Genomic DNA, 57,671 nt, shown 5'->3' with positions numbered 1-57,671 from the left:
CACACGAACTGGGGTCACACGATCGTCGAGTGTCGCTGGCGTGCGCTGCCACTGACATGGCAAGGAGTCGAACAGCACATGGGGCGAACCACGCGCTTCGGCGCCGCCGCCGCGGGGGCCGCATTGCTCGCGGGCACCCTGCTCGCGACCGGTGCGCCCGCCGCCGCGGCGGCGGTCCAGGTCGGCATCGGCTACGAGACCGCGCCCGCCCAGCCCTACCAGGGCAACCCCGACCCGTCCGACTGGCTCGGCTCGTACCTCGTGGGCGGCAAGCAGGTCTGGTGCGTGCAGTACGCCTTCCGCGCGCCGGACTCCGACGAGCAGTACCAGCCGGGCGAGGCGCTCAAGACCAAGTGGGGCACCGAGCTGGCCCCCGACGTCGCCGCGGACATCTCCTACCTGCTGCTGCGCTATGCGAACACGGCCAGCGCCGACGAGTCCGCCGCGCTGGCGCACCTGCTGCACTCGTGGACGGCGGCGCCGCGGAACGCCGACCAGCTCCTGCCGAGCAACACCTTCCGCACCATCGCCTACAGCGCGCCGTTCCACCTGGAGAAGCTGCCCACGAGCGCCCAGGCCGCCGTCGACCGGCTGCGGGCCGACGCCACGGCCAACCACGGCCCGTGGACGACGGCGATCACCGAGCCGACCAAGCCGCAGATCATCGGCACGCCGGACGTGTGGAGCGTCGAGGTCCGCAACGCCGCGGGCACGGGTGTCGCGAAGGTGCCGGTGCGGCTGACGCTCACCGACGCCACGGTCGACGGGAAGACCACGATCACCCTGCCCACCCAGGACAACGGCGGCCCTATCGCGGTGACGGTCACCCCGACCGGTCCCAACCCGGCGCTCGCCATCACGCTGGCGAGCCCCGCCGACCGGCCGGTCGTGCAGCAGGCGGTGCAGGTCGACACCCAGCGCGTGGTGAGCACGGGCGGGGAGAAGGAGTTGGCCGCGCGCGCAGCCGTCACCGCGGTCACCGCGCCCGGCGCTGCCGCGGTCGCCAAGGTCGACGAGAAGACCGGCAGGGGCATCGCGGGCGTGTCGCTGCGGGTCACCGGGGCCGACAAGACCGCGCCAGCGGTCGGCCAGGACGGCAAGGCCCTGGTCGGCCCGGACGGCAAGCCGGTGGTCGTGGTGACCGGCGCGGACGGCACGGTGGCGGTGCCGAACCTCAAGACGCCGCAACAGGTCTGCGTGGTCGAGGTGGCCGCGCCGCCGGGCTACGAGCAGGCGTTCGACCCGGCGGCGCCGCCATCGGCGTGCGGCGAGGTGCGGCCGGGCGGCACGCTCACGCTGACTGTCGCCAACAAGCCGAACGTGCCCACGGTGCCCCAGACCATCCCGGCGGGCGACGGCACCTCGGCAGCCGCGGCCGTGCTGGGCGGCGGTCCGTCGACCGGGCTGCTGGTCGGCCTGGGCGCACTCGTGCTCCTGGCGAGCGCGGGCACGGCGGTGCTGGTCCGGGGCCGTCGACGCACCGTGGTCAGCCGCGGCATGCGCGGCGACTGGGAGCGCGGATGACTCGTCGCTGGCGGCTCGCCACGCCCGCGGCCGCGGGGGTGGTCGGGCTGCTCGTCGCGGTGGTGTTGGGCGGCGACGTCTCGGTGTCCGGCAGGCCGATCGCGGGCGCCGTGCCAGTGTCCACACCGGACACACCGCACACACCGGCTACCGCGGTCAGTGCCGGTGCGGTGGGCGCGTATCTGCCCGCGCGACCTGAACCTCCCGCCACCAAACCCCCGGCGCCGCCGGAACCGGTCGGGCAGCAGCCGGGCACGGTGCGCCTCACCAAGGGCGGCACAGCCACGCTCGTGCGCCGTGAACTCGGGCCGGACGCCACGCTGCCGGTGCCCGACGGCGTGCGGGAGGCGACCTGGTGGGGCGCCGGGCTCGACGCGACCGCGGGCGCCACGGTGCTCGCGGGCCACGTCAACTGGCGGGGCCAGACCGGCCCGTTCGCCGAGTTGTGGGGCGCCCGGGCGGGGGACGCGGTGTCCGTTGTGGACGCGGAGGGGCGTACCTGGCGCTATCGGGTCGCCCAGGTGGAGACCGTGACCAAGCACGACCTTCCGGTCCGGGCGGAAGAGTTCTTCGGCCAACGCGGGCCACACCGGCTGGTGCTGGTGACCTGCGGCGGCCAGTGGGTCGGCGGCCAGGGCGGCTACGAGTCCAACCGGATCGTGGTCGCCCGGCCGGAATGATCACTTAACGGAGCGAAGACCCGCCGATCAGGTGTCGCCGGTTCGTGTCGCTCCGCTGGAATCTCGGCCACGAGACTTACCGTGGGCAACGAGTTCACCGTATAGGCGTCTATTCATTCGGGGAGGAACAAGCCGCAACCCGTTGGGGAGGCACGATGAAGGTCCGCAGGCGCTGGGAGACGATCGGCATCGGTGTGGCACTGGTGCTGACGTTCGTGGTGCTGATCGTGCTCGGCACGATCCGCCCAGACGGCGGCCGCCGAACGGTGTCGGGAAGCCCGGCGCCGCAGGCATCGGCGGGTCCCGCGGCCTGGATGCACAAGCTCGCGCCGGGCGAGAAGCCCCCGCAGTTCGTGCTGTTCTCCTTCGACGGCGCCGGATCGCACGAGCACTGGCAGCGGATGCTGCCGCTGGCGAGCAAGGCCAACGCGCACTTCTCCGGGTTCCTGTCCGGCATCTACCTGCTCCGCGACGACCAGCGGACCGAGTACACCGGCCCCGGCCACCGTCCGGGCAAGGCCTCGATCGCGTTCGGCGGGTCCGAACAGGACGTGCGCAACCTGATCGGCGACCTGAACGCCGCGGTCGAGCAGGGCCACGAGGTCGGCACGCACTACAACGGCCACTTCTGCCTGGGGTCCGAGCCCAGCGGCGGCAAGTGGGACACCCAGCAGTGGAACGCCGAGTTGGACCAGTTCTTCAAGTACGTGGACCAGGCCGCGGTCAAGGGCCTCAAGGTCGACCCGACCACGATCAAGGGCGGCCGCACCCCGTGCCTGGAGGCCAAGTTCGACAAGTTGATGCCCGCGCTCACCGGGCGCGGCATGACCTATGACTCCAGCCAGGTCTCCGACGGCCTCGCCTGGCCGACGATGCAGGACGGCGTCTGGGAGTTCGCGATGCCGACCGTTCGGGTGCCGGGCGCGAAGTACAAGAAGACGATCCTGATGGACTACAACCTGTGGTTCATGCTGAACAAGGCCAAGAACGAGCCCGCGCGGGCCGCCGAGTTCACCAAGATCACCCTGGACGCCTACGAGGGCGCCTACCAGGCAGCGTTCGACGGCAACCGGGCGCCGATGATCGTCGGCAACCACTTCAACGCGTGGTCGGGCGGGGCGTTCATGACCGCGACCGAGCAGTTCATGTCCGACGTGTGCGTGCGGCCGGAGACGGTGTGCGCGACCTACACCGAGGTCATCGAATGGATGAAGCTGCAGGACCCGGCGGTGCTGGAGACCTACCGCAAGATGCCCAACGCGCAGATCGCCGAGCCGGGCTGAGGTCCCCCGATCCGGTGGCCCGACTTGCCAGAGATAATGAAAACCGATACCACTATCCAGGTCACGTTCCCCAGGCCTGGAGAGACCTCCCGTGAAGATCGCCTTCGTCGGCAAGGGCGGCAGCGGCAAGACGACGCTCGCCTCGCTGTTCCTGCGCCACCTCGCCGCCGAGCACCCGGCGCCCGCCCTGCTCGCGGTGGACGCCGACATCAACCAGCACCTCGCCGCGGCGCTCGGCGCGGCCGAGCCGGAGACACTCGCCATGCCGACACTCGGCGGGCACCTGACGCCGATCAAGGACTATCTGCGCGGCGACAACCCGCGGGTGCTGTCCGCGGCGGACATGGTCAAGACGACCCCGCCCGGGCGCGGCTCCCGGCTGGTGCGCATCGCTGAGGACAACCCGGTCTACCGCGACTGCGTGCGCGAGATCGACGGCATCCGCGTCGCGGTCACCGGGCCGTTCGGCGAGGCCGACCTCGGCGTCGCCTGCTACCACTCGAAGGTCGGCGCGGTCGAACTCCTGCTCAACCACATGGTCGACGGCGCGGGCGAGTACGCCGTGGTCGACATGACCGCGGGCGCCGACTCGTTCGCCTCCGGCCTGTTCACCCGCTTCGACGTGACGTTCCTGGTCTGCGAGCCGACCGTGCGCAGCGTCGGGGTCTACCGGCAGTACCTGGGCTACGCGCGCGACTTCGGCGTGCGGGTCGCGGTGGTGGGCAACAAGATCTCCGATGGCGACGACCTGGACTTCCTGCGCGAGCAGGTCGGCGACGACCTGCTCACCTGGGTCGGCCGCTCCGCGCACGTGCGGGCGGCCGAACGCGGTGTCGTCCGCCCGATCGACGCGCTGGAGCCGGAGAACCGCGCCGCGCTGCGGGCGATGCGCAGCCTGGTCGACGGCGTCGAGAAGGACTGGCCGACCTATCAGCGCCACGCCGTGGACTTTCACCTGCGCAACGCGCGAGCCTGGGCGAACGACCGCGCGGGACGCGATCTGGCTGATCAGGTCGACCCGGATTTCGTGCCCGGCCCAGTGGCGCTCGCCGCGCGCTGAACGCACCGAAACGAGCCTGTGGACAACGGGTCGTCAACTTTCGCCGATGGTGACATGCTCACCCCGGAAGAAGAGAGGACGGCGATCATGGCGACCTACCTGGTGACCGGTGCGACAGGGCTCATCGGCAGGCACTTCGTGCGCGAACTGCTCGACCGCGACGACGTGGACCGGCTGTGGCTGCTGGTGCGCGCCCAGTCGCAGGAGCGGCTGGCGCGCGCCGCGCGCGACTGGCCCGCGGCCGACCGGGTCCGCACGGTGGTCGGCGACGTGTCGCAGCCCGGGCTCGGGATCGCCGCGGACGCGCTCGGCGACCTCGCGGGCGTCGACCACGTAGTGCACCTCGCCGCGCTCTACGACGTCACCGCCGACGACGAGACCAGCATCACCGCGAACGTCGAGGGCACCCGCAACGTGATCGACCTGGCCGCCGAACTCGGCGCGGGGTGCCTGCACCACGTGTCGTCGGTCGCGGTCGCAGGCGACTACCGCGGCCGGTTCACCGAGGAGATGTTCGACGCGGGCCAGCGGCTGGTCACCCCGTACCACCGCACCAAGTTCGAGTCCGAGCGGCTGGTGCGCACCCAGACCCGGGTTCCGTGGCGGATCTACCGGCCCGCGATCGTCGTCGGCGACTCGGTGACCGGCGAGATGGACAAGATCGACGGCCCGTACTACTTCTTCGCCGCGCTGTCCCGGCTCAACTCGCTGCCGAACGTGCCGCTGCTGTTCCCCGACATCGGCGACACCAACATCGTCCCGGTCGACTACGTGGCCAGGGCGATGGCGCACCTGGTGAACGAGCCCGGCCTCGACGGGCGCGCCTTCCACCTGGTCTCGCCCGAACCACAGCCCGCCAAGGAGGTCTACAACGCGTTCGCCCGGGCGGCGGGAGCGCCGCTGGCCGCGGCGGAGCTGAGCAGGCGGCTGAGCGGCCCGCTGCTCGGCCTGGTGCGGTTCGCGGAGAACGTGCCCGGGGTGTCGATCGCCAGGGACGCCGTGCTCGACCGGCTGGGCATCCCGCCCGTGCTGCTGACCACGCTGACGTTCGAGCCGCGCTTCGAGTCGGCGGAGACCCGCAAGGCGCTCGCGGGCAGCGGCGTCGAGGTCCCGAACCTGGCCGACTACGCCGACGTGCTCTGGCGCTACTGGCGGGAACACCTCGACCCGTTCCGCGCGCGTCGGCACGGCCAGCGCGGCGAACTGGACGGCAGGCGCGTGGTGATCACGGGCGCGTCGTCGGGCATCGGGCGGGCCACCGCGCTCAAGGTCGCCGCGGCGGGCGGCGTGCCGCTGCTGGTGGCGCGGCGCGAGGTCGAACTGGAGGAGGTGCGCACGGAGATCGCGGCCGCGGGCGGGCAGGCGTATGTCTATCCGTGCGACCTGACCGACGACGAGTCGGTGGCCAAGACGGTGTCCGCGATGCTGGCCGAGCAGCCGTCGGTGGACATGCTGGTCAACAACGCGGGCCGGTCCATCCGGCGCGCGGTGCGGCTCTCGTACGACCGGATGCACGACTACGAGCGCGCCATGGCGATCAACTACTTCGGCGCGGTGCGGCTGATCCTGGCGCTGCTGCCGCACATGACGGAGCGGAAGTTCGGCCACGTGGTGAACGTGTCGTCGATCGGCGTGCAGGGCATCGCGCCGCGGTTCTCGGCGTACGTGGCGTCGAAGGCGGCCCTGGACTACTTCAGCAAGATCGTCGCCACCGAGACCCACGGCGCGGGGATCACCTTCACCACGGTCCACATGCCGCTGGTGCGCACCCCGATGATCCGGCCGACCAAGATCTACGACGCGTTCCCGACGAAGTCGCCGGAGCAGGCGGCCGACATGGTGATGGACGCGCTGGTCTCCCGGCCCAAGCACATCGGCACGCCGACCGGGTTCGCGATCCAGGCCGCGTACGCGGTGGCGCCGGGGCTAGTCGACGCGGTCGCCTACCAGGGCTACCGGATCTTCCCCGACTCCACGGGCGCGGGCGGCAACGACCGGATCAAGCTCGGCAAGGGCGAACGCAACCTCACCGCGGCGGCCACCGCCCTGGCCAAGCTGACCCGCGGTTTCCACTGGTAGGACGGGCTGTACCTGACCGGCGACGATATCGGGGCCACCGTCGCCGGCCTCACGGCCAAGGGCGTCACCGTCACCGGCCCGGTCAGCGCGGCGGGATTCGGGCTGTTGACCTCCATCGCGCTGCCCGGCGGCGGTGTGGTCGGCCGCTACGAGCCCCGGCACCGCACCGCGTTCGACCTCCACTCGGACGAGTGATGATTCATCCCATCGCGTGGCGTCCCTGTTGCCGGTTGTGGCCACACCGGTAACGTCGACGCATGGCCTCCCAGCAGGACCGCGACCCCGAGGGCTTCGCCGTGGTGCGGCACGGGTTCGACCGAACCCAGGTGAAGCAGTACCTCCAACGCCTGGAACACGACGCCCTGCGCTCCGCGGCCGAGCGCGACGAGGCTCGGTCCCAACTCGCCGACGTGTCCAACCAACTCGACCAGGCGCGGCGCGAGAACGCCGCGCTCACCGAGCGCCTCGACAAGATCGGCACGGCGGCGGCAGCCGCGAACGCGCCGAACGCGGCCGAGCGAGCCGCGCGCGCGCTCGACCTGGCCAAGACCCAGGCCGCCGAGATCACCAGCCGCGCCCGAGTCGCCGCCGACAACACGTGGTCGGCCGCCGAGCAAGCCTCCACCGCCCTGCGCGAGCGCTACCGCAAGCTGCTGACCGACCTGGACCGCCAGCACGCCGAGATCCACACCGCCCACAAGTCGATCATGGACGAGGCCCGCACCAAGGTGACCGACATGACCACCGTGGCCGACCAGCGCCGCAAGGACATCGACGACAAGGCCGAACGCGAACGCCAGCGGATCGAGCAGCAGTTCCAGCAGGAGATCACCACCAAGCGCGACGAACTCCACCGCGACCTCGACGCCGCCCGCAAGGCCACCACCGACGAATGCAGGCATCGGGTCCGCGAGGCCACCGACGAAGCCGACAAGCGCATAGCCACCGCCACCAGCCAGGTGGAGCGACTCACCGCGCTGCGCGAGCAGTTGGCGGGCAGGCTGCGCGGCACGAACGACCTGCTGGCCCAGAGCGCGAACCTGCTGGCGCCACTGGAAGCGGAATCGGAACTCGCCCCCGACTCGGTGGAATCACTGCGGGCCAAGCCCAGCGGCACCACCCAGCCAGTACACCGCCCCGCCCCCACGCCCGCCCCGCGAGACCGCACCCCCGCGTCATAGCCCCAGGCACCGCACGTCACCACACCGACACGGCGCGCCCGTAAGGTGAGGTCCGTACTGCGTAGTCGAGGGACGGCGGAGCGGGCGTGCGAACTCTGGTTTCCTGGTTACTCGGGCTGGTCGGCGTGGCGGCGGCGGCGATCGGGGTGATTCGGCCCTGGTACGAGGACCGGGTCGGCACGTCCATCCCGCTGGCCGACCTGTTCGAGGGCGTGCGCCGGTCGACCGCGCCGTTGATCAGCTCGATCGCGGTCCCCATCGCGATAGCGCTGTTGCTCGTGCTGGTCGGATTGCTGGTCTCCCAACCGCTGCTGCGCCTCGGTGGGCTCCTCCTGCTCGTCACCGTCGTCGTGTGGGTGGTGCGGGCGCGCGCGGCCGTGGAGATCACCGACCTGCAGTCGGGGGTGTGGAACGTGGGCTTCGGGAGCCTGCTGATCGTGGTCGCCGGTGTCCTCCGGCCGCGCAGAGGCTAGGCCGCAACGTCCATTGTGGACTCCTGGCAGGTCGACAGGATCAGTTCCGCCACCGCGTGCGGATCGTCGCCCATCGGGACGTGGCCACACCCGCGCAGCGAGACGTGTCGGGCGGCTGGCAGCAGGTCGGCGGCCCGGCGGGCTTGGCGGGGCCACAGGATGCGGTCGCGGGTTCCCCAGGCGACGGTGATGGGGACCGACGGGGCTGGGCAGGCGTACACGTAGTCCCGACCGCCCGCGGCGATGACGGCGTCGAAGCCCTCGGCGGCGACCATGGCCGCCATGTCGGCGAGCATGCTCTCCGCGGTGAGCATCGACGGGCGGCCGAACAGGATGCTGCCGCCGACCATTCGCACCATCTTGCGATTGAACAGCGCACTGCGCACGCCCAGCGGGGCGCGGGCGGACCTCCGCAGGGTGCTCAGCACGTGGATCGCCCAGGCGCGGTCGCGGGCCGACCAGAAGCCCGCGGGCGCCAGCGCGGTGACCGAGCGGACCAGGCCGCGGGAGGCCAGTTCCAGCGCGAGCATTCCGCCCAGGGAGTTGCCCGCGATGTGCGGACGGGGGGCGCCCAGGGCGATGAACACCTCCGCGAGGGCCTCCACCGCGCTCGGCACGTCGTAGGTCCGGTCCGGCGGCAGCATCGGGGACGCGCCGAACCCGGGCAGGTCGATGGCGATGACGTCGTGCCGCTCGGCGAGCCGGTCGAGCACGGGTTCCCAGGCCTGCCAACGGTGTCCGATGCCGTGCAGCAGCACCAGCGGGCTGCCCTGGCCGCGTCGCTCGAAAACGACCTCGATCGGCTGACGGGTCATATCGCCTTCCCTTCACACGTCCAGCAGGAGTCGGTCGCCGATCACCGGATCACGTCGACGCGGGCCGCGCGGCGCATGAGGGCTGGGGTGAAGCGGGAGCCGAGGCGGGCGAGTTTGGCCTCGATCGTGACCGGCACGACCGCCGTGTCGCGTTCCACCGCGCGCACGATGTCGGCGGCCACCCGTTCCGGGCCGAATCCCCGCCGGGCGTACGCGGTGGTCGCCTGCTGCCGCAGCCGCCGCTGTTCGGCGTCGGCGGTGCCCGCGAAGCGGGTGGTGTTGGTGATGTCGGTGGCCACGATGCCGGGGCAGATCGCGCTGACGCCGATGCCGTGGCCTGCCAACTCGGCACGCAGACAGTCCGACAGCATCAGCACGGCCGCCTTGCTCGACGCGTACGCCGACATCGCCCGGCTCGGCGTGTAGGCCGCGGCGGAGGCCAGGTTGACGATGTGGCCGCCCTCGGCCGCCTCGACCATCAGCGAACCGAACGCGCGGCAGCCGTGGACCACGCCGAGCAGGTTGACGTCCAGCACGCGCCGCCAGTCTTGGGCGGTGGTGTCCAGGAACGGCCCAGCCATGCCGATGCCCGCGTTGTTGACCACCACATCCGGCACCCCGTGCTCGGCCGCCACGTCGTCGGCGAAGCGGCGGACGGCGGGCTCGTCGGCGACGTCGATCTGGTACGGGTACGCGGCGGGGCCGATGGCGGCGGCGGTGCGGCGGGCCGCGTCGAGATCCAGGTCGGCGACGACGACCTCGGCGCCGCGGTCGGCGAACGCCTGCGCGGTGGCCCGGCCGATGCCCCGGCCCGCGCCGGTGACGACGACGAGCCGGTTGGTGAAGCGGTCGCCCGGTTCGCCCGCCTTGGCGCGCTGCAGGCTCCTGGTCATCGGCTCGCCGCGGACGTGGTCGACGAACTCCTCGACCATCCTGGCCAGCGCGTCCGGGCGCGCCGCGGGCGCCCAGTGCCCGCCGACGAGCCTGCGCCGCCACAGCCTGCCGACCCAGCGTTCCAGGTCGTCGGCGAGCGCGGCGGTGACGAACTTGTCGCGCGTGGGCTGCACGACCTGCACCGGCACGGCGGTGGGCCGCAGCCGGGGGCCGAGCAGCTTCGGCAGCATGTTGGCCCGGTAGAGGCGCACCCCGCGGGCGGCGTCGGCGCCGACGGTCGGCCCCAGGTGCGCGGACAGCGGACGCACACCTTCGAGCCGTTCGAGGATCTGGGGCCAGCGCGGGCCGAGCACGGTGCGCCAGGCGAGGCCGGGCAGCACGGGCAGGTGGAACAAGCCGATGTACCAGGACGCCGCGAGCTGCGTGACGACCGCGCGCAGGTTGGCCGGGGTGGGCCGGGCGAGCCTGCGCCGCAGCCAGTGCGCCACGTGGTCGAGACACGGACCGGAGATCGAGGTGAACGAGGCGATGCGCGCCTCGGCCCGCGGCGCGGTGACCGACTCCCACGCGTGGATCGAGCCCCAGTCGTGCGCGACGAGGTGGACGGGACGGTCCGGGCTCACGGCGTCGGCGACGGCGAAGAGGTCCTCGCCGAGCCGCTCGGTGGTGTAGGCGGACTTACCGCGGGGAGCGGTGGACTCCCCCGCGCCCCGGACGTCGTACCGCACGACGTGGTAGTTCTCGGCGAGGCGGTCGGCCATCGCGTCCCACAGCCGGTGGGTGTCGGGGAAGCCGTGTACCAGCAAGACCGTGGGGGACGCCGCGTCGCCCTGGGTGAACACCGCGAGGTCGACGTCGCCGGACCGGACCGTGCGCCTGCGTGCGACGAGGTGGGTCGGCGCCGGGAACGGGAGCGGTTCGCTGGCCATGGCGCCTCCAGGACGTGCGTCAACGGCCCACAGCCGGGCCGCGGGCGGAGAGATGAAGCCGCTGTTACGTGACAATGAAGAACGTTACAACCGTCATTGTCATGCTCGCAAGAGCAAGCGCCGACTACTCTCCGCGTTCGGCGCGGGCGCGTTCGGCCATCGCGATCAGCCGGTCGCCCATGACCTCGGGGATCACCCGGCGGGCCGAGCGGTCGACCGCGGCCGACAGCGCCTGCATGACCAGCGGGTGCAGCCGGGAGATGACGTCGGCGAACTGCGGCAGCTCCTCGCCGCTGGGCAGCCAGTCGGGGCCCTTGGGGTCGAGCACGTACTTGCGCACCAGCCCGATCAGCAGGCCGGTGACCCGATCGGTCTCGGTCTGCAGCTCCGCGGCGAGCGCCAGCGCCTCGGCCAGCGGCACGGCCAGCTTGACCAGCTCGTGGCCCGCCTCCAGCAGTTTCACGCTGGGCGCGACGAACTGCGCGCCACGCCGCTCCAGGATGCCGAGGTCGAGCGCCCGGCGGATGTTGGCGGGGGTGAGCTGCTTGCCGAACATTCGGACCAGCTCGCTCATCGCGACCACGGTGGGCTGCTCGTTGGACCACGCGGCACCGGTGGCCCGCTCCAGGCCGAGCACGTCGGCGAGGCTGTGCCCGGACTGCCACGCGTCGAGCATCTCCTTGATCTGCGCGAACGCGTAGCCGCGGTCGAGCATGTTGAGGATCAGCCGCAGCCGGGACAGGTGCGCGTCGCCGTAGATCGCCGTGCGGCCGCGGCGCGTTGGCGGGGGCAGCAGTTCGCGATCCTGGTACACCCGCACGTTGCGGACCGAGGTTCCCGCCGTTCTCGCCAACTCGTCGATCCGGTACTCCGCCACCCGGACGAGCCTAGTGCGTCCCGTTCAGACTCCACAGTGGACAGCCGCGGTCGGATGGTCGCGCACCGGTCGGTCGCGTTCGAAAAGGACCAACAGTCCGGTACCGCCGAATATCCGCGTCGAATAGTCCAAAAGGGTGCCGATCATCCACAAAAGACAGTCACCCGGCGCCTGACGTGATCGCCGGGTGACTGAACGTACAACGTGCCCCCGACCGGATTCGAACCGGCACTCGACCCCTTTTAAGGGGGCTGCCTCTGCCTGTTGGGCTACGGGGGCAGCCGCAGCCTAAGGCGCGATTACACGGCAGGGCACGGGTTTCCTACAGGTCCGCCCGGCTGGCCCAATGCACTTTGGGCCGTTTGCCGGTCAGCCCTGGGAAACCCTGGCGAACTCAGCCTTCGGATCGTTGATCTGCCCCATCGAAATGACCTCGCGCCGGAAGAGACCGCCCGTTAACCAGTCCAGCGTGATGCGGACCTTGCGATTGACCGTGGGCATGGCTTTCACGTGGTAGAGGCGGTGCATGGCCCAGGCGAGGAAGCCCTTGGCCTTGAAGTTGAACACGTCGCCGACGCCCTTGTGCAGCCCCAGGCTGGCGACCGAGCCGATGTTCTTGTGGAAGTAGTCCTTCGGCTCGCCGCCGCGCAGCGCGGTCGCGATGTTCTTGGCCAGCAGACGGGCTTGGCGGACCGCGTGTTGGGCGTTGGGCGGGCAGATCGCGGTCGGGTCTTCCGCCGTGCGGGAAAGATCCGGCACGGCGGCGTTGTCGCCCGCTGTCCACGCGTCGGGCAGGCCCTCGACGCGCATCGCGGCGGTGGCGCGCAGCCTGCCCTGCTTGGTCAGCGGCAGGTCGGAGGAGGCCAGCACGGGGTTGGACTTGACCCCCGCGGTCCAGACGATGGTGTCGCTGTCGAACTCGGTGCCGTCGGAGAGCTGCACGTGGCCGTTCTCGAACGACTTGGCCATGGTCGACAGGTACACCTCGATGCCGCGCTTCTCCAACTGCAGCACGGTGTAGACGCCCAGGCTCTCGCGAACCTCGGGCAGCACCCGGCCCGCGGCCTCGACCAGCACGAACCGCAGGTCCGCAGGCTCGATGTTCTTGTAGTACTGGGTGGCGAAGCGGGCCATGTCCTCCAGCTCGCCCAGCGCCTCGATGCCCGCGAAGCCGCCGCCGACGAAGGTGAACGTCAGCAGCTTCCTGCGCAGCTCAGGATCGTGGGTGCTGTCGGCCTGGTCGAGCTTGGTCAGCACGTGGTTGCGCAGGTAGATGGCCTCGCCGATGGTCTTGAAGGTGATGCCGTGCTCGATCAGGCCGGGGACGGGCAACAGCCGGGCGACCGAGCCGAGCGCCACGACCAGCACGTCGTAGCCGAGTTCCTCGATGTGGCCGTCGGCGGCCTCGATGGTGACGACCTTGCGCGCGTGCTCGATCCGGGTGGCGCGGGCGGTGATCACGTGGCAGCGCTTGAGCGCGCGGCGCAGCGGCACCACGACGTGCCGGGGCTCGATCGAGCCGCCTGCGGCCTCGGGCAGGAACGGCAGGTAGGTCATGTGCGGCTGCGGGTCGATGACCGTCACCGAAGCCTCACCGGACCGCAGTCGCCGCTGGAGTCCGAGCGCGGTGTACAGCCCGACATATCCGCCACCGAGGATGAGAATCCGGGTGGGCTCCGACTTTCCGTGCGCCATGGCTCAATAGTCGCACTGGTTTCGGTCGTCCGCGAGGTACCCCCCGGTCGGTGTGACCCGAGTCGCGCGGCTGTTTCCGCAGGTGTGACCCATGTCGCGGGGTTCAGCGGTATCTGTCGAGAATTATCACCACGAGTGCGATTCCGGCGATCGAGAGTAACGCGATCAATTCCACGATCACCGGTGTGCGGCCGGTGGGAACGAACACCGCGACGGCCGCGATGGCGAAAACGACCAACTCGGTCGCCGCGGCCCGGCGCACCGGCGGGCGCAGGGCAGCGGGCGCTATCCGGGCGCCTTTCGGCAACACCGCCGCGATCGCGCACGACAGGTGCAGCAGGTGCACCAGCGGCACCATCACCAGCACGCCGGGACGCAGCGGGTCGTCGCCGGACACGGTCAGCACCATGGCGGCGATCCCGATCACCAGCAGCGGGGCGGGCGACGCGGGCACGTACACGCAGGCCAGCCCCAGGATCGCGACGATGCCCAGGATGAACCCGGCCGCGCCGTGCAGGGCGAGGTCGGCCAGGATGCCCGCGCACGCCAGCCCCGCGGCGGCACGGACCCAGAGCGCGGAGACGCCGCGCCCGACATCCAGCGCCCCGGTCACGAGCGCACCCGCCCGCGGCGGCGGACGCGGCGCAGGGTCGCGGCGACTCCCCCGCCGTCGCCCCAGGTCAGCACCGCCACCCCGTGCGTGCGCAGGGCCGCGAGCCGGGCCCGGTGCTCGCCCAGCAGCACGCGGCGCACCACCTCGCCCCACGGGGTCTCGTCGTCCGCCACCAGCTCCGGCGGCAGCATGTCGACCGCCACGACGACGTCACCGCGTCGGGCGGCCTGCACGGTGCAGTCGACGACCGCGTCGTCGAGGAACGGCGACAGCACGACCACGACCGCCCCCGCGGGCACCTGTTGCGCCCGCAGCACCGGTTTGGCCGCCCACCCGGCCGAGCGCGAGCACGCCACGAGTTGGTGGCGTACGCGCAGGAGCTGGCGGCGGCCGACGCCGGGCGGCAGGCCGAGCTGCGGGCGGCCCAGGTCGACCAGGCCGACCCGGTCGCCCTGGCGCAGGTACCCGGCGGCGAGCGCGGCGACGGCGCGCACCGAGGCGTCCAGACTGCCGCCCTCGCGGACCGCGACGCCGGGGTCGCCGACCGACCACCGCGCCAGCTCGGTGCCGACGTCCACCCGTGAATCCAGGGCGAGCACCAGGTCGGCGTCGGCCTCGGCGTGCCGCTCCCGCACGTGCAGGGTGCCGGGGCCGAGCAGTTCACCCGTCGCCGCGCCCGCCCGCAGCGACACCCGCCAGTCGACCCGGCGCACCCGGTCGCCGGGCTGGAACGGGCGGATCGCGCGCAGTTCGGTGCCGTCGCCTGGCCGGGGCGAGCGGTGTACGCCGACCAGCCCCGAGATCCGCGGCGGCAGCGGGCCGGGCGGCAGCGGCGCGACCGGCGGCAGCACCGTGCGCCTGCCCTCGGTGCCCACGACGGGCCCGGAGATGAGCAGCGCGTCACGGCTCGCGGCCAGGTTGTCGGGACGCAGGTCGACACCCTCGCCCCAGGCGTTCCACCGCAGCAGGCCGCGCACCGACCGCACGCTGCCCGGCAGCAGGTGGACCGGCCCGACGCCGGGGCTGTCGGGGACCGGCAGGCGCACCGCGAGGAACTCGGTGCCGGGCCCGGCCTCGACGGTGACGGTCAGCTTGCCGTCGTCGCCGGATTCGACCGTGCGCGGCAGCCGCGCGGTGCGCAGCACGGGGGTCGCGCCAACCGGTACCGCGAGCGCGAGCACGGCGCTGACCAGCAGCGGAGCCCCGATGAGCAGCAGGTCGAACCGGTGCAGCACAACGCCGGCGCCGACCAGGCCGATGCCGCCCGCCGCGCCGCGGAACAGCGCGTCGGTGCCGCGCCAGCCCGCGGTGCCCGCGGCTCGTCTGGCCTGTGACCACGCCAGTACGCGCCTGCTCATCCGACGGGCCGGGTGCTCGCGGGACCGGGTACCGAGCGGAGCAGTTCGGTGACCACCTCGACGCCCGTGACGCCGGAACTCCAGGTCTCCGCGCGCAGGGTGAGCCGATGGGCCAGCGCGGCGACGGCGCACTCCTTGACGTCCTCGGGCAGGACGTAGCCGCGGCCGTCGAGCACGGCCAGCGCGCGGGCCACCAGCAGCACCGCCTGCGACCCGCGCGGGGACGCGCCGACCTCGACGGCCGCGTGCGCCCGGGTGGCGCGGGCCAGGTCGACGCAGTAGCGCAGCACGTCCTCGTCGACGGCGACCCGTTCGACGCCTGCTTGCAGCTCGCGGACGGTCGCCGCGTCGACCACGGCGGCGAATTCGGCGTCCTCGGTGCGCCGGGCGAGCCTGCGGCGCAGCACTTCCACCTCCTCGTCGGCGGGCGGGTAGCCGACGTCGAGGCGGAGCAGGAAACGGTCGAGCTGGGCCTCGGGCAGCGGGTAGGTGCCCTCGTACTCGATGGGGTTGGCGGTGGCGAGGACGTGGAACGGGCGGGGCAGCGGGAAAGTGCGGCCTTCGACGGTGACCTGGCGCTCCTGCATGGCCTCCAGCAGCGCGGACTGGGTCTTGGGCGGCGTCCGGTTGATCTCGTCGGCGAGCAGCAGGCCGGTGAACACGGGCCCGGGGCGGAAGGCGAACTCGCGCTCGGCCGGGTCGAACAGGAAGGAGCCGGTCACGTCGGCGGGCTGGAGGTCTGGAGTGCACTGCAGGCGCGCGAAGTCCAGGCCGAGGGCACCCGCCAGCCCGCGGGCGAGCAGTGTCTTGCCGAGGCCGGGCACGTCCTCCAGGAGCACGTGGCCACCCGCGAGCACCGCGGCCAGCGCCAGCCGCACCGTGCGCTCCCGGCCGACGACCACTTCGGACACCGCGCTGGTCACGCCCGCGGCCACCGCCGCGATCTGCGCCACCGAATGCTCCACAGTGGACTGTTTCACGTCTCCTCCAGTCGATCGAGCAACTCGGCCATCCGTTGTGGGGACGGCAGAGCGGCTCCGGGTGAGGTGAGCAGCCGGTGCAGCTCGACCCCGAGAACGGCCCGCGCCCGCGGGTCGTCCACATCGGACAGATCGGGATGCCGCTCGCGCAGCCGGGCCAGGGCGAGCCTGCGCAGCCGGGGCTGCACGCGGGAGACGAACCGGGTCTGGTCGCCCGCGGCCTCGGCGAACCGGGTGGCCAGGTTCGCCGACTGCATCTCGGTGGCGGGCGACGGCAGGTCGGGTTCGGCGGCCCAGCTCGGTTCGAGCGGGCCGGACATGCGCGCGCCCAGCACCGTCACCGCGGCCGCCGGGATACCCAGCGCGATGCCCCACAGCAGCGGGATGTCGCCCGGCCACACCGAGAACCCGGCCACCGCCACCCCGGCGACCAGGGCCAGCGCGAGGCTGCGGGCGGTCGTCACGCCGCCGCCAGCGAGCCTTCGACCCGCAGCAGCGCGTCGCGGGCCGCCTCGGCGTCGGCGTCGGTGACCGCGCCCGGCTCGCCAAACCGCGCGCGCTGGTAGAGCCGCCGCAGCTCGCCCAGCGCCACCCCGTCGACGGCGTGCGCGGCCAACACGTCCCCGGTGAACTCGGTCGGTGTCTGGTGCGCCGCGCGACGAACCCCGTGCGCGGCGGCGGCGTCCTCCAGCACCAGCCAGGCCGCCACGATCGCGTCGGCGGGCGGCCCGCCCGCGCGCCTGCTCAACTCGTGGCGCGCCCGGCGGGCCGCGACGAACAGGTCCCGCACCGTGACCCCACTGGACGGCTCGACCCCGTCGGCGTGCTCCAGGGTGGGTACCGGCAGCAGCAGGCGCCGCCGCCGCCCGATCCCGGCGAGCGCGGCCAGGATTCCGGCCAGCCCGATGAGCAGCATCGCGACGATGAGCAGGAGCAGGATGCCGGTGCTGATGCCGCTGATGAGGTCGAGGATCGGGTTGCGGGTGCCGTCGCCGATCCCGGTGTCGCCCGGGGTGCTCTCCGGCGGATCGGGTCGCGGGCCGAGCGCCGACCCCTTGGGGATCGCCGATTCCCCGCGCGCCGCCACGACCGCGAGCACCAGCAGCGCGGCCACCACCAGCAGCGCCGGGAGGCGGGACCTCATGGCAGCCAGCTTGCCGCACGGAGCCGCCGGAAGCGATCAGGAAACGGTTACGGTCGGCCCGGCCCGGCAGCCGCCTTGGCGGCGGTCAGGACGTCCTCGACCATCGCGGGCGTGAGGCGGCCGGTGAAGGTGTTCTGCTGGCTGACGTGGTAGCAGCCGAAGACGGCCAGGGGTGGGCCGCCGTCGCGGGCGGGGAGGTCGTGGCGGACGCCGTGGCCGAAGCGGGGGCGTGGGGTGGGGACGGCCCAGGCGGCGTTCAGTACCGGGAGCAGGGCCTGCCAGCCGAACGCGCCGAGGACGACCACCGCGCGCAGGGTCGGGCGCAGCAGCGCCAACTCCCGCTCCAACCACGGGCGACAGGTGTCGCGCTCGGTCGGGGTGGGTTTGTTGGCGGGCGGGGCGCATTTGACGGGGGCGGTGATCCGGGTGCCGAACAGCTCAAGGCCGTCGCCGAGGTGGGTGGCGGTGGGTTGCGACGCGAGACCGACGGCGTGCAGGGCGGCGTAGAGGACGTCGCCGGAGCGGTCGCCGGTGAACATGCGGCCGGTGCGGTTCGCGCCGTGCGCGGCGGGGGCCAGGCCGACCAGCGCGATCGCGGCGTCCGGCGGGCCGAACCCGGGAACCGGCCTGCCCCAGTACTCCTGGTCGCGGAACGCGGCCCGTTTGACCTGGGCGACCTCCTCCCGCCAGGCCACCAACCGCGGGCAGGCGCGGCAGTCCGCGACCGCCCGGTCGAGTTCAGCGAGCGTCATCGTCATACCCCCACAGGGTTGTCGTCGCGCACGATCACACCACGTAGGGTCTGCCCATGGCAGCCAAGGACGAGCAGCGGGCCCCCGAGCCGGACGCCGCACCGACCCCCGAGCCCACCGACGACCTGGTCACCACGGCGCACACGCTGGCGGCGCGCAGGCGCAAACTGGCCTATACCGCCACAACCGGCAGGCTGGTGCTGCGCAAGGAAGTCCTGACCGACGGCAAGTTCGACGGCCACCTGCCGCAGGCCGAGGTCTTCGTGACCGCCTACACCCTCGACGGCGCCGACCCGGCCACCCGCCCGGTGACCTTCGCGTTCAACGGCGGCCCCGGCTCGTCGAGCATCTGGCTGCACCTGGGCGTCCTGGGCCCGCGCCGCGTGGTGTCCGGCGACGCGGGCGGGCTCGCCGCGCCGCCGTACGGGCTGGTGGACAACCAGGAAACCCTGTTGGCGCACAGCGATCTCGTGTTCATCGACCCGGTGTCCACCGGGTACTCGCGCACCGTCAAGGGCGAGAAACCCGGTGACCACCACGGGTTCCAGGCCGACCTGGAGTCCGTCGGGGAGGTCATCCGGCTGTGGACGACGCGCAACGGGCGCTGGGTGTCGCCGAAGTTCCTCGCGGGCGAGTCCTACGGCACGACTCGCGCGGGTGGTCTCGCGCAACATCTGCAGCAGCGGCACGGGATGTACCTCAACGGGCTCATCCTGATCTCGTCCGTGCTGGACTACTCGACGCTGCTGTTCAGTGCGGGCAACGACTTGCCGTATGTGTTGTTCCTGCCCAGCTACGCGGCCATCGCGCACTACCACGGCCTGCACGGCGACCGCCCGCTCGCCGAGGTGCTCGCCGAGGCCGAGGAGTTCGCCGACCGCGACTACCCGTGGGCCCTCGCACAGGGCGCTCGACTGTCCACTGAGGACCGAGCGGTGGCGGTGGCGAGACTCGCCGCGCTGACCGGGTTGTCCGAGGACTATGTGGACCGGGTGAACCTGCGCGTCGAGCACGTCCGGTTCTGTACCGAACTCTTGCGCCACCGCAAGCAGACCGTCGGCAGGCTCGACGGCCGGTTCACCGGCTGGGAGGCCGACTACGGCCGCGAACAGTTCACCGAGGACCCGGCGTCGGCGGCGATCATGGGCGCCTACACCGCGGGGATCAACCACTACCTGCACGTGGAGTTGGCCTACACCAACGACTTGCCCTACGAGGTGCTCAGCATCCCGGTCAACCGGGAGTGGTCGTTCAAGGAGTTCGAGAACGCCCACGTCACCGTGGCCGACAAACTGGCCGCCGCGATGCGGGCCAACCCGCACCTCAAGGTGCACGTCGCCTCCGGTTACACCGACGGCGCCACACCGTACTTCGCCACCGAGTACACGCTGGCCCAGTTGGACATCCCGGCCGAGCTGCGGGCGAACATCGAGGTCTCCTACTACCCGGCGGGCCACATGATGTACGTGCACGAGCCGAGCCGGGTGCAGCAGTCCAAAGACCTCGCCGCGTTCGTCAAGCGCGCCTCGAACAGGTGACCATGGCCTGAATGGACCTTATTCGGCACCGCTGAACGGCGTAGGCTGCACATCGACCGTCGCCGCACGACGACGGTGGGTGACGCTCTGGGGGCGACGGATGACGGTGCCGACCGAAAGCGACCCGTCTCGCGCGCACCTGTGGGTGCTGGCGCGCCTGGAGCAGGTCTCCCGGCCGCAGAGCCCGGTCCAGCAGCCCTGGGGTGTCTCGCTGGGCGAACTGCTGCCTGCCGCGCCGCGGGTTCCGGCGGTCCTGCTGGGCTTCACCCGCCGAACCCTGGACCGCTTCGGCGGACTGCGTCTCGCGCCGGACGGGATCGGGATCAACGGGCAGCAGGTCGACTGGGCGACGATCGAGGAGATCCGGGTGCGCAACACCCTCGATGTGCTCCTGGAGGCATCGTCGCAGCGACTGGCCGACCGGATCGCCGGTCTGGTGCCGTGGTTCGTCCCCGCCCGCGGCTACCTCACAAGCCTGGTCGTCGAGTCGGTGTTCGGCCTGGTCGCCCAGGTGGCGCACCGGGCCATGGCGCCGCAGCCGAGGATTCCGGCCCTGATCCCGTACCAGATCGTCTACAAAGGACGGTTCGGCGGCAGGCACCGGGTGGAGTTGGGCATCTTCGCGCTCCTGGTCGTCACCCTGCTGCCCGAGGTGAACCAGAGCATCGCGACGACCGCGAGCAGACACCGGATCATCGCCGCCGTCGAACACTGGACACCCGCGCACGGCGACGTCGGTCACCGGGCGCAGGAACTCCTGCACCGGGCGCAGACCCTGTCGCGCTGGGCGCCGCTCGGCAAGCTGATGCGACGAGTCCGCGGGGGCCGGTCATGACGCAACCACCGGTCGACTGGTCGAACTACCCGTACACCACCCCGCTGCGACCCGACGTGGCCGACATCGACGGCCACCGCCGCAAGCTCGTCACGGGACTGTGGGTGTGGCTGCCGATCGCCGCGTTCTGGCTGCTCGTCGCGGTCGTGTCCGGGTACGGGATCTTCTGGGCGCCGCTGATCCTCGGCCCGGTCGCACTGGTCGTGCTCGCCTACCGGTCCGGGTTGGGCTCGCTGCCCGGACCCGCCGTCTACCTGCTCGGCAACGCCCCCGTGCTCGCGTTCCCCGCGGTCAAGTGGGCGTGGTTCATCGGCCTGCTCATCCTGGCCATGATCTGGGGCTACCACCGCGTGCTCGACGCCTGCGTGGCGCTGCGGGAGGCGCAGGGCAAACCGGACGACACCGCGCGGGCGCGACTGCGGGTGGAGCGCATCACGCTGATCTGGGTCTCGGTGGACGCCTTCGCCGCCGGGCTGGACGTCGTGCTGCTGGTCGTGGCGATCATCGCGATCGTCCGCTTCGGCAGGCTCAGCGTGCTGCTCGCCTTCGTCGGGTTCGCGATCTCGATAGTCGCCTTCACCGTCAACGGCGACCCCGCCCTCTGGCTCGGCCGCGGCGAACCGGGCTTCAACGGCCCCGGCGACATCGACGGCTGGTTCTCCCTGGAAACCCTCGGCGGCGCGGTCCTCGCCTGGGGCCGGACCCTCTACCAGGTGTGGCTGCGACCGCCGCCCTAGCACGCGAAACGGGGGTGGAGACCGCGGAAAGCGGTCCCCACCCCGCGGGCGGGACAGGTGTTGCGAACTACTTCAGGAACTTCTTGCCGTTGGTGACGGCGGCCCAGGCATCCACGGAACCGTGACCGTAGAAGCCGTTGAAGGCGGGCGTGCCGACGCAGGTGGCATCGAACTCGGCCGGGCGGCCGACGTTGGCGTAGCTGAAGGTGCGCGGGGTCGGGCAGGAGATGTCAGCGGCGGTGCCCTCCAGGACCCGACGCACCTTGTCCGGGGCCAGCGACACCGAACCGCGCGAGTACTTGCCGTACTGCGACACGATCAGCGCCGCCACACCGGAGGCGTGCGGGGAGGCCATCGAGGTGCCCTGCAGGAACTGGTAGTAGCCGCAGACTCCGTCGGCCTTGCACGCCTTCTGCACGCCGAGCGCCTCGCCGTCCGGCGTGACGTTGCCGTCCGCGTCGATGGCGCCTTCGGTGAGTGCCACGTTCTGCGGGTAGGCCGACAGGATCAGGTTCTCGTTGGTTCGGAACCACGGGGTGCCGAAACCGTCGCGGAAGTACCCGCCCGGCGCGGACACCGAGATGCGCTCGGTGCCGTAGTTGGAGTAGTCCGCCTTGTCCTGCGACGGGCCGTAGGCGCTGACGCCGATGGCGTGCGGGCCCTCGCTCGGCATGGTGAGGCAGGTGGCGTTGTCGATCTGGCGCAGGTGCTCGTTGCCAGCCGGGTAGTTCGGGCTGGTGGCGTCGGGCAGCGGGTTGGCCATGTCCTGGTGGCTGTTGCCCAGCGACACGATCTGCGAAACACCCTTGCGGTGGGCGTAGTCCATCGCGCGGCTGATCGATCGCACGATGAGCCGCTGCTGCGCCTGCTGCTCGGCGGTGTCCGCCGGGTTGGCGGAGCAGTTGAACAGCCACGGGTCGACGAAGAACGACATGTTGACCACGTCGAGCCCGGCGTCACCCGCGTAGGTCATCGCGTCGACGACCGGCTGCAGGAAGAAGTAGCCGGAGTCCTGCGCGCCGCGAATGTTCACAATGGACACGTTCGGCGCGACACCGGAGAGCCCGAAGCCGTCGGCCGCGGCGGCGATGGTGCCCGCCACGTGCGTGCCGTGGCTGCCGTTGTCGACGTCGGCCGGGTCGACGCAGCCGCGGTACTCACACGGGCCGTCGACAACGTTGCCGTTCTCGTCGAACGGGATGTCGCGGGTGAAGTTGCGCGACAGCGCGCGGTCGAAGTTCGGCGCGATGTCCGGGTGGTTGCCGTCGACACCCGTGTCGAGGATGCCGACCTTGACCCGCTTGTCGCCTGCCTGCCTGGTGCGGGCGAGGTCGGAGCGGACCGCGGTCAGACCCCAGAGCTGCGAGTCCAACGGGTCCATGCCCGCGGTGGCGGCGTTCTTGGCGCCCTTGGTACCGGCCTTCGCGGCCTTGTGCTCCTGCTCGACGGCCTTGGCGCTGGCCTTGTTCGCCCGCACGGAGGGCGCCTGGCCGATCGTCTTGACGCGCGCGGCGGTGTCGACCGACCGGTTGCCCGCGAGGCGCGCGGTGAAGCCGTTCTCCGGCGCCGTGGCGGTGATCAGACCAGCGGCCTTGTTGCTGGTGACCACGGTGCCGCCGGCCGCGCGGACCGCGGCCTCGGTGGCGGCCACGTCGGCGCCATCGGCGGCAAGAATGTTGAACTCGACCGTCTTGCCGGACAGATCCGGCTGTGCGTTGGCGGCACTGGGTGCCACCAAGCCTGCCAGTGCCACGACCAGGGGGGCCGCGAGCACAGACACCAGGGTCTTGCGTCGCTTCACGCGAACTCCTCCTCGACTTTCCTTGTGCGTCCCTGAGTTCTGCCCCGACATCAGGGAACGACTGATTTCTCTTCGGCGAAATGGCACGCGCTCGGGTGGTCGGCGACCCGGATCTTGAGCTCCGGCTCCTCCTCGGCGCAGAGGTCCCGCGCCTTCCAGCAGCGCGTGCGGAATCGGCAGCCCGACGGCGGATCGACCGGGCTGGGCACGTCGCCCTCAAGCCGGATGATCTGCCGCTGGCCGCGCAGTTCGGGGTCGGGCACCGGCACCGCGGACAGCAACGCCTGGGTGTACGGGTGCGTCGGGTGCTCGTAGATCTCTTTCTCGCTGCCGATCTCGACGACCTTGCCCAGGTACATCACGGCGACCCGGTCGGACAGGTGGCGGACCACCGAGAGGTCGTGCGCGATGAACAGATAGGACAGTCCGAACTCGGACTGCAGGTCGCCGAGCAGGTTCATCACCTGCGCCTGGATCGACACGTCGAGCGCGGACACCGGCTCGTCGCAGACGATCACCTTGGGCCGCAAGGCAAGCGCGCGGGCGATGCCGATGCGCTGGCGCTGGCCGCCGGAGAACTGGTGCGGGTAACGGTTGATGTGCTCGGGGTTGAGCCCGACCACGTCGAGCAGCTCGCGCACCTTCTGCGCCCGCGACCCCTTCGGCGCCACCTCGGGGTGGATCTCGAACGGCTCGCCGACGATGTCGCCGACGGTCATCCGCGGGTTGAGCGAGGTGTACGGGTCCTGCAGCACGATCTGGATGTCGCGGCGCAGCTTGCGCAGCTCCGCGCCCTTCATCGCGAACATGTCCCGGCCCTCGAACGTCGCGGTGCCGCCGGTGGGCGGCTCCAGGCGCATCAGCACCTGCGCGAGCGTCGACTTGCCGCAGCCGGATTCGCCGACCACGCCGAGGGTTTCGCCGCGCCGGAGGTCGAAGGAGACCCCGTCGACGGCCCGGACCTGGCCGACGACGCGCTTGAACAGCACGCCGACCCGCACCGGGAAGTGCTTGACGAGGCCGCGGACCTCGATGATGTTGTCGGTCACTCCGACACCAGCTCCTCGGCGAAGTGGCAGGCGCTCATCCGACCGGACACCGTGCGGTGCTGGGCGGGGATCTCGGACTTGCAGATGTCCTCGACCCGCGGACAACGCGGGTGGAACGGGCAGCCGCGCGGGATGTTGAGCAGGCTCGGCGGCAGGCCCTTGATGGTGTTGAGCTCGGTGCCCTTCTGGTCGAGCCGGGGCAGCGAGTCGAGCAGTGCCAACGTGTACGGGTGGCCCGGCTTGCGGTAGAGCGACCGCGCGTCGGACTGCTCGACGATCCGGCCCGCGTACATGACCGCGATCCGGTCGGCGACCTCGGCGACCACGCCGAGGTCGTGCGTGATCAGGATCAGGCCCATGTTCCGCTCGACCTGGATCTCCTTGAGCAGGTCCATGATCTGGGCCTGCACGGTGACGTCGAGGGCGGTGGTCGGCTCGTCGGCGATCAGCATCTCCGGGTCGAGCGCCAGCGACATCGCGATCATCGCGCGCTGGCGCATGCCGCCGGAGAACTCGTGCGGGTACTGCCGCACGCGCCCCTTGGGGTTGGGGATCTTGACCTGGTCGAGCAGTTCGACCGCGCGCTTGCGGGCGTCCTTTCTGGACATTCCGCGGCGCAGCCGCAACTGCTCCTCGATCTGGAACCCGACGGTGAACACCGGGTTCAGCGCGGAGAGCGCGTCCTGGAAGATCATCGCGATGCCCGAGCCGCGGATCTCCCGCCTGCGCCGTTCGCTCGCGGTGAGCAGCTCCTCGCCGTGGAACCGGATCGAGCCGCCGGTGATGTACCCCGGCGGCATGTCCAGGATGCCCATGATCGTCTGGGCGGTGACGCTCTTGCCGGAGCCGGACTCGCCCAGCACCGCGACGGTCTCGCCTGCCTGGACGTGATAGCTCACGCCGTTGAGCACCTTGGCCACGCCGTCGCGGGTGCGGAACTCGACGAAGAGGTCCTCGACCGCCAGCATCGGCGCACCGGGGACCGGTCCGGCCCCTTCGGTGTCCACAATGGATTGTGTCGACATCGCGCCATTACCTCATCTTCGGGTCCAGCGCTTCGCGCACGGCGTCGCCGAGCATCACGAAGGCCAGCACGGTCGCGGTCAGGAAGGCTGCCGGGAACAGCAGCGTGTGCGGTGCGACGCGGATGATGTCGCGCGAGTCCGCGATCATCACGCCCCACGACACGACGGGCGCGCGCAGTCCGAGGCCGAGGAACGACAGCGTCGCCTCGGCGCCGATGAACGCGCCGAGCGCGATCGTGGAGTACACCAGCACGGGCGCGACGGCGTTGGGCAGCATGTGCCGCAGGATGATCCGCGACGTGCTCGCGCCCAGCGCCCTGGCCGCCTTGACGTAGTCCTGCTGCTTGGCGGTGATCGCCGCGGACCGCATGATGCGCATGCAGACCGGCCAGGACAGCAGCGAGATCGACACGATCACCAGGAACATGATCTGCGCGACGTTCTTGCTGCCGGTGGCCCCGAAGCTGGACAGGATCACGATGGCGCCGAGCACGAACGGCAGGCCGAAGAACACGTCCGCGATACGGGACATCAACCCGTCGAGCCAGCCGCCGTAGAAGCCCGACAGCAGCCCGAGCGTGCCGCCGATCAGCACCGTGAGCGCCGTGGCGCAGATGCCGACGATGATCGACGCGCGGGCGCCGTAGATCGTCCTGGCGAAGATGTCCGCGCCCTGGTTGTCGTAGCCGAACCAGGCCTGCCCCGACGGCCCCTCCCGACTGCGGCCGAGTTCGGCGTAGGTCGGGTCCACGGAGGTGAACAGGCCCGGGAAGGCAGCCATCACCAGGATCAACAGGATCAACGCCGCGGAGATCACGAACAGGGGCCGTCTGCGCAGATCGTGCCAGGCGTCCGAGGCGAGACTCCGCGGCTTGTTGAGCCGCGGGTTCTCGGCGTGTTCCAGGCCGGTGACGAACTCGTCCGCCGACGTGGTCATCGCGGCGCCGGTGACCGCCGTGCTCGGGTCAGTCATAGCGAATCCTTGGGTCGAGGACGGCGTAGAGCAGGTCCACCAGCAGGTTGGAGAGCAGATAGACCATGACCAGCAGGGTGACGACGCCGGTGACGATCAGGCCGTCCTTGCCCAGAATGCCGTCGTAGACGAGGTTTCCGATGCCCTTGATGTCGAAGATCCCCTCGGTGACGATCGCGCCGCCCATGAGGGCGCCGAGGTCGGTGCCGAGGAAGGTGATGACCGGGATCGCCGAGTTGCGCAGCAGGTGCACGCCCACCACCCGGCGCTGCGGCAGGCCCTTGGCCACCGCGGTGCGCACGTAGTCGGCGTGTTTGTTCTCCGCGATCGACGTCCGCATCAGCCTTGTCACGTAAGCCATGGACAGGCTGCCCAGCACGAAGCCGGGGGCGATCAACTGCGCCCAGGGCGCGGGCGAGGACGACACCGTGGTCTTGATCAGCCCCAGTTCGAAGCCCAGGAAGATTTGCAGCACGAAGCCGGTGACGAACACCGGCAGCGAGATCAGGAACAGGGTCGAGACGAGCGTCAGGTTGTCCAGGAAACCCCGGCCGCGCAGGCCGGTGAGGATGCCCGCGCTGAGGCCGATGACCGCTTCGATGGCGAGCGCCACCAACGCGAGGCGGACCGTGTTCGGGTAGGCGTTGGAGATGAGTTCGCCGACCTGGCTGCCCCGGAACGTCTGGCCGAAGTCGCCCTGGATCAAATTCAGCATGTACTTGCCGTACTGAACGATCAGCGGGTCGTTGAGGTTGAACTTGTCCTGCATCAGGTTGACGTAGGCGTCGTTGCACGGGCGGTCGCCGCACTTGCCCGCGAACGGGTCGCCGGGCAGCGCCCACACCAGCCAGTAGATCAAGAAGGTGGTCCCGAGGAACACCGGGATGAGCTGTAGAAGTCGTCGGAGGACGTAGCGTCCCATCACATTCTCCCAACCTGACTCCGGGCCGGGGTGCGGGATCGCCGCACCCCGGCCCGGAGTGACACTGGCTACTTCTTGACCGTCACCGTGGACAGGTCGAGTTCACGCAGCGAGCTCAGGCGGACATTGTCCACCCGCTCGGACCAGCCGTACTGCGCGGTCTGGTTCCACAGCGGGATGGCGGGCATGTCCTCGGCCAGGATGCGCTCGGCCTCCTGGTAGAGCTTGTTGGCCTCGTCGACGCTGGGGGCCGCGTCGGCCTTGACCAGCAGGTCGTCGAGCTTCTTGTTGGAGTAGTCACCGTCGTTGGACGACGCACCCGTGCGGTAGAGCTGGTTCATGAAGTTCTCGATCGACGGGTAGTCCGCGATCCAGCCCGCACGGTAGATCGCCTTGACCTGCTTGGCGTTGATGATCTGGCGGGTCTCGGCGAACGTCGGGATCGGGATGTAGGTGCATTCCAGATTCAGGGCGTTCTTGATGCTGTTGCAGGCGGCGGTCATCCACTCCTTGTGGCCGCCGTCGGCGTTGGTGGTCAGCTCGATCGTGCCGGTGTAGCCGGACTTGGCCAGGAACTCCTTGGCCTTCGTCGGGTCGAACGTGCACAGGTCGCCACACTGGCCCTTGGCGTAGCCGGGGACCGCCGGGTTCACCCAGCCGTCGGCCGGGATGCGGGTGCCCTCGAAGATCTTGTCGACGATCTCCTGGCGGTTGATGGCCAGCGAGATGGCCTTGCGCAGGTCGACGTTCTGCCACTGCGGCTGGTAGAGCGGGAAGGCGATGACCTGGTTGCCCATGTACGGCGTGGAGCCGTTGCGGTTGGGCAGGTCTTCCTTGTACTTGCCGCCGGTGATGCCCGCGGACGGGACGGTGTCGAGGAAGTCCAGCTCACCGGAGACGGTCGCGGCGTAAGCGGCCTCGTTCGACTCGTAGATCTTGAAGGTGAGGTCCTTGAACTTCGGCTTGTCGTCGCCCTTGTAGTCGTCGAAGCGGGTCAGCACGATGTTGGCGTTCGGCTGGCGCGAGACGTACTTGAACGGGCCGTTGCCGACCGGCTTGGCCTCCCAAGCCTTCTGGTCGGCGAAGAACGAGTCCGGCAGCGGGTAGAACGGGTTGTACCCGAGCTTGAGCGGGAAGACCGAGAACGGGTCGTAGAGGGTGACCTCGAAGGTCGTGTCGTCGACGACCTTGAGGCCGGACATCTTCTCGGCGGCGGGCTTGGGCGCCGTCAGGGGGCCCGCGGCGCCGTCCGGGTCGGCCGCGGTGACGTCCTTGTAGCCCTGGACCTGCTCGAAGAAGCTGGCGGCCTGGTTGCCGTTGGGGCTGTAGGCGGTGTAGTTCCAGGCGTCGACGAAGTTCTTGGCCTTGACGTCGGTGCCGTCGTGGAACTTCCAGCCGGACTTGATCTTGACGGTGTAGACCTTGGAGTCCTTGGTGTCGATGGACTCCGCCATGGCGTTCTTCGACTCGCCGGTCACCGGGTCATAGCTGGTGAGACCGGTGAAGAGGGCGCGCACAACCTTGCTGCCGCCGCTCTCGGTCGTGTTGCCGGGAACCAGCGGGTTCTCCGGCTCGGTCGCGAAGGCCGAGAGCGCGCCGTCGGGGTTGCCCGCCGCACCGCTCCCGGTGTCACCACCACTCTGGTCGCTTCCTCCGCCGCACCCCGCGACCGCGAGCGCGAGTGTCAGCGACATCGCCGATGCCGCTATCCAGCGTGGTTTACGCATGGGTCTCCTCCCAGGCTAGTTCGACGTGCTTTCGGGCTGTCCGCCATCGGCTCCGTCGTCACGAAGCGGTACCGCCCGCTCCGAAAGTGAGTGGAAGTTAACCGGAGGCGCGAATCGACCGGCGATCGCGGACGTCACAAACGAGTCACAATCAACGCTAGTTCATCCATTCGGTGGATGGCGAGCCGGGTCAGCGGTCGCTAGGCGGACACTTTTCTGTCCGAACTGTGTCAGGTCATGGTTGAGACGAATCGACTTCGATTACCCAGCGTCAGAATTCGCGGCGACGGACCGCGCGATTCCGTGCGGGATATCGTTTTCACTGACGACCATTTCTGTGATGTGCGTCTCCTGGAAGAGCCGATCCGCGAGGGCCCGCACGACGATCGCGCCGCCGCCGATGACGTCGACCCTGCCGGGGTGCATGGACGGGATGGCGGCCCGCTCGTCGTGACTGGCAGTGAGCAGTCGGCTCGTCACAGTGGCTATCTCGGCCGGAGTGAGCCGGGACAGGTGGATGCGATCGGGGTCGTACTCGGGCAGTTCGTGGGCGACCGCGGACAACGTGGTGACGGTGCCCGCCACCCCCACCCAGGTTCGCGCCCGGGCCACCGGGACGGCGTCGAACGCCTCGGCCAGCACCCGATCGGCCACCTCGCGGGCGGCGGCGATCTCGGCGGCCGTTGGCGGGTTCGACTTCAGTGCCCGCTCGGTGAGCCGGACACACCCGATGTCGACCGACCGCGCCGCCTCGACGTGCGCCCGGACGCCGTCCCAGGTGCCGAGGACGAGTTCGGTGGAGCCGCCGCCGACGTCGGTGAGCAGGAACGGCCCGTCCTGCGGCGCGAGGTCGCTCACCGCGCCGAGGAACGACAGGCGGGCCTCCTCGTCGCCGCTGATCACCTCCGCCTCGACGCCGAGCACGTCCCGGGTCATCGCGAAGAACTCGGCGCGGTTGGCCGCGTCGCGGGTGGCCGACGTGGCGACCATGCGGACCCGCTCGACGCCCTTGCGGCGCATGATCGCGGTGTAGTCGAGCAGCGCGGCCCGGGTGCGGGCCAACGCCGCCTGCGCGAGCACACCGGTCGCGTCGACGCCCTGGCCGAGCCGGACCACCCGCATCTCCCGGTGCACGTCGCGCGTCCACACCGACCCGTCGGCGCGCACGGTCAGGTCGGCGACGAGCAGCCGGATGGAATTCGTTCCGCAGTCGATCGCGGCAACCCTGGACTGGTCCGCCACCCCGGATTTTAACCCTGGTGGGCACCTCGGGTTGGCCCAGTCCGGGTTGGTGGGTGCCTGCGGCTGGGTTGCGTCTCGTTCCCCTTGGGTGCGGTTGGCAGCCACGTTGTGCAGAGCCCCTACATCTGGTTCCGGCGGGTCAGGGCGTTGTGGTCGGGATCGCGGAGCCTGCCGGGCCGCTCGGCTGGGTGGAGTTCGCGGGCGCGGTGGTGGTGGTGGTGGTGGTGGTGGTCGGCGCGCACGGGTCGGGCGTGGTGGTGGTCGTCGTGGTCGGCGGCGTGGTCGTGGTCGTCGCGGACGGCGTCGTGGTGGGGGTCGGGCCGCACGACGGGGTGGTCGTCGTGGTGGTCGTCGGCTCCGTCGTCGTGGTGGTCGGCTGCGTCGAGCTCGACCCGTCCGGCGCCACGGTGGTCGACGGCGGAACGCTCGGCGACTGCGTCGGGTCGACGCCGGGCACCGGGGGCACCGGCTGCGGCTGCCGCGGGGCGGGGAGCGCGACCTGGTCGATGGAGTCCACCGGGGTCGTCGGCACGGGGGTGACGCCCTTGGCGTAGGCGTCGGCCCAGAACAGGACCGTGCGCACGTAGCTGTCGGAGTGGTTGTAGCGGAACACCGCGGTGGCCCGCGCCTGCGGGTTCGCCATGTCCAGGCCGCCGGAGCAGAGGTACTTGCCCGCGCCGACAGTGGCGTCGTAGATGTTGTTCGGGTCGGTCTGACCGTCGCCGTTGCCGTCGCTGGCGTAGCCCTTCCAGGTCGACGGGATGAACTGCATCGGGCCGACCGCGCGGTCCCAGCGAGCGTCGCCGTCGTAGCGGCCGCCGTCGGTGTCGCTGATCGCGGCGAAACCGCCGCCGTTGAGCACGGGGCCCAGGATCGGCGCGGCCGTGCGGCCGCTGGCGTCGACTCGGCCGCCGCGGGCGTGGTTGGACTCGATCCGGCCGATGCTGGCCAGCAGCGGCCACTCCAGGTGGCAGCCCGGGGTGGTGGTCGCCAGCGTGCGCGCCGCCCGCAGGTACGCGTCGAGCATGGTGCCGGGGATGCCGAGCGGGCCGCTGGGCAGCGTGACGCCGCCGAACTGGTCCGGGGTGCCCGCGAGCGCCAGCACCTCGGCGCCGAGCTGCCGATCCTCCGGGACCGAGCCGTCTGCGCTGACGTCCGCCGGGTCGGTCAGGCCGATGAGCCCGCCGCCCGCGTTGCCCGCGAGCGCGATCCGGGCGCTGTCGTCCGGGCTGCCCCAGTCGACCGGCTCGCCCGCCGCCACGGCGGGCACCAGCAGCAGGGCTCCGACCGCCGCGACCGCGCCGCGGCGCCGCTTGCCAACCCGCTTGCCTTTGCCCTTCGCCGCACTCACCAGAAACCAGCCCCCTCGCCTTGCCTGACCGCCGGCGGTCGCCGACCTGGGTGACGCTCGTCCGGCCATCTACCCTGCCTTATCTGTCGCCAGGAGTCACCGTTTGCGACACATTCACCCATAGATAGGGCTACAAGTCAGCCGATAGCCGCCCGATCGACTACCCACTGTTCACCCGCTACGCCGTCCTGAACCGCCCCTTCGGTTGCCCCCGTGATCGGGTTACTCTCGGGTAATGACCGCGATCGAGTCCCCCGCACCGCCACTCGACGCGACCCACGAGGTCGCCAACCAGGTCCCGCCGCTGTCCGGGTTCGACCCGCTCGGCTGCGACCCGGCGCTCGTGGGCGCGCTGCGGGCGTTCGGCTCGGCCGAGGTCGTCGCCTCGCTGTCGGCGCTGGCCGTGGAGGCGGGCTCGGCGCTCGCCCGCGAGCACGGCAGGCTCGCCAACGAGCATCCGCCGGTCCTGCGCACGCACGACCGCTACGGCCACCGGGTCGACGAGGTCGAGTTCCACCCGTCGTGGCACTGGCTGATGGCGCGGGCCGTGGCACACGGCCTGCACGCCGCGCCGTGGGCGCCGGACGCCGGGCCGCACGCGCACCTGCGCCGAGCCGCCGCGTTCACCGTGTGGTCGCAGGTCGAGGGCGGCCACGGCTGCCCGATCTCGATGACCTACGCCGCCGTCCCCGCGCTGCGGCACGCGCCCGAACTGGCCGCGCGCTTCGAGCCGGGCCTGCGGTCGCCGGTGTACGACCCGGGCCTGCGCGAGCCGAGCGGCAAGGCGGGGCTGCTCGCGGGCATGTCGATGACCGAGAAGCAGGGCGGCTCCGACGTCCGGGCCAACACCACGACCGCCACGCCGCTCGCCGACGGAACCTACTCGATGGTGGGCCACAAGTGGTTCACCAGCGCGCCGATGAACGACCTGTTCCTCACCCTGGCGCAGGCTCCCGGCGGCCTCACCTGTTTCGTGCTCCCCCGCGTGCTGCCCGACGGCACCCGCAACGCGCTGCGGGTGCAACGGCTCAAGGACAAGCTGGGCAACAAGTCGAACGCGTCCGCCGAGATCGAGTACACCGGCGCCGTCGGCTGGCGTGTCGGCGACGAGGGCCGAGGCGTGCGCACGATCATCGAGATGGTCACCATGACCCGCCTCGACTGCGTGCTCGGGTCGACGGCGGGCATCCGAATCGCACTGTCGGAGGCGGCACACCACGCGGCCCACCGGTCGGCGTTCGGCGCCCGGCTGCGGGACCAGCCCGCGATGGCGGCGGTGCTGGCCGACCTCGCGCTGGAGTCGGAGGCGGCCACGGTGCTGGCCATGCGCCTGGCGTCCGAAGTGGACTCCTCGGGCCCGCTGCTGCGGGTGGCGCTGCCCGCGGCGAAGTTCTTCATCTGCAAGCGGGCGCCGATGGTGGTAGCCGAGGCGTTGGAGTGCTTGGGGGGCAACGGATACGTCGAGGAATCGGGAATGCCGCGGATCTACCGCGAAGCGCCGTTGATGTCCATTTGGGAGGGATCGGGCAACGTCACGGCCCTGGACGTGTTGCGGGCACTGTCCCGGGAACCGTCCAGTATGGACGCTCTACTGGCGGAGCTGGGCGCCACCGCGGGCGCGGATTCGCGGTTGGACGCGGCGGTGGCGACCCTGACGGCGGAGGCGAGCGCCGCCGAGCCCGCCCGAGCGCGGCGGGTGGCGTCGCTGATCACGCTGTGCCTTCAGGGAAGCCTGCTCGTGCGCCACGCGCCTGGTGTGGTGGCTGAGGGGTTCCTGGCGTCCCGCCTGGGCGGAAACGACCGCTCAGTCCTCGGCGACCTCCCTCGTGGACTGGACACCACCGCCTTGGTGGACCGCGTGACGCCCTAGCCGGCGCACCCGGCGGTGGGCCAGGAATCGGCGAGTAGGGCCAATGCCTCGTCCCCGAACGGGTTGACGCCGGGGCCCTTGGCCAAGGCGTGCGCCACGTGCACATGCAGGCACTTGACGCGGCCCGGCATGCCGCCCGCGCTGACTTCCGTGCCCAGTGCGGAAATGGCGTCACGCTCAGCCAGATAATCCTTGTGGGCAGCCAGATACTGCGCCGCCAAGTCCGGGTCCACCGCCAAGCGCTCGGTCATCTCGCGCATCAGGCCGGTGGTCTCCAGCGTGCTCACCAACGACGCCAACTTGGCGCACGTCAAGTAGTACAGCGTGGGGAACGGGGTGCCGTCCTCCAGCCGGGGGCTGGTCTGGATGACCGACGGGTGGCCGCTCGGGCAGCGGGCCGCGACGGCGCGGATGGCGCGCGGGGTGCGGCCCAACTGCTCGGCGACGGTGTCGCGGTCGGTCTGGGTGACCGGTTCGAAGATCACCCGCGCGCCCCCGTCACCGAGTCCCACAACGCCTGGTACCAGACCTGCTGCGGAATCGGGTTCGGCCGGGCCGGGTCGGCACCCGGTCCGCCCGCGTCGGCTGGCAACTCGACCATGTACGGCGTCTCTCCCGGCATCACGTACCGCAGTCTCCTGCGGGCCTCGGCCTTCACCTGCTCCGGGTCGGCCAACTGCGCCTTGCGCTGCTCAAGTTGGTCGACCTGGGCCCGTAAGTCGGCCTGGCGCTGCTCCTGTAACTCCACATCGGACCGCTGCGACAAGTACGTCCGCAGCGGCACCGCCACACTCAGCGCCAGCGCGCCGACCACCGTCGCGAGAACGGCGGCACGGCGCGTCGTGGACAGCCCGAGCGGGGCCCGCAACTTGCGCCTGCCCACCGACACGGGACGCGGTGGCTCCTCCTGGGGCGCGGCGGCCGAGCGCGGCCTGCGGACGCTCTCCGGCCTGCGCGCGGCCGCCGCGCCACTGCTGCGGCCGCCCCGCTCCGTTCCGCGCCCCGCCATCGCGCTAGGACTCCGGCGTGAAGCGCGGGAACGCGAGGTCGCCCGCGTACCGCGCGGCGTCGCCGAGGGTCTCCTCGATGCGCAGGAGCTGGTTGTACTTGGCGACGCGCTCGCTGCGGGCGGGGGCGCCGGACTTGATCTGACCGACCCCCGTCGCGACGGCGAGGTCGGCGATCGTGGTGTCCTCGGTCTCGCCCGACCGGTGGCTCATCATGCTGCGGTAGCCGTACGAGGTGGCGAGGGTGACCGCGTCGAGCGTCTCGGACAGGGTGCCGATCTGGTTGACCTTCACCAGCAGCGCGTTGGCCGCGCGCCGGGCGATGCCCTCCTCCAGCCGGTCGGGGTTGGTGACGAACAGGTCGTCGCCGACAAGTTGGACGCGCTCGCCGATCTCGGCGGTCAGCCGCACCCAGCCGTCCCAGTCGTCCTCGGCGAGCGGGTCCTCGATCGACACCATCGGGTAGGCGTCGATCAGCTCGGTGTAGTAGGCGTTGAGCTGCTCGGCGCTCTTCTTGGCGCCCTCGAAGGTGTAGGCGCCGTCGGCGTAGAACTCGGTGGCCGCGACGTCCAGGGCGAGCGCGATGTCGCGGCCCGGGGTGTAGCCCGCCTTCTCGATGGCGACCAGGATCAGGTCGAGCGCCTCGCGGTTGTTGGACAGGCTGGGCGCGAAGCCACCCTCGTCGCCGAGGCCGGTGGCCAAGCCCTTGCTCTTGAGCACGGCCTTGAGCGAGTGGTAGACCTCGGTGCCCCAGCGCAGCGCCTCGCGGAAGCTCTCCGCGCCGATCGGCGCGATCATGAACTCCTGGATGTCGACATCGGTGTCGGCGTGCGCGCCGCCGTTGAGGATGTTCAGCATCGGCACGGGGAGCACGTGCGCGTTCGGGCCGCCGAGGTAGCGGAACAGCTCCAGGCCGCTGGACTCGGCCGCCGCCTTCGCCACCGCGAGGGACACGCCGAGGATGGCGTTGGCCCCCAGCCGCGACTTGTCCGGCGTGCCGTCGAGGTCGACCAGCTTCTGGTCGACGATGCGCTGGTCGACCGCGTCGATGCCCACCAACTCGGGGCCGATCTCGTCGAGGACCGCGGTGACGGCCTTCTCCACGCCCTTGCCGAAGTAGCGGTTGGGATCGCCGTCGCGCAGCTCCACCGCCTCGTGTTCGCCGGTCGAGGCACCGGAGGGGACCGCCGCCCGCGCCAAGGTCCCGTCGTCCAGCGCGACCTCCACCTCGACGGTGGGATTGCCGCGCGAGTCCAGGATCTCGCGTGCGCCGACCTGCTCGATGACCGCCACGTGGTGCTCCTCACAAGCCGTCCTACTACTCCACCCTGAGCCTAGCCGGGCGCTTCGGCGGACGGCCGCAAGGCACGCGCGGTCACTCCGCCGGAGGGTCGAGGAACAGCGCCGCCCCGGGTAGTGTTGATCGAACTATGACGGAGGACGGCAGGGACACCTTCGAAGCGTTTCGGCACGCCGAGTCGCTGGTGGCGCAACGCAGGCCGCTCGACGCCCTGGCCGCGCTGGCCCCCGTGCTCGACGCCGAGCCGGACGCGCCAAGCGTGCAGTTGCTCGCCGGCCGGGCCTACCTCGGCTCGGCCCAGTTGCGCCGCGCCGAACAGGCGTTTCTCCGGGTGCTCGACCTCGACCCCACCGATCACTACGCGCGGTTCGCGCTCGGCCGGACGCTGCAGCGGCAGAGCAGACTCACCGAGGCGCAGACCCAGCTCCGAATGGCCGTGGCGATGAACCCGGTGCCGGAGTACCAGGAGGCGCTCGGCGAGGTGAACGCCCGAATCGCCGTCGAACGCGACCGGCCCTAGCGCGGTCGTGACCACTAGCCGAGTTCGGCGGCTTTGCGGGCGTAGGCGTCGGCGCCGCTGAAGACGTCGCGGCCGTACTTGGTCGACTCGTTGTAGGTGAGCACGGCCTTCCACCAGCCGCGGCCGGTGGCGAGGTCGCCGCCGCTGGCGCACAGGTAGCGGGCGGCGGTGAGGGCGGCGTCGTCCAGGTTCTGCGGGTCGGGGCTGGTGCCGTCGCCGTTGGCGCGGGCCGACCAACGCGACCAGGTGGTCGGCAGGAACTGCATCGCGCCGACCGCGCGGTCCCAGCGGGTATCGCCGTCGAGCCTGCCGCCGTCGGTGTCGGAGATGGCGCGCACGCCGGGCGAGCCGTCGAGCGGGATGCCGATGATCGGCCGGGACAGCCTGCCGTCCTCCCCGACGCGCGTGCCGCGGTACTGGCCGTGGTGCGACTCGACGCGGCCGACGCCCGCGAGGGTGGCCCAGGTGAGGTTGCAGCCCGGGGTGCGCGCCCGGGTGGTCAGCTCGGCGTTGACGTAGGCGACGAGGGCCCGCGCGGGGATGTCGGTGCGCGCGGCGACCATGTCGGCCCACGCGCGCAGGTCGGGGCTGGTGGGCGCGGGCCGCGCCTGCGGCACCGCGGCGCCCGGGTCGACGTCGAGCGCGGGCACCACGAACCGTTGGGGGCGCGCCGATGGCGAGCGCGGCTCGGTGGCCCGCTCGACCAGCAGCACGCCGCCGACAGCCGCCGCGACGAGCGCGGCGACCAGCAGCAGTCGGCCCGCCAGCCTGCGCACCGGGCCGCGCCCGGGTGGCTCGGGAGCCACCGGGGGCCCGGCGGGGAACGTGGTCGGCGGTGGTGTCGGAGTTGCGGCCACAAAGCCAGGCTACGGGGAAGTCTCCCGGGGATTGCAAGAACGGCAGGCCCGCGACGGGTGTCGATCATGGCGCGGGCTTGACCGCCTGGACCGCGTAGAGCAGCGGGATGCGCGGGGCGCTCTCGGGCAGCCGGTGCCAGACGCCCTCGGTTGCGGTCATCGCCGCCCAGCGCCGCCACGGGATCTCCTGGGACTCCCGCACGAGCGTGATCCGCAGGCCCGCGGTCACCAGTGCGGTGACGACCTCGCCGAGGCCGTGGCACCACTCGTAGTACTCCAGGCCCTCGGTCAGCGTGGGGCCGTCGGTGTAGGTGTGGGTGCCGTCCTCGCGGGCGTGGCCGCGGCCTTCGAGATAGTCGTGGCGCAGCAGCAGGTCCTGGCTGCCGTCCGGCGGCGGCACCCGGCTCAGCGAGTGCAGCAGCGGGTGGAACTCGACCAGGTAGCACTGGCCGCCCGGGCGCAGCAGCGCGGCGACCTGCTCGGCCCACCGGTCGAGGTCGGGCAGGAAACACAACGCCCCCTTGCCGGTGTAGACGACGTCGAAACGCCCGCGCCCCAACGCATCCGCCGCACTGTACACATCGGACTTGACATAGGACACGTCGAGCCCGGCCGCCGCCGCGATGCGCTGGGCCGCGCGCACGGACTCGGCCGAGATGTCCAGCCCGACCGTCCGCGCGCCCCGCCGGGCGAAGGCCATCGTCTCCGAACCGATGTGGCACTGCAGGTGCGCGACGTCCTTGGCGCGCACCTCGCCCAGGTCCGCCCACTCGTAGGCGGCGAACCAGTCGGCCGGGTCGCGGGTGGCGACGCCGTAGAACTCGCTGGCCACGTGGATTGGGGTGCGGGCATCCCAATTGGCCTCGTTCGCCCGGATCATGCTCTCGGTCGCGCCGTCGAATCCCATGATCGCCATCTTCCCGTCAGGGCAGCGGAGGCAGCTCCGGCGGGGTCGCGGGCTTGCCGCGTAGTCCTGCGGCGTGGTGCCGACTTCGACGTCCGAGTCACCGCCACGCGCTGGTCAAACAGTGTTCAGCCAAGCGAGGTAGGTGTGCCATGAGCTACAGATGGGAGCCGAGTTCCGCGCCGCAACGACGGCTCGAACCTCTGCGTAGACCCGTATCCCCGCACGCGGTGCAGCGCGCCATGCCGAAACGTCTGCGGCCCAGTCCTCGGCCTGCCAGGGGTCGTGCCCCGATTGGATCAACCGCACGACCAACGTGGCGGTGTCGAGCCAGGGTGCCCCCAAGCTCGGCCATCCCCAGTCCACGACTCGGACTCCACCATCGGTGACAATGAAGTTCTCGGCGGTGGGATCCGTGTGGACGAGGCTGTCGCCACGGAGATAGTTCAGCCGCTCCGCAGTGGCGTAGGGAGCCCATCTCTTCTCGGCCGGAAGCACCGGCAGTTCAGGACACCGAACGCCAGAGATGTCGCGCACCGCATCGGCAACGAGCCCAAGATCGGGCGATCCTGGCGTGAGGACGGCATTACGACCTGAGATGTACTCGAACGCGAGAATCAGCCAGGAGTCCACGTCCGTATGCCATAACATCTTCGGCGCGCGAGCAGGGAGAAATTTCTGCACCCGACGCTCGATTCCGGCCCGTTCGCCACGCGCACCCTTGAGAAACACCTGCCCCGAGGCTGTGGTGAGGTTCAAGGCGATCTCTGCGGCCCCACCCGAGACCGGCACCGCAGAGATCACTCCGCCAGTCCTGCTCTCGATCTCCGCCCGAAGATTCGACGGCAGACCCTCCCACGGAATACGCACAACAGGCGCCTACGGGCTGTCGTAGCAACCAGCATGACACTGGTTGCAGTCGGCCGAATCCACCCGCCAGAGTTCTTCATCGACCCGGAAACCGGTTGCCCGCAGCGCGGACATTGTCCGTTTCAACGCGGCGCCGGTTCGGATATCGTCAGTACGAATCGGATTGTGATGGATGAAGCGCCCGGCCACGCTGTCACAGAAACGCGCATAGTCGAATGTGTGCAGCACGAAAGTGTGCCACCCCACGTCCACAGCCTTCGACGGCGAGAGCGCAAGGCCGGGGTTGTCCGCACAAGCCTTCAGGAACACCAGGGACTGTTCAAGTACCCTCGTCGCCATTTCCACGCCCAGTCCGTCGTCTTCCACTATCCTGCAGACAAGCCGGTCGAACAGCGTCTCGTCAATCAGAGTTCTCGGTTCGATCTCACTGATCACACCTATCGTCATCATAGTCCCCGTTCTCTGAAGTTCCGTCACGCGGTACCGTCCGAAAGCTCGGCAGATCAATCCGCCTTGATTAGTTAAGGTACGAGCCAGGATCCGAACCAGCCAGGGCCAGCACAGGGGCCAACTTGTCAGGTGGCGCGAATTTCGTTCATCAACATTCGCAGGGTCAGGCTGTGCCGCTCCGGGGGCAATGCCGCGAGCGCGGCTTCGCCGTATTCGACTCCCCCGGGCCTATCTCCGGCACGTACCATCATCAGGCCGCGATGCAGATCCAGGTGGGTCTTGAACCGGGGCAGGGTGACGGGCAGGTGCTCGCGAGCCGTTTCCTGTGCCCGTTCGGCCCCAGTCTCATCGCCGAGTCGCGCGAAAAGCAGAGACATGAAAACGTTCATTCGCCAGTACGGAACGGCGTAATCCGTCGCCTCGTCGCCACTCCCGGCCTGGTCGAAGACTCTGCGCCCCTCGGTGAGCAGATTGCGCGCTGCATCCATGTCGCCACGAAGAGCAGCGGCATGCGCCTTTCCCATCAGGGCATTCAGGCGACCTATCGACGGCTTGTCACTTATCTGCAACGCCTGTTCGGCCAACATGTCGGCTATGCCAAGCGATGCGCCCTCATAGCCCAACGCGATAGCGGCACGACCGCGAACCCACACTCTGGCTTCGACATTCTCGGATCGGTCCGCCGCAATAATGGCGTTCCGATACCACGTGACGGCTTTCGAGCCGTCCGACCCGGGAAACGTTTTTGCAAACAACGTCATCAGTTTGGCAACGATGTCCCACATTCGTGGCGTGTCCAACTGCTGTTGAGCGACCACGAGGTCCCCGGCAAGCCTGCGTTGCATTTCGCCAGCACCCTCGGTCATATAGTCAAAACCGTAAGTTGCTAACCGCTCTCGCCATTCCTCCGTATCCGGGCCGCCTGCTCGGATCGCCGCGTCAAATCCGTGAGCGATGAGATCCGACACGATGACCGGTGCGATCGCCGTCGCCGCCATCGAGCTGATGAACCCTCGACGGTCCACCTTCGCCCCCTCCAGAACCTGACGGGGCACTTCGAGCACAGTTGCCAGGTGCGCCAGCCAATAGGGCCCAGGAGTCCGTTTTCCCCGCTCCCACCGCGACACATCCTCTCGGGTGGCCGTCGAGTGTCCCGAAACGTCGCACAACTCTTCGGCAAGCCGAGCTTGCGACCATCCCATGGCTGACCGAAGGTCACGGACCAGCACACCCAGCGCGTTAAGACTCACCAGCCCATCTTGGCCGTCACGGTGCCACTTGGGGAGCCGACATGCAGGGGCCAATCCGGGGGCCACTGGTCGCGCCGTCGAATGCCATGATCGCCATCTTCCCGTCAGGGCAGCGGAGGCAGCTCCGGCGGGGTCGCGGCCGGTCGCTCGGCCAGGCCCTCCAGCGCGATCCGAATGGCCGTGTCGAGTTGCGGGTCGCGGTCGGCGGCGTAGTCCTGCGGCGTGGTGACGACCTCGATGTCCGGGTCGACGCCGTGGTTCTCCACGTCCCAGCCCTGGCCCTGCATCCAGGTCGCGTACCGCGGCTGGGTGACCAGGGTGCCGTCGACCAGGTGGTACTTCATGTCGATGCCGATCACCCCGCCCCAGGTGCGGGTGCCGACGACCGGGCCGATGCCCAGGGCCTTGATCGCGGCGTTGACGATGTCGCCGTCGGAGCCGGAGAACTCGTCGGCGACCGCGACGATCGGGCCGCGGGGGGCGTCGAGGGGGTAGGTCTCCTCGTAGTAGCCGTCGCGGGCGCGGCCCCAGCCGACGATCTTGCGGCTGAGCTTCTCGATCACGAGCTGGGACAGGTGGCCGCCGCGGTTCTCCCGGACGTCGACCACCACGGCCTCGCGGCGCATCTCCAGGCGCAGGTCGCGGTGCAACTGCGCCCAGCCGTTGGCCACCATGTCGGGCACGTGCAGGTAGCCGACGCGGCCCTCGGTGGCGGCGTGCACGTGGGCACGCCTGCCGTTGACCCACGCCTGGTAGCGCAGCGGCGTGTCGTCGAGCAGGGGCACGACCACGACCCGGCGGGACGCGCCGCCGCCCTTGGGCGCGATGGTCAACTCCACCGGGTGACCCGCGGTGCCGACCAGCAGCGGCGCGGGACCCTGCGCCGGGTCGACCGGCCTGCCGTCGACGGCTGCGACGGCGTCGCCCACCCGGACCGCGACGCCCGGCGCGCGCAGCGGCGAGCGGGCGCGCGGGTCGGAACTCTCCCCCGGCACGATGTCCGTGATCCGCCAGGCGCCGTCGGCGTCGCGCGCCAGGTCGGCGCCGAGCAGGCCGAGCCTGCGCTTGTGGTCGGCGCCCTTGCCGGGGGCGACGACGTAGGCGTGGGAGGTGCCCAGCTCGCCCTGCACCTCCCAGAGCAGGTCGACCAGTTCGTCGTGCGAGCCGACCGTGTCGACCAGCGGGCGGTAGCGGGCCAGCACACCGGCCCAGTCGACCCCGCCCATGTCGGCGCGCCAGAACAGGTCGCGCATGAGCCTGCCGGTCTCGTCGAACGACTGGCGCCACTCGGCGGACGGGTCGACGCGGACCCGGATGCGGCCCAGGTCGACGGTGATGTTGTCCTCGGAGCCGTCGTCGGAGTCGGCCTTGCGGTCGGCGGGCAGCACCTTGACGGCGCGGCCGTCGCGGATCACGATGCGCTGGCCGTCGCCACTGGTCCAGACCTCGTCCAGGCCGTCGACCAGGGTGTCGACCTTGAGCTTGGTCAGGTCGTAGCGCTCCAGCACCGAGCGGGGCGAGTCCTCGCCGAGGTCGTCCAGGTCGTCGCCGAGGGCGCCGGTGAGCGGGTCGCGCAGCCACAGCACGCCGCCCTTGCCCGCGAGTAGACCCGAGTAGCGCGCCGCGACCACCGGGAAGGCGACCACCCGGTCGGCGATGCCGTCGATGTCGACCGACGTGCGCGGGGCGGCGTCGTCCTCGTCATCGTGCTTGTCCTTGTCGTCGGGGTCGCCGAAGGGCCTGCCCTCGCGCAGCGGCGCGAACGGCGACGGCGTGGTGGCCGCGAGCGGCACCAGGTAGGGCCGGGTGCCGTTGGCGAAGGACAGGTCGAACACGTGCACGTCGTAGATCGGGTCGAAGCTGCGGTAGGACAGGAACGCGAGGTGCTTGCCGTCGAGGGTGAACGCCGGGTCGAAGTCCACGAAGCGCAGCGGCGTGACGTCCACAATGGACAGATCGGTGGTGTTGACCATCCTGATGTGCCGCAGCGGGCTCGGGCCGGGGTGCGCCCAGGCGAGCCAGCCGGAGTCCGGCGAGAACACCAGCCCGGTCGGGTCCATCTCGTCGGCCTTGACCACCTGGTGGAGCTCGCCGCCGTCGACGTCGACCAGCAGCAGCCTGCCGTCGTGGGTGACCACGCCGACGCGCCTGCCGTCCGGCGACGCCGCCAACTCCAGCACCCGGCCGAGCTGCCCGGCACCGACCCGGCGCGGGCTCTCGCCCGGCGCGCGGCCCTCGACCGGGGAGAACTCCAGCGCGTCCTCGCCCTCGGCGTCGGTGACCCAGACGACCTGACCGGTGTCGCCGAGCACCTGCGGCAGCCGGGCGCGCACACCCGGTTCGACGGCGAGGGCGCGGACCGGGCCGTCGCGGTGGGTCAGCCAGTGCACGGTGCCGCGCACCTCGATCGCGCTGGCCCGCCCGGTCTTGTCCGGGCCCACGTGGCCGAGGTGGCCCGCGGGCGCGATCTGGTGCGGCTGGCGCGAGCCGCGCGGGCCGCCGAGGCGCACCTCGACGCGGCGGGGCTCGGCGTCGAGGCCGTCGAGCAGCCACAGCTCACCGGCGCTGTGGTAGACCACGCGGGTGCCGTCGGTGGTGGCGTTGCGGGCGTAGAACTCGTGCTCGCTGTGCTTGCGCACGTCGGTGCCGTCTGGGGTGCAGGAGTACAGGTTGCCGACGCCGTCGTGGTCGGACAGGAACGCGATCCGGTCGGCCACCCACATCGGGTCGACGATGTGTCCGTCCACATCGGACAGAATGCGGCGGAACCCGCCGTCGCCGTCCGGGTCGACCCAAATCTTGCCCGCGGTGCCGCCGCGGTAGCGCTTCCACCAGGCCGGTTCGCGGGAGACCCCGGTGCCGAGCAGCACCGCGCCGGACCCGGCGATCGCCACGGCGCCCACGGGGCCGTAGGGCAGCCGCTCGGCGGGGCTGCCGTCGAGCGGCACCGCGTGCGCCCAGGTGCGCCGGGTCGAGGGCTGGCCGGTGGCGGTGGTCGCCAGCACCCGGCCGTCCGGGGTCCAGCCGAGCACCTCGGTGCGCACGTCGCCCCAGTGCGTCAGCCGGGTACTCGGGCCGCCGTCGACCGGGGCGGCGTGCACTTCCGGCTCGACGTCGCGGGTGCTGGTCCAGGCGATCGTGGCGCCGTCCGGGGCGAACCGCGGGTTGCTCACCGGCACCCGGTCGGCCGACACCCGCCAGGCGCGGCCGCCATCGGCGGGCGCCAGCCACACGTCGTCCTCGGCGACGAACGTGATCAGGTCGGCGTGCAGGTGGGGAAATCTGACATAGGCGTCGGTCACCCTGCCAAATTAGTCACTGCCACCGACAGCCGCCGCAACTTTCACCGTGCGGGCCAGTGCCGCCGCCAGGTGTCGTGGTCCATCCGAGCCGGATCGATGCCAGCGGCGCGGGCGGCGTTCTCCGCCGCGCGGACGTCGGCGGCGAACCGGCGAGCCACCGAGCGCAGCTCGCCCTCCGGGTCCTGGCCCGCGAGTTTGGCCAGCGCGGCCAGGTCGAACAGGCGGGCGCCGACCGAGTCGTGGCCGGGCAGCAGGTCGCCGGGGAAGCCCGCGCGCGCGGTGCGTTGGGCCAGTTTCGCGGCCAGGGCCAGCGCGGGTTGTCCCAGCGCCACACCGTCCACACTGGACTCGCGGCGCTTCTCCTGCTGCTTGAGTTCCTCCCAGCGGTGTTCCTGGGACCGGGCGTCGCGCACGGCGGGGTCGCCGCCCGCGAACACGTGCGGATGCCTGCCGACGAGCTTGGCGACGAGTGCGTCCGCCACGTCATCGATCGTGAACGGGTCGTCTGTGTCCTCTTGGGCCACTCGGGCGTGGAACAGCACCTGGAGCAGCACGTCGCCGAGTTCCTCGCGCAGCGCGGGCCGGTCGCCCTCCTCGATGGCCTCCAGCAGTTCGAAGCACTCCTCGACCAGGTACTGGCGCAGCGACTCGTGGGTCTGCTCGGCGTCCCACGGGCACCCGCCGGGCGAGCGCAGCCGGTCCATCACCAGCGCGGCGGCGACCAGGCCGGTGCCGAGTGTGTCGTGCACGGGCGCACCCGCGGCACTCAGCGCCGCGGCGGCGGGATCGGCGGCATCGGCGCTGACCAGCACGATCGGCGACGTGACCGCCTCATCGAGCAGTCCGGCGGGCGCGGGGGCGTCGCCCAGAGCGGGGTCGGCGCCGCCCGCCGTGTAAACGCGTTTCGCGGCACGCAGCAGCGCGACAGCCGCCGCGGGGACGGTCTCCCCGCGCACCAGCACCACGGCGGTGCCGCGGTGCACCGTCACCGGGCGCTGGTGTTCTTGACCGGGATGACCACGCCGACAGTCTCGCCCTCGCTCGGCGCGATGGCCATGGCCGCGAGGTCCCACACGCCGTAGCGCGGGCTGATCTTCACCCCGGCCTCGGCCACCGTGGACTGGAGCAGCCGCGGGCCGAGCGTGGTGGCCAGCCGCGGGTCCGGGGCCTGCGCGCCGCCGTCCGGGGTGGCGTTGGTGTCGCGCTTGCGGACGAGCGCGACCACCCAGGTCGCGCTCTGCGGGTCCGGCTGGAAGGCGACGACGGTGTTCTCGGGGGTTCCGAACAGCGCACTGCCCGCGATGTCCGGGGCCAGCGCAGGCGTGATCGTCTGATCCTTCGCGGCCTGCAACCCGGCGGCCACGTCGGCGTCGATGACCCTCCCGGCCTGGTCGAGGCCCTCGGCGAGCTGGCGGGCCTTGTCGAGTGCCTGGGCGCGCAGCGAACCCTGCTGCTCCTCGGGGCCGCCGGGGGCGATGAGGGAGAAGTCGAAGGTGACCGACAGGGTCGGCGCCTGCTTGGCGCCGATCTCGGCGAGCGTCAGGTAGTCCTGGGCCAGCTCGGTGGCGTCGAAGGACTTGTTGATCGCACTGTCGATGATCGCCTCGGGCGCGGCGGTACCGTCGGTCGGCAGCGGCTCCAGCGACTCGGTGAGCTGCTTGGCCAGCTCCGCGACCCGACCCGGGTCGACCGTGATCGGATTCTTGGCCGTGTACGCCTTGATCAACTCGTGCAGCACGAGCTGGCGCAACACCGCCCGGGAGAGCAGGTCGAGCTTGCGCTGCTCGACCAGCACCTTGGCGGCGGGCTCGGCCTTGACGGCCTTGTCGACCAGGTCCTGCACCCGGTCGACGCCGATGGTCTCGCCGTTCACGATGGCCGCGGCGTTGACCTGGCTCGGCCCGGACGAGCAGGCGCTGAGCACCAGTCCGAGCACGGCGAACAGGGCGACGAGCAGGCGTCGACGGCCAATGACGGTGGTCACAGTGCCGTAGCCTCTCACAGCGGCACCCCCCGACCGACGACCACCCTTTCGGGTTGCGGACCCAGGTCAGGGCCGGTTGCCCGGGTCATTCCCCGGGTGAATGCCGCGGTGTTGGCTAGCTCACTCCCGCGGGGGCGGGCGCCACGGCCAGCGAGTCGAGGAACTTGGTGCACCAGTCGAGCAGGTCCCGGTCGCGCAGCACGGGCGCGCCGATGCGCCCGCCCGCGCCGCCCTCGGTGGGCCGCGGGACGTTGACCGTGTTCGTCACGGCCTTGTGCGTCGCCTTCGGGTAGAGCCGCTTGAGCCGCACGAGCTGCGAGTCGCGCAGCGGCAGCGGGGCGAAGCGGATGCCGCTGCCCTGGCCGATCGCCTCGGTGACCCCGTGCCTGCGGCAGGCGTGCCGGAACTCGGCGACGGCGAGCAGGTTGACCACGGGCGCGGGCGGCTCGCCGTAGCGGTCGAGCAGCTCCTCGCGCACCGCGGCCAGACCCGCCGCGTCCTGGGCTGCGGCCAGCTTGCGGTACGCCTCCAGGCGCAGCCGCTCACCGGGGACGTAGTCGTGCGGGATGTGCGCGTCGACGGGCAGGTCGACGCGGACCTCGGCCAGCTCCTCCTCGTCCTCCGCGCCGGGCGCGCCCGCGTGCTTGCGGAACGCCTCGACCGCCTCGCCGACCAGCCGGATATAGAGGTCGAAGCCGACACCCGCGATGTGGCCGGACTGCTCCGCGCCGAGGATGTTGCCCGCGCCGCGGATCTCCAGATCCTTCATCGCCACGGCCATGCCCGCACCCAACTCGGTGTTCTGCGCGATGGTGGCGAGTCGGTCGTGCGCGTGCTCGGTGAGCGGGGACTCCGGCGGGTAGAGGAAGTAGGCGTACCCGCGCTCGCGGCCGCGGCCGACCCGGCCGCGCAACTGGTGGAGCTGGGCCAGGCCGAGCATGTCGCCGCGCTCCACGATCAGCGTGTTGGCGTTGGAGATGTCCAGGCCGGTCTCGACAATCGTGGTGCAGACGAGCACGTCGTACTCGCGCTCCCAGAAGCCCTGGATGAGCTTCTCCAGCTTGTCCTCGTTCATCTGGCCGTGCCCGGTGACCACGCGGGCCTCGGGGACCAGCTCGCGAATCCGGCGCGCCGCCTTCTCGATCGAGGCGACCCGGTTGTGCACGTAGAAGACCTGGCCGTCGCGCAGCAGCTCACGCCGGATCGCGGCGCCGACCTGCTTGTCGTCGTAACCGCCGACGTAGGTGAGGATCGGGTGCCGGTCCTCCGGCGGGGTCAGGATGGTCGACATCTCGCGGATGCCCGCGAGCGACATCTCCAGCGTGCGCGGGATCGGCGTGGCGGACATGGTGAGCACGTCGACGTGCGTGCGCAGGGCCTTGATGTGCTCCTTGTGCTCCACCCCGAACCGCTGCTCCTCGTCCACGATCACGAGGCCGAGATCCTTGTACCGCAAGCCGGTCTGCAGTAGCCGGTGGGTGCCGATGACGATGTCGACGCTGCCGTCGGCGAGCCCCTCCATGGTCTCCTCGGACTCGGCGGCGTGGGTGAACCGCGACAATCCCCTCACTGTCACCGGGAACGAGTGCATCCGCCCGGCGAAGGTGTTGAGGTGCTGCTGGGCGAGCAGCGTGGTCGGCACCAGCACGGCGACCTGCTTGCCGTCCTGCACCGCCTTGAACGCCGCGCGCACCGCGATCTCGGTCTTGCCGTAGCCGACGTCGCCGCAGATGACGCGGTCCATCGGCACGCCGCGCATCATGTCGGCCTTGACCTCGTCGATCGCGGCGAGCTGGTCGATGGTCTCGGTGAACGGGAACGCGTCCTCCAGCTCGCGCTGCCACGGGGTGTCCGGGCCGAACGCGTGGCCGGGCGCGGCCTGCCGGGCGGCGTAGAGCTGCACCAGCTCGGCGGCGATCTGCTTGACCGCCTTCTTCGCCTTGGCCTTGGTGTTCTTCCAGTCGGCGCCGCCGAGCTTGTTCAGCGTGGGCAGCTCGCCGCCGACGTAGCGGGAAATCTCGTCGAGCTGGTCGGTCGGCACGAACAGCTTGTCGCCGGGGTGGCCGCGCTTGGCGCTGCCGTACTCCAGCACCAGGTACTCGCGCGTCGCGCCCGCGACGGTGCGCCGCACCATCTCCACGTACCGGCCGATGCCGTGCTGCTCGTGCACCACGTAGTCGCCGGTCCGCAGCGCCAGCGGGTCGACCGCGTTGCGGCGGCGGGACGGCATCTTCGCCGACATGTCCCTTGTGGACGTTCCGTGCCTGCCGCCGGTGAGGTCGGACTCGGTGAGCACGACGAGCGCGCAGGCGGGCGCGCTGAACCCGTCCTCGATGGCGCCGCGCACCACCGTGACCAGACCGGGCTCGGGTGCCGCCGGGAGGCCGTCCTCGGCCAGCCTGGCCGGGATGTCGGCCTCGCCGAGCTGCTCGACGGCGCGTTTGGCCGTGCCGGTGCCGGGCAGCACCAGCACGGCGGCGCCGCCCGCGGCGGTGTGGGCGCGCAGGTCGGCGAAGGCGCGCTCGATGTCGCCCCGGTAGGAGTCGACCGGGCGGATGTCCAGGTGCAGCGCGGCGGGGTCGGGGGTGGTGAGCTGCGAGAGTGTCCACCAGGGGTGGTCGCCGTCGCGGGCGTGCGCGGCGATGTCGCCGAGGTCGCGGTAGGCCGACGCGCCGAGGTCGATGGGGGCCTTGCCGCCGCCCGCCGCGGCCATCCAGGACGCCTCCAGGAACTCCTGGCCGGTGCGCACCAGGTCGTGCGCGCGGGTGCGGATCTTCTCCGGGTCGTTGATGAGCACGTGCGTGCCCGCCGGGACGACGTCGGTGAGGAGCTGCATCTCGCCGTGGCACAGCGCCGGGATGAGCGCCTCCATGCCCTCCGACGGGATGCCGTTGGCCAGCTTGTCGAGCATCTCGTAGAGGTGGGCGTCGCTCTGGTGGAGCTGGGCCAGCGCCGCCGCGCGCTCGCGCACGTCCCCGGTGAGCAACAGCTCGCGGCACGGCGGCGCGGTGATCTCGCTCAGCTCACCGGGCAGCGAGCGCTGGTCGGCCACCGCGAACGGGCGGATCTCGGTGACCTCGTCGCCCCAGAACTCCACCCGCACGGGGTGCTCGGCGGTGGGCGGGAACAGGTCGACGATGCCGCCGCGCACGGCGAACTCGCCGCGCTTCTCCACCATGTCGACGCGCAGGTAGGCCAGGTCGGCCAGGCGCGCGACGACCCCATCGAAGTCCAGCTCGACGCCGGTCCGCAGGTGCACGGGGGCCAACTCGCCCAGGCCGGGCGCCATCGGCTGGATGAGGCTGCGCACGGTGGCCACGAGCACCTTGACCGGGCCCGCCGGATGCTCCTCGGGGTGGGCCAGCCTGCGCAGGATCGCGAGCCTGCCGCCGACGGTGTCCGCGCGCGGGGACAGCCGCTCGTGCGGCAGCGTCTCCCAGGACGGGAAGTTCGCCACGACGTCGCGGCCGAGCAGGTCGCCGAGGACCGAGACCAGGTCGTCGGCCTCGCGGCCGGTCGCGGTGACGGCCAGCACGGGCCGGTTCGCGCCCTGGGCGGCGGCCAGCGCGGCGACGACCAGCGGCCGGGCCGCGACCGGCCCCTGCAGCTCGACGGCGGGAGCGCCCGCCGCCTCGACGACGGCGGTGCACGCGGGATCGGTGAGGAGGGCTTCGAGCAGACCGTGGAGCGGGGCCTTCGACACGAGAGGTAGGTGTCCTTTGTGATCGAAATGCGGACAGACCCCTGCCCGGGACCTAGAGTCCTGCGGAGGGGTTCGCTGCGGCCCAGCCTACGTGCTCGCCCCGACAGTCGTCGCGCCGATAGCCCCACCCAGGTCAAACCCCCACCCAGGTCAAACCCCACCCAGGTCAAACCCCCACCCACCTCGGGGGGTCGGCCCTGCTCCAGTCTATCGGCGAGGGCGGGTCGGGCTGGGGGTGCGGATTTTCTGTGGATGGATTTGGCGGATGTGGACAATTCGGGGGCACGGTGGGAAAGCGACTGCTGGGGCGAACCTGGCCGCCGAACTCACCGACCTGACCTGAGGTCAGAACCGGGGCGGGCGCTTCTCCAGGAACGCGGTGACGCCCTCGGCATAGTCGGCGCTGGCCACCGAGTGCGCGTAGAGCGCGCGCACCTCGTCGTCCTCAGTGGACTGGCCCGCGGTGATGCGGGCGATGATGGTCTTGGCGCCGCGGACGGTCACCTGGGAGCGCGTGGCCATCAGGTCGGCCAGGTCCTGGACGCGCTCGGGCAGGGCGTCGGCCGGGTGCAGTTCGTTGACCAGGCCGATGCGCAGCGCGGTGGGGGCGTCGATGAGGTCGCCGGTGAACAGGATCTGCTTGGCCCAGGCCGGGCCGACGGCGTCGACCAGGCGCTTGGTCGAGGTCAGGTTGAACACGATGCCGAGCTTGGCCGGGGTGATGCCGAACCCGGCGTCGTCGGCGGCCAGCCGCAGGTCGCAGGACAGCGCCAGTTCGCAGCCGCCGCCGATGCAGTAGCCGGTGATGGCCGCGATGGTCGGCTTGGCCAGCCCGATGATGGCCGCCGTCGCGGCGTCGATGGCCTGGCCGTACGCGTGGGCGCCATCGGGGTCGCGGCGCAGGGTGCCGAACTCGCTGATGTCGGCGCCCGCCGAGAAGGTGTCCGTGCCGCGGATGACCAGCACCCGCACGTCGTCGTGCGCGGCGACCTCGGCCACGACGCCGGGCAGCGCGGTCCACATCTCGAAGCTCAGCGCGTTGCGCTTGGCGGGCCGGTCGATGGTCAGGGTCGCCACCGGGCCGTCGACGCTCAGGACGAGGTGCTCGCCCGGTGACACTGGTTCGCTCGCCCGCTCGATCACGGGGTCACCGTAACGGCAGTCCACGCCGGTCCGGTCGGTACCGAGATCGCCGTCACGGCCGTCTCACGGCGGTCAGACGCGCCGCCGGGCATTGTGGGGTCATGCACCGGACCTTGCTGCTGGCCGCCACCATCGCCATCGCGGCGGCAGGCTGTTCGACCGCGGACAACACCGGCCAGATCCCGGCCGGACCGTCGTCCCCGGCGGTCAGCGCGAGCCGCGCGACGGCGCCGGGCCTGCGCGTGGAGACCGTCGCGAGTGGACTCACCCACGGCTGGGACGTCGGGTTCCTGCCGGACGGGAAGGTGCTGGTCACCCAGCGCACGGGCGCCATCGCGCTGCTGTCCTCCGGCGCGCCGGGAGCGACCGTGACGCCGGTCAAGGCCGACACCACGACCGTCCAGGTCCGCGGCGAGGGCGGGCTGATGGGCCTGGTCGTGCACCCCGACTTCGCGTCCTCGCGCGAGTTCACCACCTGCCAGACGCACACCGAGAACGGTCAGCCCACCGACATCCGGCTGGTCACGTGGCGCCTGGCCGAGGACGGGCAGATCGCCACCCGGCTGCGGGACCTGCTGACCGGCCTGCCGATCACGACCAGCGGCCGACACTCCGGCTGCCGCCCCACCCTCGCCCCCGACGGCGCCCTGCTCGTCGGCACCGGCGACACCGCGCGCGGCGACATCCCGCAGAACCGCGCCAACCTGGGCGGCAAGGTGCTGCGCGTCGACCTCAAGACGGGCGCGCCGCTGCCGGACAACCCGGTCGCGGGGTCGCCGGTCTACACCTACGGCCACCGCAACATCCAGGGCGTCACCGTCCGCCCGGGCACCGGCCAGGTGTTCGCCGCCGAACACGGCCCGGACAAGAACGACGAGGTCAACCTGATCGTCCCCGGCGCCAACTACGGCTGGGACCCGTCGCAAGGCGGCACGGTGTCCGGCTACGACGAGGCCGTGCCGATGACCGACCTGACCCGGTTCCCGGCCGCGATCGCCGCCAAGTGGGAGTCCGGCGAGACCACGGAAGCCATCTGCGGGGCGGCTTTCCTGTCCGGCCCGCAGTGGGGCGCGCTCGACGGTGCGCTGGTGGTGACCGCGCTCAGGGGCGCCAAGCTGCTGCTGTTCACCCTGGACGCGGCGGGCTCGGTGACCTCCGTCGCCATCCCCCCGGAGTTCGACGACCAGTACGGCCGCCTGCGCGCCGCCCGCACGGGCCCGGACGGCGCCCTCTACGTGACGACGTCCAACGGCGCCGACGACAAGCTGCTGCGGATCACCCCCCAGCCCTAAAGCGGCTCGCGCAGCGTCGGCTCACCCTCCAAATGGGACAGACCGTTCCACGCCAGGTTGACCAGGTGCGCGGCCACCTCGTCCTTCTTCGGCTTGCGCACCTCCAGCCACCACTGGCCGGTGAGCGCGACCATGCCGACCAGCGCCTGGCTGTAGAGCGCGGCCAGCTTCGGGTCGTGCCCGCGCTTGCTGAACTGCACGCCGAGGATGTGCTCGACCTGGCTCGCGATGTCGTTGAGCAGACTGGAGAACGTGCCCGTCGCGGTGGCCACGGGCGAGTCGCGGACCAGGATGCGGAAGCCGTCGGTGGAACCCTCGACGTAGTCGAGCAGGGAGCCCGCGGCGCGTTCGAGCAGGGCGCGCGGGTGAGCGTCCTCGGACAGCGCGTGGGTCATCCCGGCCATCAGGGACTGCATCTCGCGGTCGACAACGACCGCGTAGATGCCCTCCTTGCCGCCGAAGTGTTCGTAGACGACCGGTTTGCTGACGTTGGCCCGGTGGGCGATCTCCTCGATCGAGGCGCCGTCGAAGCCTTTCTCGGCGAACAGGGCGCGGGCGACGTCGAGGAGTTGCTGCCTGCGCTCCTTGCCCGTCATCCGCACGCGGGCGGCCGTCGGCGGCTCGGGGTCTCCACTTGCCGGTACCACCTTGCGTCCACGCCGCCTGACCGCCACGGGCCCCACCCTAGGGGCAGTGGCGAACGAAATTTGCCAAGGCCGCCCTACTCGGCGGCGAGCTTGGCCAGCCTGCGCTCGGTGGGCCAGCGGACGTCGGTCACCCAGCCGAGCTTCTCGAAGATCCAGATCAACCGGGCCGAGGTGTCGAGTTGGCCGCGTTTGACGCCGTGCCGGGCGCAGGTGGGGTCGGCGTGGTGCAGGTTGTGCCACGACTCGCCGAAGCTGAGGATGGCCAGCGGCCAGAAGTTGGCCGCCTTGTCCCGGCTGACGAACGGGCGCTCGCCGATCAGGTGGCAGATCGAGTTGGTCGACCAGGTGACGTGGTGCAGGATCGCGATCCGCACCAGGCCCGCCCAGAAGAACGCGGTGAGCGCGCCCCACCACGACCAGGTGATGAGCCCGCCGAGCACCGCGGGCAGCGCCAGGGTCAGGCCGGTGAACAGGATGAACAGCCGGTTGACGGCGACGATGTCCTTGTCAGCGATCAGGTCGGGCGCGAAGCGCTCCTTGTTGGTGACGTCGTGGTCGAAGATCCAGCCCATGTGCGCGTGCCAGAAGCCGCGGGCAAGCGCGACCGGCGTGGTGCCGAACAGCCACGGCGAGTGCGGGTCGCCCTCGCGGTCGGAGAACGCGTGGTGGCGGCGGTGGTCGGCGACCCAGGTGATCGGCGGGCTCTGCACCGCCATGCTGCCCATCGCGGCGAGGGTGATCTTGAGCCAGCGGTTGGCCTTGAACGAGCCGTGGGTGAACAGCCGGTGGTAGCCGACCGTGACGCCCAGCCCCGAGAGGTAGAAGAAGAACACCGCGAGCGCGATGTCGACCCAGCCCAGCCCCCAGCCCCAGGCGGCGGGCACGGCGGCGACCAGCGCCGCGAAGGGCACCAGGATGAACAGGTAGACCGCGATCCGGGTGGCCAGGTTGCGCCTGCCCTCGATGATCGGCTTGGCCCCCGCTGACGCTTCGACGGTGGTCGTCATCGCGTGTACCTCCCGAAGTCGACACTGAGGCCAGCTCACCTACGGCGCCGTAACCTACGACAGCGTAAGGACAGCCGCGCGGGTCGGTCCAGACCCACAGGTGGTATTCGGTGCCGCGCCGGGACCGGATGCCGCGGCCGTTGCGGTGGCAAGAAACACACCGCACCCGGCCGGACCCGGTGGGTAACACTGTCGCGATTCGTGTGACCCGGATATCACCCGATCGGACGCGAGCACCCATCAATAGCCCGGGTACTGCTGCCCACCAGCGGACACTCGTGCCACGATGTTGTTCACCGCGAGCGGGTCACCCCGCTGGCGATCCGCCGTGGTGTAAAGGCAGCACCTTGGATTTTGGTTCCAATGGTTCAGGTTCGAATCCTGGCGGCGGAGCAAGCGGACAGACCCGGAGACCGATCACAGGGGGTGGACCTACCCACGTGGACGACGCGCAGCGGGCCGAGGTCGATCAGCCCGCGTTGGAGGAGCGCTCCGACGCCTGGCTGGTGGGCCGCGCCCGCGAGCTGACCGCCATCATCCAGACCGGCCCCGTGGCGGACCGCACCCGGCACATCGACGAGGTCGACTGCCTGCTCGCCGAGGCCCGCGGCCGCGGTGAGCCGCGCATGGTGGCCCAGTTGCTGCGGGCGGCGGCGGTCGTGCGGATCGTGGTCGCCGACGAGCGCTCGGGCTCGGCCGAGCCGCTGATCGACGAGCTGCTCACGCACACCGCGCGGCACGGCCTGGTCGTGCTGGAGGCCAACGCGCACGCGCTGCACGGGCGCCGGATGCTGCTCGCGGGCGCCGAGGACGGCGCGCTGACCGAGGCGGCGATCGCGCTGGCCATGCTGGACGAGGACATGGCCCCCGACGTTCTGTTCGGTGCCCGCAACTGGGAGATGATCCGGGCGGCCACCCTGATGGACATCGGCACCGTGCTGATGCAGCTCGGCATCTACGAGGTCGCCGACCAGGTCATGGCCCGGGCGAACCGGCCGATCCGAACCAGCGCCGGGCCGCACGGGATCGCCGCGCACCTGATCAACCGCACCCGGCTGCTGGTCGGCTGGGGCCTGCGGCTGGAGCGGGTCGGCGAGGACGCGGACGCGGCCGAGCGGTTCGCCACCGCGGCGGCGATCGCGGCGGCCGTGGAGGCGCCGTTCCGCGAGTCGCTGTTCGCCCGCGACCCCGAGCTGTCGGCCGCCGCCCAGCTCCCCGCCATCGGCGCCGCGCTGGCCCTGGCGAACCCGTCGGCGCAGCACATCGACCAGCTCCGCGGCCTGATCGACCTGGTGCGGTACCCGCGGGAGGTGGTCATGGTCGCCATCGCGCTGGCCCGCTGCCTGGAACACGCCGGGCGCGCGGAGGAGGCCCTCGGCGTGCTCGGCGACGCCCGGTCGCGGCTCTACCACGAGGCGTCCGAGCCGACCCTGCGGCTGCGGCTGATCCGCGAGTTCGCCCGGCTGTCCGGCCCGGACGGCGGCGAGCGCACCACGACCGCGCTGGAGCACTACGCCACCGAGCTGGAACAGCAGCTCTGGAACCTGCGCGAGTCGCGCATCGCGACCCTGGAGACCCGGCGCGAGCACGCGCGAATGTCCCGGATGCACGGCACGATCACCAGACAGGCGCTGCAGGACCCGCTCACCGGGCTGCCCAACCGCCGCGCCCTCGACGAGCGGCTGCGGGCGCTGACCTCCTCGCCCGCCAACGGCAATCCGCTGGCCATCGCGCTGGTCGACCTCGACGGGTTCAAGGGCGTCAACGACCGGATGTCGCACGCCGAGGGCGACGACGTGCTGCGCGTGGTGGCGAGCACGCTGCGCGACGCGCTGCGCGGCAGCGACATGGTGGCCCGCTACGGCGGCGACGAGTTCATCGTGCTGCTGCCCGGCGCCCCGCTGTATGCCGCCGAGGCCGCGCTGCGCCGCGCGGTCACCGCCGTCGCGGGCCTGCCGCCCGACCTGTCGCACGGTGTGACGCTGTCCGTCGGGGTCGTCGCGCTGCGCCCGCAGGAGACCGCGGTGCGCGCGCTGGCCCGCGCGGACGCCGCGATGTACCAGGCAAAGCGCCAGGGCGGCAACGGCATCGTGGCGATCACCGCGGGCGAGGTGGACGACCACGAGCCCGCCGAGCGAGACGTGGCGTGCGACGACCCGGCGTGGGTCCTGCCCGAGACCACGTAGGATCGTCTCCCGGCCGGAGTCGCCCGTCTCGCTCAGCCGGAGCCGACCCGCGCCTTCTGGAGTGTTTCGCCGACGCTAGGGAGTGCGATGTCCGCAACCACCCCGGATCGGGCGCGCCCCGACGGCCGCGTGAGCACGGTGATCCTCGCCGCGGGCGAGGGGACCCGGATGCGCTCGGCGATCCCCAAGGTGCTGCACCGGGTCGCCGGTCGGCCGCTGGTCGAACACGCGGTGCGGGCCGCGGCCGGGCTGGCGCCGGACCACCTCGTCGTCGTGCTCGGCCACGGCCGGGACACGGTCGGCGCCCATCTGGAGTCGGTGGCGAAGGATCTGGGCCGCGAGGTGGCCGTCGCGGTGCAGGAGACCCAGGACGGCACCGGGCACGCGGTGTCGTGCGGACTCGCGCCGCTGCCCGCCGGGCTGACCGGCACGGTCCTGGTGACCTACGGCGACGTCCCGCTGCTGGACACGGCCACGCTGGCCGACCTGCTCGACGCGCACGCCGCGAGCGGCAACGCGGTCACCGTGCTCACCGCGCACGTGACAGACCCGACGGGCTATGGCCGCATCCTGCGCACCGACGACGGCGCGGTGAGCGCGATCGTGGAGCACAAGGACGCCACCGACGAGCAGCGCGCGATCACCGAGATCAACTCCGGGGTGTACGCGTTCGACGCGGCGGTGCTGGTCGACGGCCTGTCCCGGCTGTCCACCGACAACTCCCAGGGCGAGCTGTACCTGACCGACGTGCTCGGCATCGCCCGCGGCGACGGCCGCCGGGTCGGCGCCCGGGTGTGCGCCGACCCGTGGCTGGTGGAGGGCGTCAACGACCGCGTCCAGCTCGCCCGGCTCGGCACCGAGCTGAACCGACGGGTGGTCGAGGGCTGGATGCGCGCGGGCGTGACCGTCATCGACCCGGCGACCACCTGGATCGAGGCGGGCGTCGAGCTGGCCCGCGACGTGCTGATCGAGCCGAACGTGCAGCTCCGCGGCGCCACGGCGGTCGGCGAGGGCGCCACCGTCGGCCCGGACACCACGCTCACCGACGTCACCGTCGGCGCGGGCGCCACCGTCGTGCGCACGCACGGCTCGGGCGCGCGGATCGGCCCGGGGGCGACCGTCGGCCCGTACTCGTATCTGCGGCCCGGCACCAGCCTGGGCGCCCAGGGCAAGATCGGCGCGTTCGTCGAGGTGAAGAACGCCGAGATCGGCACCGGCTCCAAGGTCCCGCATCTGTCCTATGTGGGCGATGCCACGATCGGCGAGTACAGCAACATCGGCGCGGCCAGCGTGTTCGTCAACTACGACGGTGTCGACAAGCACCACACCGTGGTCGGGTCACACGTGCGCACCGGGTCGGACAACATGTTCGTGGCCCCGGTGACCGTCGGCGACGGCGCCTACAGCGGGGCGGGCACGGTCATCCGGCGCAACGTGCCGCCCGGCGCGCTCGCGGTGTCCGGCAGCCCGCAGCGCAACATCGAGAACTGGGTGATCCGGCGCAGGCCGGGGACCGCGGCCGCCGAGGCCGCCCAACGGGCGCAGGACGAGAAGAACAGCGAGGGTCGTTCATGAGCGAGCTTGCGAGCGAATCAGTGTCACAGGGCGCCCGCGAGGGGCATCACGGAGCCTGCGAGGGGATGGCATGAGCACCAAGACCGGCATCCCGAAGAAGAGCCTGATGCTCTTCTCCGGCCGGGCGCACCCCGAGCTGGCCGAAGAGGTCTCCAAACACCTCAACGTGACCATCACCCCGCAGTCGGCCTACGACTTCGCCAACGGCGAGATCTTCGTTCGGTTCGAGGAGTCGGTGCGCGGCTGCGACGCGTTCGTCATCCAGAG

General features: G+C 71.2%; 49 protein-coding genes and 2 tRNA genes (1 of these 51 running past the window's edge). 17 read left to right on the top strand and 34 right to left on the bottom strand.

What is annotated here, in order from left to right; all coding sequences use genetic code 11:
• Nucleotides 1-78: 78 nt before the first annotated feature.
• From ACT4N7_RS19835 to ACT4N7_RS19805, 7 genes are all read left to right on the top strand, one after another.
• On the top strand, nucleotides 79-1,524 hold the full coding sequence (locus tag ACT4N7_RS19835; RefSeq protein WP_444830267.1) for an MSCRAMM family protein: 1,446 nt from the start codon (nucleotides 79-81) through the stop codon (nucleotides 1,522-1,524).
• Nucleotides 1,521-2,204, top strand: coding sequence for a class F sortase (locus ACT4N7_RS19830; protein ID WP_444830266.1), 684 nt, complete (start codon nucleotides 1,521-1,523; stop codon nucleotides 2,202-2,204). The genes ACT4N7_RS19835 and ACT4N7_RS19830 overlap by 4 nt, the downstream gene beginning before the upstream one ends.
• Nucleotides 2,205-2,359: 155 nt before the next feature.
• The gene (locus ACT4N7_RS19825; RefSeq protein WP_444830265.1) at nucleotides 2,360-3,487 is read left to right on the top strand and encodes a polysaccharide deacetylase; all 1,128 of its coding nucleotides are present in this window, start codon (nucleotides 2,360-2,362) and stop codon (nucleotides 3,485-3,487) included.
• Between the two features lie 91 nt (nucleotides 3,488-3,578).
• A complete protein-coding gene (locus tag ACT4N7_RS19820; RefSeq protein WP_444830264.1) occupies nucleotides 3,579-4,547 on the top strand; it encodes an ATP-binding protein in 969 nt (322 codons plus the stop codon).
• 87 nt (nucleotides 4,548-4,634) lie between these two features.
• Complete coding sequence (locus ACT4N7_RS19815; RefSeq protein ID WP_444830263.1) at nucleotides 4,635-6,626, top strand: SDR family oxidoreductase; 1,992 nt, start codon at nucleotides 4,635-4,637, stop codon at nucleotides 6,624-6,626.
• A gap of 257 nt (nucleotides 6,627-6,883) precedes the next feature.
• Entirely contained in the window at nucleotides 6,884-7,807 is a 924-nt protein-coding gene (locus ACT4N7_RS19810; RefSeq protein WP_444830262.1) for a hypothetical protein, read from the top strand.
• 86 nt (nucleotides 7,808-7,893) lie between these two features.
• Complete coding sequence (locus tag ACT4N7_RS19805) at nucleotides 7,894-8,280, top strand: hypothetical protein (protein WP_444830261.1); 387 nt, start codon at nucleotides 7,894-7,896, stop codon at nucleotides 8,278-8,280.
• Here the strand turns inward: ACT4N7_RS19805 and ACT4N7_RS19800 are convergent.
• The 11 genes from ACT4N7_RS19800 to ACT4N7_RS19750 all read right to left on the bottom strand — a co-directional run bounded on the left by ACT4N7_RS19800 (nucleotide 8,277) and on the right by ACT4N7_RS19750 (nucleotide 18,337).
• Nucleotides 8,277-9,095: an alpha/beta fold hydrolase gene (locus ACT4N7_RS19800; protein WP_444830260.1), complete on the bottom strand. Its 819-nt coding sequence runs from the start codon at nucleotides 9,093-9,095 to the stop codon at nucleotides 8,277-8,279. The two genes, ACT4N7_RS19805 and ACT4N7_RS19800, sit on opposite strands and share 4 nt — an antisense overlap.
• Nucleotides 9,096-9,136: 41 nt before the next feature.
• A complete protein-coding gene (locus ACT4N7_RS19795; protein ID WP_444830259.1) occupies nucleotides 9,137-10,918 on the bottom strand; it encodes an SDR family oxidoreductase in 1,782 nt (593 codons plus the stop codon).
• Nucleotides 10,919-11,042: 124 nt separating this feature from the next.
• Nucleotides 11,043-11,795, bottom strand: coding sequence for a MerR family transcriptional regulator (locus ACT4N7_RS19790; RefSeq protein WP_444830258.1), 753 nt, complete (start codon nucleotides 11,793-11,795; stop codon nucleotides 11,043-11,045).
• 205 nt (nucleotides 11,796-12,000) lie between these two features.
• Nucleotides 12,001-12,074, bottom strand: a tRNA-Leu gene (locus ACT4N7_RS19785).
• A gap of 90 nt (nucleotides 12,075-12,164) precedes the next feature.
• On the bottom strand, nucleotides 12,165-13,490 hold the full coding sequence (locus tag ACT4N7_RS19780) for an NAD(P)/FAD-dependent oxidoreductase (protein ID WP_444830257.1): 1,326 nt from the start codon (nucleotides 13,488-13,490) through the stop codon (nucleotides 12,165-12,167).
• 103 nt (nucleotides 13,491-13,593) lie between these two features.
• A complete protein-coding gene (locus ACT4N7_RS19775; protein WP_444830256.1) occupies nucleotides 13,594-14,103 on the bottom strand; it encodes a hypothetical protein in 510 nt (169 codons plus the stop codon).
• Complete coding sequence (locus tag ACT4N7_RS19770; RefSeq protein WP_444830255.1) at nucleotides 14,100-15,461, bottom strand: DUF58 domain-containing protein; 1,362 nt, start codon at nucleotides 15,459-15,461, stop codon at nucleotides 14,100-14,102. The genes ACT4N7_RS19775 and ACT4N7_RS19770 overlap by 4 nt, the downstream gene beginning before the upstream one ends.
• Nucleotides 15,458-16,441, bottom strand: coding sequence for an AAA family ATPase (locus ACT4N7_RS19765; RefSeq protein WP_444830254.1), 984 nt, complete (start codon nucleotides 16,439-16,441; stop codon nucleotides 15,458-15,460). Before ACT4N7_RS19765 ends, ACT4N7_RS19770 begins: the two co-directional genes overlap by 4 nt.
• A complete protein-coding gene (locus ACT4N7_RS19760; protein WP_444830253.1) occupies nucleotides 16,438-16,905 on the bottom strand; it encodes a hypothetical protein in 468 nt (155 codons plus the stop codon). The genes ACT4N7_RS19765 and ACT4N7_RS19760 overlap by 4 nt, the downstream gene beginning before the upstream one ends.
• The gene (locus tag ACT4N7_RS19755; protein WP_444830252.1) at nucleotides 16,902-17,585 is read right to left on the bottom strand and encodes a DUF4129 domain-containing protein; all 684 of its coding nucleotides are present in this window, start codon (nucleotides 17,583-17,585) and stop codon (nucleotides 16,902-16,904) included. The genes ACT4N7_RS19760 and ACT4N7_RS19755 overlap by 4 nt, the downstream gene beginning before the upstream one ends.
• Before the next feature lie 47 nt (nucleotides 17,586-17,632).
• On the bottom strand, nucleotides 17,633-18,337 hold the full coding sequence (locus tag ACT4N7_RS19750) for a uracil-DNA glycosylase (protein WP_444830251.1): 705 nt from the start codon (nucleotides 18,335-18,337) through the stop codon (nucleotides 17,633-17,635).
• 56 nt (nucleotides 18,338-18,393) lie between these two features.
• On the opposite strand from ACT4N7_RS19750, the gene ACT4N7_RS19745 reads away from it, so the two are divergent.
• From ACT4N7_RS19745 to ACT4N7_RS19735, 3 genes are all read left to right on the top strand, one after another.
• Nucleotides 18,394-19,875 carry a S10 family peptidase gene (locus tag ACT4N7_RS19745; RefSeq protein ID WP_444830250.1) on the top strand — a complete coding sequence of 494 codons (1,482 nt, stop codon included), beginning with the start codon at nucleotides 18,394-18,396 and terminating at the stop codon, nucleotides 19,873-19,875.
• A 100-nt stretch (nucleotides 19,876-19,975) separates the two neighbouring features.
• Nucleotides 19,976-20,710 carry a hypothetical protein gene (locus tag ACT4N7_RS19740; RefSeq protein ID WP_444830249.1) on the top strand — a complete coding sequence of 245 codons (735 nt, stop codon included), beginning with the start codon at nucleotides 19,976-19,978 and terminating at the stop codon, nucleotides 20,708-20,710.
• Nucleotides 20,707-21,447 (top strand): hypothetical protein, encoded by a 741-nt coding sequence (locus ACT4N7_RS19735; RefSeq protein ID WP_444830248.1) that lies wholly within the window; start codon nucleotides 20,707-20,709, stop codon nucleotides 21,445-21,447. Before ACT4N7_RS19740 ends, ACT4N7_RS19735 begins: the two co-directional genes overlap by 4 nt.
• A 67-nt stretch (nucleotides 21,448-21,514) precedes the next feature.
• On the opposite strand, the gene ACT4N7_RS19730 is transcribed toward ACT4N7_RS19735, so the two are convergent.
• The 8 genes from ACT4N7_RS19730 to ACT4N7_RS19695 all read right to left on the bottom strand — a co-directional run bounded on the left by ACT4N7_RS19730 (nucleotide 21,515) and on the right by ACT4N7_RS19695 (nucleotide 31,537).
• Nucleotides 21,515-23,248, bottom strand: a complete 1,734-nt coding sequence (locus tag ACT4N7_RS19730; RefSeq protein ID WP_444830247.1) for a S8 family serine peptidase — start codon at nucleotides 23,246-23,248, stop codon at nucleotides 21,515-21,517.
• Nucleotides 23,249-23,298: 50 nt separating this feature from the next.
• Nucleotides 23,299-24,297 (bottom strand): ABC transporter ATP-binding protein, encoded by a 999-nt coding sequence (locus ACT4N7_RS19725; protein ID WP_444830246.1) that lies wholly within the window; start codon nucleotides 24,295-24,297, stop codon nucleotides 23,299-23,301.
• Nucleotides 24,294-25,265 carry an ABC transporter ATP-binding protein gene (locus tag ACT4N7_RS19720; protein WP_444830323.1) on the bottom strand — a complete coding sequence of 324 codons (972 nt, stop codon included), beginning with the start codon at nucleotides 25,263-25,265 and terminating at the stop codon, nucleotides 24,294-24,296. Before ACT4N7_RS19720 ends, ACT4N7_RS19725 begins: the two co-directional genes overlap by 4 nt.
• A 64-nt stretch (nucleotides 25,266-25,329) precedes the next feature.
• Entirely contained in the window at nucleotides 25,330-26,295 is a 966-nt protein-coding gene (locus ACT4N7_RS19715; protein WP_444830245.1) for an ABC transporter permease, read from the bottom strand.
• Entirely contained in the window at nucleotides 26,288-27,217 is a 930-nt protein-coding gene (locus ACT4N7_RS19710) for an ABC transporter permease (RefSeq protein ID WP_444830244.1), read from the bottom strand. The genes ACT4N7_RS19715 and ACT4N7_RS19710 overlap by 8 nt, the downstream gene beginning before the upstream one ends.
• Before the next feature lie 68 nt (nucleotides 27,218-27,285).
• Nucleotides 27,286-28,944 (bottom strand): peptide ABC transporter substrate-binding protein, encoded by a 1,659-nt coding sequence (locus ACT4N7_RS19705; RefSeq protein WP_444830243.1) that lies wholly within the window; start codon nucleotides 28,942-28,944, stop codon nucleotides 27,286-27,288.
• A gap of 261 nt (nucleotides 28,945-29,205) precedes the next feature.
• Nucleotides 29,206-30,186, bottom strand: a complete 981-nt coding sequence (locus ACT4N7_RS19700; protein ID WP_444830242.1) for a Ppx/GppA phosphatase family protein — start codon at nucleotides 30,184-30,186, stop codon at nucleotides 29,206-29,208.
• 139 nt (nucleotides 30,187-30,325) lie between these two features.
• Complete coding sequence (locus ACT4N7_RS19695; protein WP_444830241.1) at nucleotides 30,326-31,537, bottom strand: lytic transglycosylase domain-containing protein; 1,212 nt, start codon at nucleotides 31,535-31,537, stop codon at nucleotides 30,326-30,328.
• 235 nt (nucleotides 31,538-31,772) lie between these two features.
• On the opposite strand from ACT4N7_RS19695, the gene ACT4N7_RS19690 reads away from it, so the two are divergent.
• Nucleotides 31,773-33,407 (top strand): acyl-CoA dehydrogenase family protein, encoded by a 1,635-nt coding sequence (locus tag ACT4N7_RS19690; protein WP_444830240.1) that lies wholly within the window; start codon nucleotides 31,773-31,775, stop codon nucleotides 33,405-33,407.
• Here ACT4N7_RS19690 and ACT4N7_RS19685 read toward each other — a convergent pair.
• The 3 genes from ACT4N7_RS19685 to eno are packed head-to-tail and all read right to left on the bottom strand — an operon-like array spanning nucleotide 33,404 to nucleotide 35,707.
• Nucleotides 33,404-33,892, bottom strand: a complete 489-nt coding sequence (locus ACT4N7_RS19685) for a DUF501 domain-containing protein (protein ID WP_444830239.1) — start codon at nucleotides 33,890-33,892, stop codon at nucleotides 33,404-33,406. The two genes, ACT4N7_RS19690 and ACT4N7_RS19685, sit on opposite strands and share 4 nt — an antisense overlap.
• Nucleotides 33,889-34,416: an FtsB family cell division protein gene (locus ACT4N7_RS19680; protein WP_444830238.1), complete on the bottom strand. Its 528-nt coding sequence runs from the start codon at nucleotides 34,414-34,416 to the stop codon at nucleotides 33,889-33,891. The genes ACT4N7_RS19685 and ACT4N7_RS19680 overlap by 4 nt, the downstream gene beginning before the upstream one ends.
• 4 nt (nucleotides 34,417-34,420) lie before the next feature.
• Complete coding sequence (gene eno / locus ACT4N7_RS19675) at nucleotides 34,421-35,707, bottom strand: phosphopyruvate hydratase (protein WP_444830237.1); 1,287 nt, start codon at nucleotides 35,705-35,707, stop codon at nucleotides 34,421-34,423.
• Nucleotides 35,708-35,844: 137 nt separating this feature from the next.
• Between eno and ACT4N7_RS19670 the strand changes: the two genes are divergently transcribed.
• A complete protein-coding gene (locus ACT4N7_RS19670; RefSeq protein WP_444830236.1) occupies nucleotides 35,845-36,234 on the top strand; it encodes a tetratricopeptide repeat protein in 390 nt (129 codons plus the stop codon).
• A 14-nt stretch (nucleotides 36,235-36,248) separates the two neighbouring features.
• Here the strand turns inward: ACT4N7_RS19670 and ACT4N7_RS19665 are convergent, their stop codons facing one another.
• The 10 genes from ACT4N7_RS19665 to ACT4N7_RS19620 all read right to left on the bottom strand — a co-directional run bounded on the left by ACT4N7_RS19665 (nucleotide 36,249) and on the right by ACT4N7_RS19620 (nucleotide 50,697).
• Nucleotides 36,249-37,091 carry a murein transglycosylase gene (locus tag ACT4N7_RS19665; RefSeq protein WP_444830235.1) on the bottom strand — a complete coding sequence of 281 codons (843 nt, stop codon included), beginning with the start codon at nucleotides 37,089-37,091 and terminating at the stop codon, nucleotides 36,249-36,251.
• 64 nt (nucleotides 37,092-37,155) lie between these two features.
• Nucleotides 37,156-37,998: a class I SAM-dependent methyltransferase gene (locus tag ACT4N7_RS19660; RefSeq protein ID WP_444830234.1), complete on the bottom strand. Its 843-nt coding sequence runs from the start codon at nucleotides 37,996-37,998 to the stop codon at nucleotides 37,156-37,158.
• A gap of 114 nt (nucleotides 37,999-38,112) precedes the next feature.
• Nucleotides 38,113-38,799 (bottom strand): hypothetical protein, encoded by a 687-nt coding sequence (locus tag ACT4N7_RS19655; protein WP_444830233.1) that lies wholly within the window; start codon nucleotides 38,797-38,799, stop codon nucleotides 38,113-38,115.
• 75 nt (nucleotides 38,800-38,874) lie between these two features.
• Nucleotides 38,875-39,300, bottom strand: coding sequence for a glycine-rich domain-containing protein (locus ACT4N7_RS19650; RefSeq protein WP_444830232.1), 426 nt, complete (start codon nucleotides 39,298-39,300; stop codon nucleotides 38,875-38,877).
• 140 nt (nucleotides 39,301-39,440) lie between these two features.
• Entirely contained in the window at nucleotides 39,441-40,565 is a 1,125-nt protein-coding gene (locus ACT4N7_RS19645) for a helix-turn-helix domain-containing protein (RefSeq protein WP_444830231.1), read from the bottom strand.
• Nucleotides 40,566-40,669: 104 nt separating this feature from the next.
• Entirely contained in the window at nucleotides 40,670-43,867 is a 3,198-nt protein-coding gene (locus tag ACT4N7_RS19640; protein ID WP_444830230.1) for a S41 family peptidase, read from the bottom strand.
• Between the two features lie 41 nt (nucleotides 43,868-43,908).
• Nucleotides 43,909-44,856, bottom strand: coding sequence for a MazG family protein (locus ACT4N7_RS19635; RefSeq protein WP_444830229.1), 948 nt, complete (start codon nucleotides 44,854-44,856; stop codon nucleotides 43,909-43,911).
• Entirely contained in the window at nucleotides 44,853-45,851 is a 999-nt protein-coding gene (locus ACT4N7_RS19630; RefSeq protein WP_444830228.1) for a hypothetical protein, read from the bottom strand. The genes ACT4N7_RS19635 and ACT4N7_RS19630 overlap by 4 nt, the downstream gene beginning before the upstream one ends.
• A 115-nt stretch (nucleotides 45,852-45,966) precedes the next feature.
• On the bottom strand, nucleotides 45,967-49,554 hold the full coding sequence (gene mfd / locus ACT4N7_RS19625; protein ID WP_444830227.1) for a transcription-repair coupling factor: 3,588 nt from the start codon (nucleotides 49,552-49,554) through the stop codon (nucleotides 45,967-45,969).
• A gap of 345 nt (nucleotides 49,555-49,899) precedes the next feature.
• On the bottom strand, nucleotides 49,900-50,697 hold the full coding sequence (locus ACT4N7_RS19620; RefSeq protein ID WP_444830226.1) for an enoyl-CoA hydratase/isomerase family protein: 798 nt from the start codon (nucleotides 50,695-50,697) through the stop codon (nucleotides 49,900-49,902).
• A gap of 101 nt (nucleotides 50,698-50,798) precedes the next feature.
• Between ACT4N7_RS19620 and ACT4N7_RS19615 the strand changes: the two genes are divergently transcribed.
• On the top strand, nucleotides 50,799-51,989 hold the full coding sequence (locus ACT4N7_RS19615; protein ID WP_444830225.1) for a PQQ-dependent sugar dehydrogenase: 1,191 nt from the start codon (nucleotides 50,799-50,801) through the stop codon (nucleotides 51,987-51,989).
• Here ACT4N7_RS19615 and ACT4N7_RS19610 read toward each other — a convergent pair.
• Together ACT4N7_RS19610 and ACT4N7_RS19605 are read right to left on the bottom strand one after the other, a co-directional pair.
• Nucleotides 51,986-52,585 carry a TetR family transcriptional regulator gene (locus ACT4N7_RS19610; RefSeq protein ID WP_444830322.1) on the bottom strand — a complete coding sequence of 200 codons (600 nt, stop codon included), beginning with the start codon at nucleotides 52,583-52,585 and terminating at the stop codon, nucleotides 51,986-51,988. The genes ACT4N7_RS19615 and ACT4N7_RS19610 overlap by 4 nt on opposite strands.
• 125 nt (nucleotides 52,586-52,710) lie before the next feature.
• Complete coding sequence (locus tag ACT4N7_RS19605; RefSeq protein ID WP_444830224.1) at nucleotides 52,711-53,643, bottom strand: acyl-CoA desaturase; 933 nt, start codon at nucleotides 53,641-53,643, stop codon at nucleotides 52,711-52,713.
• Nucleotides 53,644-53,965: 322 nt separating this feature from the next.
• On the opposite strand from ACT4N7_RS19605, the gene ACT4N7_RS19600 reads away from it, so the two are divergent.
• The 4 genes from ACT4N7_RS19600 to ACT4N7_RS19585 form a co-directional block, all read left to right on the top strand.
• Nucleotides 53,966-54,036: transfer RNA gene (locus ACT4N7_RS19600), tRNA-Gln, on the top strand.
• Nucleotides 54,037-54,083: 47 nt separating this feature from the next.
• A complete protein-coding gene (locus ACT4N7_RS19595; protein ID WP_444830223.1) occupies nucleotides 54,084-55,829 on the top strand; it encodes a GGDEF domain-containing protein in 1,746 nt (581 codons plus the stop codon).
• Nucleotides 55,830-55,916: 87 nt separating this feature from the next.
• Nucleotides 55,917-57,404, top strand: coding sequence for a bifunctional UDP-N-acetylglucosamine diphosphorylase/glucosamine-1-phosphate N-acetyltransferase GlmU (glmU, locus tag ACT4N7_RS19590; RefSeq protein ID WP_444830222.1), 1,488 nt, complete (start codon nucleotides 55,917-55,919; stop codon nucleotides 57,402-57,404).
• Nucleotides 57,405-57,474: 70 nt separating this feature from the next.
• Nucleotides 57,475-57,671, top strand: the beginning of a protein-coding gene (locus tag ACT4N7_RS19585; RefSeq protein WP_444830221.1) for a ribose-phosphate diphosphokinase. 784 nt of this gene lie beyond the right edge of the window; only the first 197 of its 981 coding nucleotides appear in the window; it begins with the start codon at nucleotides 57,475-57,477; the stop codon falls past the right edge of the window.

Source organism: Actinokineospora sp., assembly GCF_052390155.1.
GTDB lineage: Bacteria > Actinomycetota > Actinomycetes > Mycobacteriales > Pseudonocardiaceae > Actinokineospora.
The sequence above is the reverse complement of the archived record's forward strand: the minus strand, read 5'-3'. Positions and strand labels throughout refer to the sequence as shown.

What these genes read in the sequence shown, in the direction of transcription:
- ACT4N7_RS19710 (WP_444830244.1), bottom strand. Translation starts at nt 27,217, where the DNA reads ATGGGACGCTACGTCCTCCGACGACTTCTACAGCTCATCCCGGTGTTC.
- ACT4N7_RS19745 (WP_444830250.1), top strand. Translation starts at nt 18,394, where the DNA reads ATGGCAGCCAAGGACGAGCAGCGGGCCCCCGAGCCGGACGCCGCACCG.
- ACT4N7_RS19735 (WP_444830248.1), top strand. Translation starts at nt 20,707, where the DNA reads ATGACGCAACCACCGGTCGACTGGTCGAACTACCCGTACACCACCCCG.
- ACT4N7_RS19750 (WP_444830251.1), bottom strand. Translation starts at nt 18,337, where the DNA reads ATGACGCTCGCTGAACTCGACCGGGCGGTCGCGGACTGCCGCGCCTGC.
- ACT4N7_RS19770 (WP_444830255.1), bottom strand. Translation starts at nt 15,461, where the DNA reads ATGAGCAGGCGCGTACTGGCGTGGTCACAGGCCAGACGAGCCGCGGGC.
- ACT4N7_RS19610 (WP_444830322.1), bottom strand. Translation starts at nt 52,585, where the DNA reads ATGACGGGCAAGGAGCGCAGGCAGCAACTCCTCGACGTCGCCCGCGCC.
- ACT4N7_RS19835 (WP_444830267.1), top strand. Translation starts at nt 79, where the DNA reads ATGGGGCGAACCACGCGCTTCGGCGCCGCCGCCGCGGGGGCCGCATTG.
- ACT4N7_RS19830 (WP_444830266.1), top strand. Translation starts at nt 1,521, where the DNA reads ATGACTCGTCGCTGGCGGCTCGCCACGCCCGCGGCCGCGGGGGTGGTC.
- glmU (WP_444830222.1), top strand. Translation starts at nt 55,917, where the DNA reads ATGTCCGCAACCACCCCGGATCGGGCGCGCCCCGACGGCCGCGTGAGC.
- ACT4N7_RS19670 (WP_444830236.1), top strand. Translation starts at nt 35,845, where the DNA reads ATGACGGAGGACGGCAGGGACACCTTCGAAGCGTTTCGGCACGCCGAG.
- ACT4N7_RS19815 (WP_444830263.1), top strand. Translation starts at nt 4,635, where the DNA reads ATGGCGACCTACCTGGTGACCGGTGCGACAGGGCTCATCGGCAGGCAC.
- ACT4N7_RS19780 (WP_444830257.1), bottom strand. Translation starts at nt 13,490, where the DNA reads ATGGCGCACGGAAAGTCGGAGCCCACCCGGATTCTCATCCTCGGTGGC.
- ACT4N7_RS19690 (WP_444830240.1), top strand. Translation starts at nt 31,773, where the DNA reads ATGACCGCGATCGAGTCCCCCGCACCGCCACTCGACGCGACCCACGAG.
- ACT4N7_RS19660 (WP_444830234.1), bottom strand. Translation starts at nt 37,998, where the DNA reads ATGGGATTCGACGGCGCGACCGAGAGCATGATCCGGGCGAACGAGGCC.
- ACT4N7_RS19605 (WP_444830224.1), bottom strand. Translation starts at nt 53,643, where the DNA reads ATGACGACCACCGTCGAAGCGTCAGCGGGGGCCAAGCCGATCATCGAG.
- ACT4N7_RS19740 (WP_444830249.1), top strand. Translation starts at nt 19,976, where the DNA reads ATGACGGTGCCGACCGAAAGCGACCCGTCTCGCGCGCACCTGTGGGTG.
- ACT4N7_RS19810 (WP_444830262.1), top strand. Translation starts at nt 6,884, where the DNA reads ATGGCCTCCCAGCAGGACCGCGACCCCGAGGGCTTCGCCGTGGTGCGG.
- ACT4N7_RS19615 (WP_444830225.1), top strand. Translation starts at nt 50,799, where the DNA reads ATGCACCGGACCTTGCTGCTGGCCGCCACCATCGCCATCGCGGCGGCA.
- ACT4N7_RS19825 (WP_444830265.1), top strand. Translation starts at nt 2,360, where the DNA reads ATGAAGGTCCGCAGGCGCTGGGAGACGATCGGCATCGGTGTGGCACTG.
- ACT4N7_RS19680 (WP_444830238.1), bottom strand. Translation starts at nt 34,416, where the DNA reads ATGGCGGGGCGCGGAACGGAGCGGGGCGGCCGCAGCAGTGGCGCGGCG.
- ACT4N7_RS19800 (WP_444830260.1), bottom strand. Translation starts at nt 9,095, where the DNA reads ATGACCCGTCAGCCGATCGAGGTCGTTTTCGAGCGACGCGGCCAGGGC.
- ACT4N7_RS19705 (WP_444830243.1), bottom strand. Translation starts at nt 28,944, where the DNA reads ATGCGTAAACCACGCTGGATAGCGGCATCGGCGATGTCGCTGACACTC.
- ACT4N7_RS19755 (WP_444830252.1), bottom strand. Translation starts at nt 17,585, where the DNA reads ATGAGGTCCCGCCTCCCGGCGCTGCTGGTGGTGGCCGCGCTGCTGGTG.
- ACT4N7_RS19720 (WP_444830323.1), bottom strand. Translation starts at nt 25,265, where the DNA reads ATGCTGGCGGTCGAGGACCTCTTCGTCGAGTTCCGCACCCGCGACGGC.
- ACT4N7_RS19795 (WP_444830259.1), bottom strand. Translation starts at nt 10,918, where the DNA reads ATGGCCAGCGAACCGCTCCCGTTCCCGGCGCCGACCCACCTCGTCGCA.
- ACT4N7_RS19715 (WP_444830245.1), bottom strand. Translation starts at nt 26,295, where the DNA reads ATGACTGACCCGAGCACGGCGGTCACCGGCGCCGCGATGACCACGTCG.